The 54,077-nt window shown below is 61.8% G+C and carries 65 protein-coding genes (2 of these 65 only partly in view); 28 read left to right on the plus strand and 37 right to left on the minus strand.

Features of this window, described 5'->3' with window-relative positions; all coding sequences use genetic code 11:
- Positions 1-697, minus strand: the beginning of a protein-coding gene (locus NKH52_RS08595; RefSeq protein WP_352729517.1) for an aminotransferase-like domain-containing protein. It extends 713 nt beyond the left edge of the window; the window shows 697 of its 1,410 coding nt (coding positions 1-697); the start codon lies at positions 695-697; the stop codon falls past the left edge of the window.
- A 93-nt stretch (positions 698-790) separates the two neighbouring features.
- Here NKH52_RS08595 and NKH52_RS08600 point away from each other — a divergent pair, with 93 nt between their 5' ends.
- The gene (locus NKH52_RS08600; RefSeq protein ID WP_352729805.1) at positions 791-1,045 is read left to right on the plus strand and encodes a DUF1127 domain-containing protein; all 255 of its coding nucleotides are present in this window, start codon (positions 791-793) and stop codon (positions 1,043-1,045) included.
- Between the two features lie 3 nt (positions 1,046-1,048).
- Here the strand turns inward: NKH52_RS08600 and NKH52_RS08605 are convergent, their stop codons facing one another.
- The 7 genes from NKH52_RS08605 to purC all read right to left on the minus strand — a co-directional run bounded on the left by NKH52_RS08605 (position 1,049) and on the right by purC (position 4,866).
- Entirely contained in the window at positions 1,049-1,690 is a 642-nt protein-coding gene (locus NKH52_RS08605; protein WP_352729519.1) for a Pr6Pr family membrane protein, read from the minus strand.
- Positions 1,691-1,693: 3 nt separating this feature from the next.
- Positions 1,694-2,101, minus strand: coding sequence for a hypothetical protein (locus tag NKH52_RS08610; RefSeq protein WP_352729521.1), 408 nt, complete (start codon positions 2,099-2,101; stop codon positions 1,694-1,696).
- Complete coding sequence (locus NKH52_RS08615) at positions 2,098-2,763, minus strand: glutathione S-transferase family protein (RefSeq protein WP_352729523.1); 666 nt, start codon at positions 2,761-2,763, stop codon at positions 2,098-2,100. The genes NKH52_RS08610 and NKH52_RS08615 overlap by 4 nt, the downstream gene beginning before the upstream one ends.
- A gap of 84 nt (positions 2,764-2,847) precedes the next feature.
- On the minus strand, positions 2,848-3,516 hold the full coding sequence (gene purQ, locus NKH52_RS08620) for a phosphoribosylformylglycinamidine synthase subunit PurQ (RefSeq protein WP_024504558.1): 669 nt from the start codon (positions 3,514-3,516) through the stop codon (positions 2,848-2,850).
- Positions 3,513-3,767 (minus strand): hypothetical protein, encoded by a 255-nt coding sequence (locus NKH52_RS08625; RefSeq protein WP_127293463.1) that lies wholly within the window; start codon positions 3,765-3,767, stop codon positions 3,513-3,515. Before NKH52_RS08625 ends, purQ begins: the two co-directional genes overlap by 4 nt.
- A gap of 18 nt (positions 3,768-3,785) precedes the next feature.
- Positions 3,786-4,028 carry a phosphoribosylformylglycinamidine synthase subunit PurS gene (gene purS / locus NKH52_RS08630; RefSeq protein WP_352729525.1) on the minus strand — a complete coding sequence of 81 codons (243 nt, stop codon included), beginning with the start codon at positions 4,026-4,028 and terminating at the stop codon, positions 3,786-3,788.
- A gap of 43 nt (positions 4,029-4,071) precedes the next feature.
- Positions 4,072-4,866 carry a phosphoribosylaminoimidazolesuccinocarboxamide synthase gene (gene purC, locus NKH52_RS08635; RefSeq protein WP_013532127.1) on the minus strand — a complete coding sequence of 265 codons (795 nt, stop codon included), beginning with the start codon at positions 4,864-4,866 and terminating at the stop codon, positions 4,072-4,074.
- A 274-nt stretch (positions 4,867-5,140) separates the two neighbouring features.
- Here purC and NKH52_RS08640 point away from each other — a divergent pair, with 274 nt between their 5' ends.
- Both NKH52_RS08640 and NKH52_RS08645 read left to right on the plus strand, forming a co-directional pair.
- Positions 5,141-5,461, plus strand: coding sequence for a DUF1476 domain-containing protein (locus NKH52_RS08640; RefSeq protein ID WP_013532126.1), 321 nt, complete (start codon positions 5,141-5,143; stop codon positions 5,459-5,461).
- A 126-nt stretch (positions 5,462-5,587) separates the two neighbouring features.
- Complete coding sequence (locus tag NKH52_RS08645) at positions 5,588-6,361, plus strand: HpcH/HpaI aldolase family protein (protein WP_127322704.1); 774 nt, start codon at positions 5,588-5,590, stop codon at positions 6,359-6,361.
- Positions 6,362-6,367: 6 nt separating this feature from the next.
- Here NKH52_RS08645 and NKH52_RS08650 read toward each other — a convergent pair whose 3' ends face one another.
- Positions 6,368-6,922, minus strand: a complete 555-nt coding sequence (locus tag NKH52_RS08650; RefSeq protein ID WP_023810344.1) for an RBBP9/YdeN family alpha/beta hydrolase — start codon at positions 6,920-6,922, stop codon at positions 6,368-6,370.
- Positions 6,923-7,171: 249 nt separating this feature from the next.
- Between NKH52_RS08650 and NKH52_RS08655 the strand changes: the two genes are divergently transcribed.
- Positions 7,172-7,984: a VOC family protein gene (locus tag NKH52_RS08655; RefSeq protein WP_352729527.1), complete on the plus strand. Its 813-nt coding sequence runs from the start codon at positions 7,172-7,174 to the stop codon at positions 7,982-7,984.
- Between the two features lie 229 nt (positions 7,985-8,213).
- Here the strand turns inward: NKH52_RS08655 and purB are convergent, their stop codons facing one another.
- From purB to NKH52_RS08670, 3 genes are all read right to left on the minus strand, one after another.
- Entirely contained in the window at positions 8,214-9,521 is a 1,308-nt protein-coding gene (purB, locus tag NKH52_RS08660; RefSeq protein WP_352729529.1) for an adenylosuccinate lyase, read from the minus strand.
- A 59-nt stretch (positions 9,522-9,580) separates the two neighbouring features.
- The gene (locus NKH52_RS08665) at positions 9,581-9,994 is read right to left on the minus strand and encodes a hypothetical protein (protein WP_352729531.1); all 414 of its coding nucleotides are present in this window, start codon (positions 9,992-9,994) and stop codon (positions 9,581-9,583) included.
- A gap of 107 nt (positions 9,995-10,101) precedes the next feature.
- Complete coding sequence (locus NKH52_RS08670) at positions 10,102-10,827, minus strand: DUF2259 domain-containing protein (protein WP_352729533.1); 726 nt, start codon at positions 10,825-10,827, stop codon at positions 10,102-10,104.
- Between the two features lie 128 nt (positions 10,828-10,955).
- Here NKH52_RS08670 and NKH52_RS08675 point away from each other — a divergent pair, with 128 nt between their 5' ends.
- Positions 10,956-11,210 (plus strand): DUF2171 domain-containing protein, encoded by a 255-nt coding sequence (locus tag NKH52_RS08675; RefSeq protein ID WP_352729535.1) that lies wholly within the window; start codon positions 10,956-10,958, stop codon positions 11,208-11,210.
- A 9-nt stretch (positions 11,211-11,219) separates the two neighbouring features.
- Here the strand turns inward: NKH52_RS08675 and NKH52_RS08680 are convergent, their stop codons facing one another.
- Both NKH52_RS08680 and NKH52_RS08685 read right to left on the minus strand, forming a co-directional pair.
- Complete coding sequence (locus tag NKH52_RS08680; protein WP_352729537.1) at positions 11,220-12,245, minus strand: P1 family peptidase; 1,026 nt, start codon at positions 12,243-12,245, stop codon at positions 11,220-11,222.
- Positions 12,245-13,318 (minus strand): branched-chain amino acid ABC transporter substrate-binding protein, encoded by a 1,074-nt coding sequence (locus tag NKH52_RS08685; RefSeq protein ID WP_352729539.1) that lies wholly within the window; start codon positions 13,316-13,318, stop codon positions 12,245-12,247. Before NKH52_RS08685 ends, NKH52_RS08680 begins: the two co-directional genes overlap by 1 nt.
- 179 nt (positions 13,319-13,497) lie before the next feature.
- Here NKH52_RS08685 and NKH52_RS08690 point away from each other — a divergent pair, with 179 nt between their 5' ends.
- The 7 genes from NKH52_RS08690 (at position 13,498) to NKH52_RS08720 (ending at position 19,942) form a co-directional block, all read left to right on the plus strand.
- A complete protein-coding gene (locus tag NKH52_RS08690) occupies positions 13,498-14,025 on the plus strand; it encodes a flavin reductase (protein WP_127293443.1) in 528 nt (175 codons plus the stop codon).
- The gene (locus NKH52_RS08695) at positions 14,022-14,951 is read left to right on the plus strand and encodes an AAA family ATPase (protein ID WP_023810354.1); all 930 of its coding nucleotides are present in this window, start codon (positions 14,022-14,024) and stop codon (positions 14,949-14,951) included. The genes NKH52_RS08690 and NKH52_RS08695 overlap by 4 nt, the downstream gene beginning before the upstream one ends.
- Before the next feature lie 3 nt (positions 14,952-14,954).
- The gene (locus tag NKH52_RS08700) at positions 14,955-16,199 is read left to right on the plus strand and encodes a vWA domain-containing protein (protein ID WP_352729541.1); all 1,245 of its coding nucleotides are present in this window, start codon (positions 14,955-14,957) and stop codon (positions 16,197-16,199) included.
- A 60-nt stretch (positions 16,200-16,259) separates the two neighbouring features.
- Positions 16,260-16,598, plus strand: a complete 339-nt coding sequence (locus NKH52_RS08705; RefSeq protein WP_352729543.1) for an XdhC family protein — start codon at positions 16,260-16,262, stop codon at positions 16,596-16,598.
- Between the two features lie 6 nt (positions 16,599-16,604).
- Complete coding sequence (locus NKH52_RS08710; protein WP_352729545.1) at positions 16,605-17,342, plus strand: XdhC family protein; 738 nt, start codon at positions 16,605-16,607, stop codon at positions 17,340-17,342.
- A 66-nt stretch (positions 17,343-17,408) separates the two neighbouring features.
- Entirely contained in the window at positions 17,409-19,019 is a 1,611-nt protein-coding gene (locus NKH52_RS08715; RefSeq protein ID WP_352729547.1) for an NTP transferase domain-containing protein, read from the plus strand.
- Between the two features lie 32 nt (positions 19,020-19,051).
- Positions 19,052-19,942, plus strand: a complete 891-nt coding sequence (locus tag NKH52_RS08720; RefSeq protein ID WP_352729549.1) for an alpha/beta hydrolase — start codon at positions 19,052-19,054, stop codon at positions 19,940-19,942.
- Between the two features lie 29 nt (positions 19,943-19,971).
- On the opposite strand, the gene NKH52_RS08725 is transcribed toward NKH52_RS08720, so the two are convergent.
- The gene (locus tag NKH52_RS08725; RefSeq protein ID WP_352729551.1) at positions 19,972-21,024 is read right to left on the minus strand and encodes a DUF1176 domain-containing protein; all 1,053 of its coding nucleotides are present in this window, start codon (positions 21,022-21,024) and stop codon (positions 19,972-19,974) included.
- A gap of 138 nt (positions 21,025-21,162) precedes the next feature.
- Between NKH52_RS08725 and NKH52_RS08730 the strand changes: the two genes are divergently transcribed.
- Entirely contained in the window at positions 21,163-21,669 is a 507-nt protein-coding gene (locus tag NKH52_RS08730) for a DUF1993 domain-containing protein (protein ID WP_352729553.1), read from the plus strand.
- A gap of 55 nt (positions 21,670-21,724) precedes the next feature.
- Here the strand turns inward: NKH52_RS08730 and NKH52_RS08735 are convergent, their stop codons facing one another.
- Complete coding sequence (locus NKH52_RS08735) at positions 21,725-21,889, minus strand: hypothetical protein (RefSeq protein ID WP_023810361.1); 165 nt, start codon at positions 21,887-21,889, stop codon at positions 21,725-21,727.
- A 393-nt stretch (positions 21,890-22,282) separates the two neighbouring features.
- Between NKH52_RS08735 and NKH52_RS08740 the strand changes: the two genes are divergently transcribed.
- The 3 genes from NKH52_RS08740 (at position 22,283) to NKH52_RS08750 (ending at position 25,240) form a co-directional block, all read left to right on the plus strand.
- On the plus strand, positions 22,283-22,738 hold the full coding sequence (locus NKH52_RS08740) for a hypothetical protein (protein WP_352440168.1): 456 nt from the start codon (positions 22,283-22,285) through the stop codon (positions 22,736-22,738).
- Between the two features lie 115 nt (positions 22,739-22,853).
- Positions 22,854-23,921 carry an aldo/keto reductase gene (locus NKH52_RS08745; RefSeq protein WP_128303300.1) on the plus strand — a complete coding sequence of 356 codons (1,068 nt, stop codon included), beginning with the start codon at positions 22,854-22,856 and terminating at the stop codon, positions 23,919-23,921.
- Between the two features lie 53 nt (positions 23,922-23,974).
- Positions 23,975-25,240: a cysteine desulfurase-like protein gene (locus tag NKH52_RS08750; RefSeq protein WP_352729555.1), complete on the plus strand. Its 1,266-nt coding sequence runs from the start codon at positions 23,975-23,977 to the stop codon at positions 25,238-25,240.
- Between the two features lie 15 nt (positions 25,241-25,255).
- Here the strand turns inward: NKH52_RS08750 and NKH52_RS08755 are convergent, their stop codons facing one another.
- The 9 genes from NKH52_RS08755 to NKH52_RS08795 all read right to left on the minus strand — a co-directional run bounded on the left by NKH52_RS08755 (position 25,256) and on the right by NKH52_RS08795 (position 33,917).
- On the minus strand, positions 25,256-26,284 hold the full coding sequence (locus NKH52_RS08755; protein ID WP_352729557.1) for a histone deacetylase family protein: 1,029 nt from the start codon (positions 26,282-26,284) through the stop codon (positions 25,256-25,258).
- The gene (locus NKH52_RS08760; protein ID WP_031212950.1) at positions 26,281-26,796 is read right to left on the minus strand and encodes a GNAT family N-acetyltransferase; all 516 of its coding nucleotides are present in this window, start codon (positions 26,794-26,796) and stop codon (positions 26,281-26,283) included. Before NKH52_RS08760 ends, NKH52_RS08755 begins: the two co-directional genes overlap by 4 nt.
- A gap of 226 nt (positions 26,797-27,022) precedes the next feature.
- Positions 27,023-27,952, minus strand: coding sequence for a 3,5-dioxohexanoate:acetyl-CoA acetone transferase (gene kce, locus NKH52_RS08765; RefSeq protein WP_352729559.1), 930 nt, complete (start codon positions 27,950-27,952; stop codon positions 27,023-27,025).
- A gap of 4 nt (positions 27,953-27,956) precedes the next feature.
- Positions 27,957-29,336, minus strand: coding sequence for an aminotransferase family protein (locus tag NKH52_RS08770; protein WP_352729561.1), 1,380 nt, complete (start codon positions 29,334-29,336; stop codon positions 27,957-27,959).
- Position 29,337: 1 nt separating this feature from the next.
- Positions 29,338-30,981 carry a N,N-dimethylformamidase beta subunit family domain-containing protein gene (locus tag NKH52_RS08775; protein WP_352729563.1) on the minus strand — a complete coding sequence of 548 codons (1,644 nt, stop codon included), beginning with the start codon at positions 30,979-30,981 and terminating at the stop codon, positions 29,338-29,340.
- Positions 30,982-30,989: 8 nt separating this feature from the next.
- Positions 30,990-31,754, minus strand: coding sequence for an amino acid ABC transporter ATP-binding protein (locus NKH52_RS08780; RefSeq protein WP_352729565.1), 765 nt, complete (start codon positions 31,752-31,754; stop codon positions 30,990-30,992).
- Complete coding sequence (locus tag NKH52_RS08785) at positions 31,751-32,410, minus strand: amino acid ABC transporter permease (RefSeq protein ID WP_352729567.1); 660 nt, start codon at positions 32,408-32,410, stop codon at positions 31,751-31,753. The genes NKH52_RS08780 and NKH52_RS08785 overlap by 4 nt, the downstream gene beginning before the upstream one ends.
- Before the next feature lie 12 nt (positions 32,411-32,422).
- Complete coding sequence (locus tag NKH52_RS08790) at positions 32,423-33,070, minus strand: amino acid ABC transporter permease (protein ID WP_127293405.1); 648 nt, start codon at positions 33,068-33,070, stop codon at positions 32,423-32,425.
- 64 nt (positions 33,071-33,134) lie between these two features.
- On the minus strand, positions 33,135-33,917 hold the full coding sequence (locus NKH52_RS08795) for an ABC transporter substrate-binding protein (RefSeq protein WP_352729569.1): 783 nt from the start codon (positions 33,915-33,917) through the stop codon (positions 33,135-33,137).
- Between the two features lie 136 nt (positions 33,918-34,053).
- On the opposite strand from NKH52_RS08795, the gene NKH52_RS08800 reads away from it, so the two are divergent.
- Positions 34,054-35,013 (plus strand): LysR family transcriptional regulator, encoded by a 960-nt coding sequence (locus tag NKH52_RS08800; RefSeq protein WP_352729571.1) that lies wholly within the window; start codon positions 34,054-34,056, stop codon positions 35,011-35,013.
- Here NKH52_RS08800 and NKH52_RS08805 read toward each other — a convergent pair.
- A complete protein-coding gene (locus NKH52_RS08805) occupies positions 35,001-35,438 on the minus strand; it encodes an acyl-CoA thioesterase (RefSeq protein WP_352729573.1) in 438 nt (145 codons plus the stop codon). The two genes, NKH52_RS08800 and NKH52_RS08805, sit on opposite strands and share 13 nt — an antisense overlap.
- A 197-nt stretch (positions 35,439-35,635) precedes the next feature.
- Here NKH52_RS08805 and NKH52_RS08810 point away from each other — a divergent pair, with 197 nt between their 5' ends.
- From NKH52_RS08810 to NKH52_RS08860, 10 genes are all read left to right on the plus strand, one after another.
- On the plus strand, positions 35,636-35,884 hold the full coding sequence (locus NKH52_RS08810; RefSeq protein WP_013532091.1) for a ParB N-terminal domain-containing protein: 249 nt from the start codon (positions 35,636-35,638) through the stop codon (positions 35,882-35,884).
- A gap of 128 nt (positions 35,885-36,012) precedes the next feature.
- On the plus strand, positions 36,013-36,498 hold the full coding sequence (locus tag NKH52_RS08815; protein ID WP_352729575.1) for an SRPBCC family protein: 486 nt from the start codon (positions 36,013-36,015) through the stop codon (positions 36,496-36,498).
- A gap of 43 nt (positions 36,499-36,541) precedes the next feature.
- Complete coding sequence (locus tag NKH52_RS08820) at positions 36,542-37,498, plus strand: alpha/beta fold hydrolase (RefSeq protein ID WP_352729576.1); 957 nt, start codon at positions 36,542-36,544, stop codon at positions 37,496-37,498.
- Between the two features lie 197 nt (positions 37,499-37,695).
- Complete coding sequence (locus NKH52_RS08825) at positions 37,696-38,094, plus strand: GFA family protein (protein WP_352729578.1); 399 nt, start codon at positions 37,696-37,698, stop codon at positions 38,092-38,094.
- 184 nt (positions 38,095-38,278) lie between these two features.
- Positions 38,279-38,476, plus strand: a complete 198-nt coding sequence (locus NKH52_RS08830) for a hypothetical protein (protein WP_013532087.1) — start codon at positions 38,279-38,281, stop codon at positions 38,474-38,476.
- 189 nt (positions 38,477-38,665) lie between these two features.
- Positions 38,666-39,538, plus strand: a complete 873-nt coding sequence (locus NKH52_RS08835) for an undecaprenyl-diphosphate phosphatase (RefSeq protein ID WP_352729580.1) — start codon at positions 38,666-38,668, stop codon at positions 39,536-39,538.
- A gap of 76 nt (positions 39,539-39,614) precedes the next feature.
- A complete protein-coding gene (locus NKH52_RS08840; protein ID WP_352729582.1) occupies positions 39,615-40,403 on the plus strand; it encodes a phosphodiester glycosidase family protein in 789 nt (262 codons plus the stop codon).
- Positions 40,404-40,584: 181 nt separating this feature from the next.
- Positions 40,585-41,682, plus strand: a complete 1,098-nt coding sequence (locus tag NKH52_RS08850; protein ID WP_502908016.1) for a glycoside hydrolase family 25 protein — start codon at positions 40,585-40,587, stop codon at positions 41,680-41,682.
- A gap of 154 nt (positions 41,683-41,836) precedes the next feature.
- Positions 41,837-42,445 carry a class I SAM-dependent DNA methyltransferase gene (locus NKH52_RS08855; RefSeq protein ID WP_352729587.1) on the plus strand — a complete coding sequence of 203 codons (609 nt, stop codon included), beginning with the start codon at positions 41,837-41,839 and terminating at the stop codon, positions 42,443-42,445.
- Between the two features lie 118 nt (positions 42,446-42,563).
- Complete coding sequence (locus NKH52_RS08860; RefSeq protein WP_352729589.1) at positions 42,564-43,529, plus strand: DUF3592 domain-containing protein; 966 nt, start codon at positions 42,564-42,566, stop codon at positions 43,527-43,529.
- A 6-nt stretch (positions 43,530-43,535) separates the two neighbouring features.
- Here the strand turns inward: NKH52_RS08860 and pqqE are convergent, their stop codons facing one another.
- The 9 genes from pqqE to NKH52_RS08900 all read right to left on the minus strand — a co-directional run bounded on the left by pqqE (position 43,536) and on the right by NKH52_RS08900 (position 51,083).
- The gene (pqqE, locus tag NKH52_RS08865) at positions 43,536-44,657 is read right to left on the minus strand and encodes a pyrroloquinoline quinone biosynthesis protein PqqE (protein ID WP_352729591.1); all 1,122 of its coding nucleotides are present in this window, start codon (positions 44,655-44,657) and stop codon (positions 43,536-43,538) included.
- Positions 44,654-44,950 carry a pyrroloquinoline quinone biosynthesis peptide chaperone PqqD gene (gene pqqD / locus NKH52_RS08870; RefSeq protein ID WP_127293383.1) on the minus strand — a complete coding sequence of 99 codons (297 nt, stop codon included), beginning with the start codon at positions 44,948-44,950 and terminating at the stop codon, positions 44,654-44,656. Before pqqD ends, pqqE begins: the two co-directional genes overlap by 4 nt.
- Entirely contained in the window at positions 44,947-45,705 is a 759-nt protein-coding gene (pqqC, locus tag NKH52_RS08875) for a pyrroloquinoline-quinone synthase PqqC (RefSeq protein WP_352729594.1), read from the minus strand. The genes pqqD and pqqC overlap by 4 nt, the downstream gene beginning before the upstream one ends.
- The gene (gene pqqB / locus NKH52_RS08880; RefSeq protein WP_352552852.1) at positions 45,702-46,640 is read right to left on the minus strand and encodes a pyrroloquinoline quinone biosynthesis protein PqqB; all 939 of its coding nucleotides are present in this window, start codon (positions 46,638-46,640) and stop codon (positions 45,702-45,704) included. The genes pqqC and pqqB overlap by 4 nt, the downstream gene beginning before the upstream one ends.
- Positions 46,641-46,793: 153 nt before the next feature.
- A complete protein-coding gene (locus NKH52_RS35495) occupies positions 46,794-46,889 on the minus strand; it encodes a coenzyme PQQ biosynthesis protein A (protein WP_013532074.1) in 96 nt (31 codons plus the stop codon).
- Between the two features lie 166 nt (positions 46,890-47,055).
- On the minus strand, positions 47,056-47,616 hold the full coding sequence (locus NKH52_RS08885; RefSeq protein ID WP_352729596.1) for a PQQ-dependent catabolism-associated CXXCW motif protein: 561 nt from the start codon (positions 47,614-47,616) through the stop codon (positions 47,056-47,058).
- Complete coding sequence (locus tag NKH52_RS08890; protein WP_127293377.1) at positions 47,613-48,506, minus strand: quinoprotein dehydrogenase-associated putative ABC transporter substrate-binding protein; 894 nt, start codon at positions 48,504-48,506, stop codon at positions 47,613-47,615. The genes NKH52_RS08885 and NKH52_RS08890 overlap by 4 nt, the downstream gene beginning before the upstream one ends.
- Positions 48,478-49,002 (minus strand): c-type cytochrome, methanol metabolism-related, encoded by a 525-nt coding sequence (locus tag NKH52_RS08895; RefSeq protein WP_352729598.1) that lies wholly within the window; start codon positions 49,000-49,002, stop codon positions 48,478-48,480. The genes NKH52_RS08890 and NKH52_RS08895 overlap by 29 nt, the downstream gene beginning before the upstream one ends.
- Positions 49,003-49,181: 179 nt before the next feature.
- Positions 49,182-51,083 (minus strand): methanol/ethanol family PQQ-dependent dehydrogenase, encoded by a 1,902-nt coding sequence (locus NKH52_RS08900; RefSeq protein ID WP_352729600.1) that lies wholly within the window; start codon positions 51,081-51,083, stop codon positions 49,182-49,184.
- Positions 51,084-51,769: 686 nt separating this feature from the next.
- Here NKH52_RS08900 and NKH52_RS08905 point away from each other — a divergent pair.
- Complete coding sequence (locus tag NKH52_RS08905) at positions 51,770-52,123, plus strand: hypothetical protein (protein ID WP_352729601.1); 354 nt, start codon at positions 51,770-51,772, stop codon at positions 52,121-52,123.
- A 126-nt stretch (positions 52,124-52,249) separates the two neighbouring features.
- Here the strand turns inward: NKH52_RS08905 and NKH52_RS08910 are convergent, their stop codons facing one another.
- On the minus strand, positions 52,250-53,113 hold the full coding sequence (locus tag NKH52_RS08910) for a quinoprotein dehydrogenase-associated SoxYZ-like carrier (protein ID WP_352729603.1): 864 nt from the start codon (positions 53,111-53,113) through the stop codon (positions 52,250-52,252).
- A 118-nt stretch (positions 53,114-53,231) separates the two neighbouring features.
- Positions 53,232-54,077 carry the 3' portion of a quinoprotein relay system zinc metallohydrolase 2 gene (locus NKH52_RS08915; RefSeq protein ID WP_352729605.1) on the minus strand. 126 nt of this gene lie beyond the right edge of the window, so 846 of the gene's 972 nt are visible here — the last part of the coding sequence; the start codon falls outside the window, past its right edge; it ends in the stop codon at positions 53,232-53,234.

Raw genomic sequence — 54,077 nt, forward strand, 5'->3', positions numbered from 1 at the left:
AGACACGCTCGAAATCCTGCGGGTCGAGGCCCTCGTCGTCAGACGCCACCAGCGCGGTGCGCCGTCCGATCAGGCCGGCGCTGCGGGAAATCTGCGAGTAGGTCAGGTGCTCGAAGGCGACGTAGTCGCCAGGCATGGTGAGCGCCGCGATTGCCGCCATCACCGCCGCATGTGTGCCGAGCGTGGGAACGATGGTGTCGGCACTCGGACGAAACGAATTGCGCGCCAACCAGCGGGCGCCGGCTTCGTACCAGCGGTCGGGAAAATCCCGCGTGTAGCTTGAAATCTCATGTGGATGGTCCTGCGCCGTGCGCGACAGGACACCGGCGACGATGTCGCCCTGGCCGATATCGGGTGCTGCGGTGCTGTCGAAACGCAGCTTGCCTTTAGGCGCATCGATATAGCGTGTGCCTTCGCCGCCGACGTCCGGAGCCGGAAAATCCGGCTTCGCGCGCTGGCCGAGCACATAGGTTCCACGCCCGACTTCGCCGCTCACCAGCCCACGCTCGCGCAGCAATTGATAGGCCCGGCCGACCGTGCCGACGGTGGTGCCGATGTCGTAGGCGAGGTCGCGTTGCGGCGGCAGCTTTGCGCCGGCATCGATCACGCCGCGATCGATGTCCGTTTCGATGGAATCCGCAAGCCGCTGATACAGGGGTCCGGAGCCGGTGGTGAGGTCGGGGAGCCAATTTGTCATGGTGACAATTTTCTATATTGCACCCATACATGAGTCAATACATATCAGATGCGTGCCAAAAAGGGTACAATTTGGAATTCTGGTAGAAAGAAAATGAATACAATCGCCACAATCCGTCATTCGAGCGCCGAGTTATCGGGCCAAGCGACAACACGTCCATCGGACCGGAGCGGCTTTGTCAGCCGTCTGGTGCGTCTGGTCAGATCGCTGGCGAGATGGATCGACAGCCTGCTGGATCGCCGCCGCAGCCGGCTGGCGCTGCTGGAAATGACCGATGATCAGCTCAAGGATATCGGCGTCTCGCGCTGCGATGCCCACCGTGAGGGCATCAGGCCGTTCTGGGACTGAAAGCTAGCGGAGTTTTGATGCCCTGATGCGTGCAATGCCATGGTCCGCAAGGACGGCGACCACGCACAGCACGAGAAAAAGTCCGGTGATGGCCAGCGCCGAGATGGCAACGCTGGGCGAACCGTTCTTGGCGACGTCAAGGAAGGGATAGGGCACCTCACCGGCAAGCGGTGCCCGTACCAGCGCATAGATCAGATAGGCGACGGGATAGAGCATCCACCAGGAAATGTCGCTCCAGCGCGTCCTGCCGTCAGCGCCCGATATCAACCACCACAGCACGAAGAGCACCGGCGTCACATAATGCAGCAGGACGTCGCAGAGCAGGAACAGCCCCTGCGGCTGCCAGAGTTGTGCCAGGACCGTTGCATAGATGATAAAAACCAGCGCGATCGAAGCGGCAACGCCGGCCCGCATCCGCGCGCCTGCAAAGGCCGGCAGCCAGGCATAGAAGGTGGGTGACAGCAGCGACATGTACACCAGCACCGCGCCGATGTTGGTCAGGATGGTGAAGAAGCTGAAGACGAAAATGACGGAGCCAAGCAGGCTGCGGCCTGCTTCCATCGATGCCGGAATGCTGATGCAGAACTGCAGGATGAGCCCGGCCAGACCGATGACCAGCCCCACAATCTGCAGAAAGCGGCCCATGGGCTAGACCGTCGCGGCGCAGGCCGGATTGCCGGTCTGCCAACGAGCGATGTCCGAGCCGATGCGGGCGCCGAGCGGATCGTTCATCAGCGGTCCGAAGACGTCGACACGGCTAGAATTGCCTTGCGCCTGCACGACCAGCAGTGGTTTGCCGCCATAGTGCTTGGCCGGCACCAGCAGGAAACGCGGCGTGCCGCTGAATGAATTCAGTTCGTTGGCCATCTGATATTGTTTGAAGGCTGGGTCCTTGCTGGCGATCCAGCATTTGTGGGCAGCGATCGCCACTTGTTCCATGGCCAGCAGCGCAGCACTTTTGCCTGAGGGAACAGGCGTGCTCTTTGGCGTCGACTGGCAGGATGCCAGCACAAAGCCCGCCGCGGCGACCAGCGCGATCGTCTTCGACTTGATCAAGCGGCACCCATCTCAAGTTCGGACAGAAAAATCTTCAAACCATCGGTCATCTCGCCCCACACCCTCGACAATGCCGGGTGTTGCGAGGCGATCTGCTGGTAGGCGTCGAATTTGGGATAGGCGTCGAGCAGGTCGTGGCGTCCCGTCATGGCGCGGAAATTGTTGAAGATGAACCGCGTCGGCGTCAGCCAGGCATCGGCGAAACTAATGTCGTCGCCGAGTGCGAAGGGCCCTTGCGCCATGCGGGCCTCGATCGCCGCCAGTCCATGATGCAGGCGGGCGAACTGGGCGTCGATCTCGGCATTGTTTCGCTTCGGCACGGAATGAAGCTCGAAAAGCTTCATCATCGGCGTCAGCACATCGAGATCGGTGATACGGGCGAACATACGCACCAGCGCGCGGTCCTTGGAATCGGGCGGCAGCAGCGCCGGCTCCGGAAACCGTTCCTCGAGATATTCGGCGATGACCACCGATTCGACGATGGTTTCGCCCGAGCCGGTGATCAGCACCGGAATTCGGTTCATCGGTGAGATGGCGCGAAACGCTTCCGGGATCGGAAAACCGGGCGGCGGCGCGATGATCTTGAGTGGTACGTCCTTGATGTAGGCCAGTGCCCGCACGATCGACGAGTAGGGCGACAACGGCCGCGAATAGAGTTTCATGACCGTCTCTCTCCCCAATGAACCAGACTTGCTCCAAAGAGACAGGAATGTCCGGCTGTTTTCAAGCTGTTCGCTTCGATATCGTCAGGCGGCGATGCCGAGGGCGCTCTCGAACAGTCCGCGGCCGTCGGTGCCGCCATGGGCTGCTTCGATCAGGTTTTCCGGGTGCGGCATCAGCCCGAGCACATTGCCTTGGCTGTTGACGATGCCGGCAATGTCGTTGATCGAGCCATTGGGGTTGGTGCCCTCGGCATAGCGGAACACCACTTGGCCTTCGCCTTCGAGGCGGGCAAGCGTGTCGGCGTCGGCGAAATAATTGCCGTCATGATGCGCGACCGGCGAGCGGATGATCTGGCCCGGCTGATAGCGGCGGGTGAACATGGTGTTGGCATTGGTGATCTCGAGCTTCACCTGCCGGCAGACGAATTTCAGCGAGGTGTTGCGCATCAAGGCGCCCGGCAACAGGCCGGCCTCGACCAGGATCTGGAAACCGTTGCAGACGCCGATGACCGTAACGCCGGCGGCCGCTTTTTCGGCCACTGCCCGCATGACCGGCATGCGCGCGGCGATCGCGCCACAGCGCAGATAGTCGCCGAAGGAAAAGCCACCCGGAATGGCGATCAGGTCGACATCGGGGATTTCGGTGTCGGTTTGCCAGACGGTGACCGGCGGTGTTCCCGAAATCTTGGTCAGCGCCGCGATCATGTCGCGGTCGCGGTTGAGGCCAGGCAGGAGGACGACGGCTGATTTCATTTTGGTTCGTAAGGCCTCTGGGCTTCGGCGAGTTCGCGCAGGTCGAGACGTCTGTCTATGCGTTCAAGACGCTCGTCTTGCCGGGCGAGGATGCCGTAGATGTTGTGGATATCACTTTGCGTTGCCACCATGTGACCCCGCATCACATTCAACTCCCGTTTCGTCTCGGACACATCCTGACGAAGCTCACCGATTTCGTGATGCACACGCTTCATAAGCTCGAACATCAGCTCATTCGTGACTTCCGGCATAGTGCCTCCGACACAACCTCAGGTAAGCGTCACACTATAATTCTCAATCACCGTGTTCGCCAGCAGCTTGTCGCACATGGCTTTCAGGTCCGCTTCGGCCTTGGCCTTGTCGCTTTCCGCCAGCTCGACGTCGAACACCTTGCCCTGCCGGACAAGGCCCACGCCATCGAACCCCAGGCCGGACAGCGCGTGTTCGATCGCCTTGCCTTGCGGGTCGAGCACGCCGTTCTTGAGGGTGACGGTAATGCGGGCCTTGATCACGCTGGACATGCTCCTGTTCTGACTATCAGTTCGCAAGCCGCGATCAGTGCGGCTTGCCTTTGAGGCCGTCGGTCGAGGCGACAAGCACCGGGCCGGTCGGGCGCGGCGGCTCGTTCTCGTTCATGATGCCGAGGCGGCGTGCGACTTCCTGGTAGGCTTCGACGAGGCCGCCCATGTCGCGGCGGAAACGGTCCTTGTCGAGCTTGTCCTGCGTCGCCACGTCCCACAGGCGGCAGGAATCCGGCGAGATCTCGTCGGCGACGACAATGCGCATCATGTCGCCCTCGAACAGCCGGCCGCATTCGATCTTGAAGTCGACAAGCTGGATGCCGACGCCCATGAACAGGCCGGAGAGGAAGTCGTTGACGCGGATGGCCAGCGCCATGACGTCGTCGATTTCCTGCGGGCTCGCCCAGCCGAACGCAGTGATGTGCTCTTCCGACACCATCGGATCGTCAAGCGCGTCGGCCTTGTAATAGAATTCAATGATCGAGCGCGGCAGAACGGTGCCTTCCTCGATGCCGAGCCGCTTGGACAGCGAACCGGCGGCGACATTGCGCACCACCACTTCGAGCGGAATAATCTCGACTTCCTTGATCAACTGCTCGCGCATGTTCAGCCGGCGGATGAAATGGGTCGGAATGCCCATGCGGTTCAAATGGTTGAAGATGTACTCGGAAATGCGGTTGTTGAGCACGCCCTTGCCGTCGATGACTTCATGCTTCTTCTTGTTGAACGCGGTGGCGTCATCCTTGAAGAACTGGATAAGCGTGCCCGGTTCGGGTCCCTCATAGAGTATCTTGGCCTTGCCTTCATAAATGCGGCGGCGATTTTTCATCTGGATTTTTCTCTGGGGTTCCGGACAGGGCGGTATCAGACCATTTCCTGTCCGTCTGCCTGAAATAGTGCGGCTACGGTAGGGTTCAATGCCGGGTCTATCCCAATCACATCGTTTGCTCAATCGGCAAATCCTTCCAATAACCGCTTTCGGGACTGAAATGCCGCAGCGCAGCATGCGATGAAGCGTATTGACCGGCCCGCGACCTTTTGGTTTGTGCTTTGGCAACGCACATATTCACCGCCAACGAATCGAATTTGACCGGAGGGACGCCATGAGCAGCATGAAAGACCGCGAAGAGGGCTTTGAGCGTAAATTCGCATTCGACGAGGAGCTTCGGTTCAAGGCCTCGGCACGCCGCAACAAGGCGCTCGGCCTGTGGGCCGCCGAAAAGCTCGGAAAGTCCGGCGCCGATGCCGACGCCTATGCCAAGGAAGTGGTTATCTCCGACATCGAGGAAGCCGGCGACCACGACGTGTTCCGCAAAATCCGCGGGGATTTCGACGCGGCCGGCGTCGAGCAGTCGGACCACCAGATCCGCCGCACCATGGACGAACTGATGGCGCAGGCGATCGAGCAGATCAAGAACACCTGATCCGGGCCATGCGCTGATCCCGGCCATACGCTGGACCAATCGACCGCCCGGCCTATCCGGGCGGTTTTTCTTTGCCTTTGTCGCGATTTCCGGCTGAAACTGCCGGAGTTAACAAGGAAAGTACCCATGTCCCTGAAGTCCCGCCTCGCGGCCGATGAAACGTTGTTCACCGCATGGTCCGGCGTGCCGGATGCCTTGACCGTCGAGATCGTCGCCAAGCAGGGCTTCGATGCCGTCACGCTCGACATGCAGCATGGCGGCCATCACGAAGACAGCGTGCTGCGTGGCCTGGTGCCGGTGCTCGCTGCCGGCAAGCCGGCGCTGGTGCGCATTCCCGTTGGCCGTTTCGACATGGCAAGCCGCGCGCTCGATTTCGGCGCCGAGGCGGTCATCGCGCCGATGGTGAATTCGGTTGCCGATGCAAAACTGTTCGCCGCCGCCATGAAATACCCGCCGCTCGGCGAGCGCTCCTGGGGTCCGACCTACGCTTTTCCACGCCACGGCAAGGGCGACCAGGCCGAGTGGCTGCGCGACACCAACCAACGCACCATGGCCTTCGCCATGGTCGAGACGCGTGCGGCCCTCGATGCGCTCGACGGCATCCTTGACACGCCCGGCATCGACGGCATCTTCCTCGGCCCATCGGATTTCTCGATCGCCTGGAGCAATGGTGCGACCGTCAATTCGACGCTGGAAAGCATGATGGAGACGGTGGCATCGGTGGCCGAGCGCACCCGCAAGGCCGGCAAACATGCGGCGATCTACGTAGTCGAGCCGGCAATTGCCGGCCGGGTTGTGTCGATGGGCTATCGCCTGCTGGCCATGGGCTCCGAGCATTCGCTGATCGGGCTTGGCGCAAAAACGCTGATCAAGAGCGTCCGCGATTCGATTGGGTCCTGAAGAAACTCAGGGTTTCAGATCCGTCAGGAATTTGGCGAAGGTCATTGAACCTTCGGGCCACGGCCCGAAGCCTGAATCCGCGTTCAGATGACCGGTCTCGCCGGCATCGATGAATAGCGAGCCCCATGCACCGGCAATGTCTTCGGCGACATCGAAGGCGCAGAACGGATCGTTGCGGCTGGCGATCACGATCGAGGGAAAGGGCAGCGGCTCACGCGGGTAGGGGCCGAAGGTCATCAGGTGCCTGGGCCTGATCTCGGGATTGGCGACGTCGGGAGGTGCCACGAAGAAGGCCCCGGCGATCGGCTTGCGGAACTGCGGAATGGCTTGCACCGCGGTGGTGACGCCGAGCGAATGCGCGACCAGGACGACCGGCCGCTCGGCCTCGTTGACCGCCTTGGCGACGCTCGCCGTCCAGTCCTCGCGAACCGGCTTCGACCACTCGGCCTGTTCGACGCGGCGCGCCGTCGATAGTTTCGACTGCCAGCGGCTCTGCCAATGGTCGGGGCCGGAATTGGTGTAGCCCGGTACGATGAGAATATCTGCTTCCTTGACCTTCATGGCGCTGAGATAGCGAGCGGCATCGCTTCGTGCAACCGGCAGGAAGGCCGCTATTGATCATAATAGTGAACACCATGTTCGCTTCTTCGCGTCTTGTGTGAACGATGCCGATGGACGATCTGTGGTCAGGAAAAGAAACAGCCGTGCGCGGGAACCCTGACTTTGGAACTGACACGACGTACAATGATCGGCGGAGCGGGGCTTCTCGCTTTGGGAGCTTCATCGCAGGCCGGCCGAACGGAGCATTTGATGAGCGAGTTGCCTTTTGCCGCCACCACCCCAGTCAGCGTTGCCCGCGTCGGGTTGAAGGCGCGCGACGCGGAAAGCCTTGCCGCATATTATCGCGAAATTGTCGGTCTGCAGGAGTTGAGCCGTGCCGATGGTGCGATCACGCTGGGCGCTGCCAACCGTCCCTTGTTGGTGCTTGAGCAGGACGCTTCAGCCAAGCCGGATGATCCGCGCAGCGCCGGGCTGTTCCACACCGCCTTCCTGCTGCCCAGCCGCGCCGATCTCGGCCGCTGGATCAACCACGCTATATCGAACAAGATCGCGATCGAGGGCGCTTCCGACCATCTGGTCAGCGAAGCTCTGTACCTGACCGATCCCGAAGGCAATGGCATCGAGATCTATGCCGACCGCCGTCCGCAGGACTGGAAGTGGAATGGCGACAAGATTGCCATGGCGACAGAACGGCTGAACATTCCGTCCGTCGTTGCCGAAGTGCCTGCGGGTGACGCCGGCTGGCAGGGCGCGCCGGAAAACAGCATCGTCGGCCATGTCCACCTGCGTGTCGGCAGGCCGGAAGACGCCGAAGCCTGGTGGAACCAGGAATTCGGCTTCGACACGGTGGCGAAATATGGCGGCCAGGCGGTGTTCCTGTCGTCGGGCGGCTATCACCACCACATCGGCGCCAACGCCTGGCAGAGTTCGGGCGCCGGCCGGCGCGATTCCACCCGGTCTGGTCTGGCCTGGGTCGAAATGCGTTCGGACAATGTGACCAGCGAAACGACCCGTGAGGATCCGTGGGGCACGGTGATCAGGACTGTTCCCGGCAAGGCTTGATTTGAGGGCTGCGCCTGCAATTGGCGAAAGCCGAGGCGAGAGCGTCTTTCTCCCCGTCACTATACGGGGAGAAATGCCCGGCAGGGCAATGAGGGGTAGCGCCAAAATCGTGGGATTGTCGTTTCTGACAGAAAGCGCGATGAGTGACCATTGCCGAAGTCGGCACCGCCCCTCATCCGCCTGCCGGCACCTTCTCCCCGTATAGTGACGGGGAGAAGGGGACTGTGTCTCAGGCTTTGCCGAACACCCGCTTGAAGATCGTGTCGACATGCTTGGTGTGATAGCCTAGGTCGAATTTCTCGCGGATCTCGGCTTCCGGCAGCGCTGCGGTCACTTCCTTGTCGGCCAACAGTTCCTCAAGAAAATCAGCGCCTTGCTCCCACACTCTCATGGCGTTGCGCTGCACCAGCCGGTAGGAGTCTTCGCGCGACAGGCCCGCCTGCGTCAGCGCCAGCATGACGCGCTGCGAATGCACGAGGCCGCGGAACTTGTTCATGTTCTTCAGCATGTTGTCGGGATAGACGAGCAGCTTGTCGATGACGCCGGTCAGCCGTGACAGCGCGAAATCGAGCGTCACGGTGGCGTCCGGGCCGATCATGCGCTCGACCGAGGAGTGGGAAATGTCGCGCTCGTGCCAGAGCGCCACATTCTCCATCGCCGGCAGCGCCATCGACCGCACCATGCGGGCGAGGCCGGTGAGGTTCTCGGTCAGCACGGGGTTGCGCTTGTGCGGCATGGCCGACGAGCCTTTCTGGCCCGGCGAAAAATACTCTTCCGCTTCCAGCACTTCGGTGCGCTGCAAATGCCGGACCTCGATCGACAGCCGCTCGACCGAGGAGGCGATGACGCCGAGCGTGGCAAAGAACATCGCGTGACGGTCGCGCGGGATCACTTGCGTCGAAACCGGCTCGGGCTTCAGGCCGAGCTTCGCCGCGACATGTTCCTCGACATAGGGGTCGATGTTGGCGAAGGTGCCGACCGCCCCGGAGATCGCACAGGTGGCGATGTCTTCGCGCGCGCGCACCAGCCGCTCGCGGCAGCGCGAGAACTCGGCATAGGCCTGCGCCAGCTTGACGCCAAAGGTGGTCGGCTCGGCATGGATGCCATGGCTGCGGCCGATGGTGACGGTGTCCTTGTGCTCGAAGGCGCGGCGCTTGAGCGCTGCAAGCAGACCATCGATGTCGGCGAGCAGGATGTCGCTGGCGCGGGTAAGCTGCACCGCAAAGCAGGTGTCGAGAACGTCGGACGAGGTCATGCCCTGATGGATGAAGCGGGCGTCCGGCCCGACGAATTCGGCAAGATGGGTGAGGAAGGCGATCACGTCATGCTTGGTGACGCGCTCGATCTCGTCGATCGCCTCGACATCGAATTTTGCCGCCCCGCCCTTTTCCCAGATGGTTTTTGCCGCTTCCCTGGGGATGACGCCGAGTTCGGCCAGCGCATCGCACGCATAGGCTTCGATCTCGAACCAGATGCGGAACCGGGTTTCGGGCGACCAGATGGCGACCATTTCCGGCCGGGAATAGCGAGGGATCATCGGTCAGTCCTGACATATCGAGAAGTTTGCCCGCGTCCTAACAGAGGCGAGCAAAATGCTCAACGCCGCTGGCGCGCAAACCAGACGCCCGCGGCAAACAGAGCGATGAAACCTACTGGAAAATATAGCCGGATGCCCAGCACCCCGAACTGGTAGAGCGCAATCAACATCGTGAAGACGAACTGGAGAGCCCAGGTGCGGGTGAAGGCAGGTGCATGCCACTCCGCATAATACGAGCGGTACTGCAGGGCAAACAGCCCGGCGGTCAGGCCGATCGTTGCCGCGGCTAGGCACACGAAGGCCGCGGCAAAGGCGACTTCCCAGCGTCTTCCCTGCGAGACCAGCCGCGCCGCGAACAGGCCGATAGGAAAGGCCAGCGCAGCTCCCACCGCAAACAGCGCGGTGACAATGCGGATTTTCGCCGGCGTCTCCCAGTCGTCCAACAACAGGGTGACGAGCGCACTGGCGCCCATCGTCACAGCCCACAACAAGGCGCCGAAAAACGCAGTGCGCGGCGTCGGTATAGCGCGGCGAAGGCGGTTCAGCGAACGATCGCGCGGGGCGGGTGGGACAAGCTGTGTCACAGGCGGCCGGTCACCGCGATCCAGCGAAAGTCCGGGCCTTCAAAGCCATATTGGCGCACCGCGATCAGCACGGCATAGGCGCTGAGACTGTCCATCGAAAAGGTCTGGACAGCGCCGATGCGGTAGCCGTTCGGGCAACCCCGGCTTTTCGTTATCGCCTTATCCTCGTGCAGCAGCTTGGTGGTGCCACCATCCTGCGCCTCGATGCGCAGCAGCCGGAAGCCGTTGATCTCGCCCTGGCTCTCGCAGCCCTCGGTGTTGTTCATGCCGATCTCGTCGAGCCGGAACTCGAGCGGTGGGTCGACCGGCGAAAAGATCGGGCGCGGGTTGACTGCCATCCGGTGCGGATCGGCCGAAAGTTCGGTCACCGGGTTGAAACCGGCGGTGATGCCGCGATTGGCGTCCAACTCGGCCTGACTGACAATGGCTTCGCCTTTTTGCCGGGCCTGAAGGCGCGCCGCATCCAGTTTGGCATTCTCGTCCTCAAGCCGGACCCGGATCGGCGTGCCCTTGAGAAAGCTGTCGGTGCTGGTGTCGATGTAGTAGCGGTTGGCATAGGGAAAACCCGATCCATCCTGCACGCCATATTCCTCGAAAGCAAAGACGCTGCCGTCCTTGGTGAAGCCGAGGATTTCAAGTTCGGCGACATCGCCGGCATGAGCCGCGATCGAGGTGGCAAACTGTGCAAGCAGGCCAACGGCAAACAGAAAGAGCATTCGCATCGGTCTTCACCCCCGTGATCGTCTCAATCCACTAGCACGACAGAATCAAAACGTCGTGCGGTGCGAAAGCCGATGCATCCAATCGGCCCGTCATTTGTTATGGTCGGCAGTCCCAATGGAGAACCACCATGACCGACACCAGCAAAATTCGCGAGCATATGGAAGTCGTCGGCGCCGACGGCGTGCATGTCGGCACTGTCGACAAGGTCGATGGCCAGCGCATCAAGCTGACCAAGGCCGATAGCGGCGAGGGCGCTCACAAGGGCCATCATCACTATATTCCCCTGAGCCTGATTGCCGAAGTCGACGGGGAGAAGGTCTGGCTGTCGGCGAATTCCGATGTTGCGGTGACGTTCGAGGAAGAAAAGTCCGATCGGGTCTGATTGATCGCTTCACCTCAGGCGTGACGACCAGACCGGAAACAGATCGTTTTCGGCAGGCGTTGCCGCATAGACGCCGCGACTGATGGCGCGCGCCATGGTGGCGCCGGCGGCGGCGTAGAGATCGATTGCCGCATCGGCGGAGAGTTCGATACCGCTCGTGCCGGTCGCCAGCGCGAACACAAGATCGCCATCGGCCGGTGTGTGCGTCGGCCATATGGCGCGCACGAACCCGTCATGCGCCGATATCGCCAGGCGCTTGGCGGCAGCTTTTGTGAGCACCGCATCGGTGGCAATGACGGCGATGGTGGTGTTGCCGCCGGTCTCCATTTGCCTGCCAACATGCTTGTCGCGGTGTTTCAAAAGAATCCGTTTCGCATCGTCCGGCATCGGCGTGGGGTAACCAAGCCCGCCGAATTCGCCGCCGATCTCGAACGGTGCTGCCCAGAAATGGCGGGTTCGGCTGACTGTTACCGAGCCCGTCGGATTGACGGCGGCCAGCGCGCCGATGGTGACGCCGCTATCCAGCAGCGTCGAGGCGGAGCCGAGGCCGCCCTTTAGCCCCGAGGTCAGCGCACCGGTGCCGGCACCGATCGTGCCGAGTTGGAAATCGGCGGTGGCGGTTTGCGCCGCTTCATAGCCAAGCTCACGGTAGGGCGGATAACGGCCCCAATCCTTGTCGCCGCCATTGCGCAGGTCGAACAGGATCGCCGACGGCACGATCGGCACGCGAAAGCCACCGACCTCGAGGCCGATGCCGCGTTCACGCAACGCCGCCTGCACGCCGGAAGCCGCGTCAAGGCCGAAAGCCGAACCGCCCGAAAGCACCACGGCGTGCACCACATCGACGGAATTGTGCGGTTCGAGCAGGTCTGTCTCGCGCGTGCCCGGCGCGCCGCCCAGGATCTGAACGCCAGCCACCGTCGGCGCATCGCAAAGCACGGTCGTGACGCCGGACTTTTGGCTGGCGTCGGACGCATTGCCGACGCGCAGGCCGGCAACGTCGGTGATCAGGTTGCGCGGGCCGGTGCGAAACATCAGTTGCTTTCCAAAGGTGCGAAACGCGTGCCGTCGAAACGGAAGACGCGGTAGGGGCTCTGGCTGAGGTCGCCTTTCGCATCAAAGCGGATCGGCCCGATCGCCGTGGTGAAATCCTGTCCGGTCAGGGCCTCCGTCAGCGGCTTGCCCGAGCTTTCGGACAAGCTTGATGCCGCCTTGGCGATTTCGACCGCCGCAAAGGCCGGCAGCGTATAACCGTCGGGCACGACCTTCTGCGTGGCGAAGGCCGCCAGCACTTTTGGATCGGCGACATCGGCCCATTCCGGCGGTGCGATCATCAGCGTGCCCAAGGCATAGGGCACGTCGCCCGGCGGTGTGCGGAGATTTTCGCCGCCGGCAAAGACGATGCCAGCCTGAAGCTGTGCGGCATCGCGGCCCATGATGGCGATGTCGTCGCCGTCGCCGCCAGCAAAGACATGCGTCGCGCCGGCCTTCTTCAGCCGGCCGATCATGCCGATCTGGTTGTCGAGCTGTGGCCGGAACGTGTCTGTGAATACCGGCTTCAGCGCTGCCTGTTCGGCCGCTGCCCGCAACGTCTCGGCGATCTCGCGGCCGTAGATGGTGCCGTCGTCGATAATGGCGAACAGCTCGTTCTTCCACAGATGGGTGAGGGCAGAGGCGACGGTGTTGCGCTCATCGTCGCCGCGTGGTCCGAGGCGATAGACCGGCCAGCCGGTCTTGGCGCGGCGGTCGGTCAGGCTCTCGGTTCGCACGCCAATGGTGATGACGGGAATGTTGGCGTCCCTGAGAATAGGCATCGCCGCCTCGATCGCCTCGGTGCAGAGGAAGCCGACCACGATATTGACCTTGGCGGCGGCAAATTCCCTGGCCGCGGCAGCGCCGCCATCGGCGGTGCAGGCATCATCCACCGTCTTGAGTTCGATGCCGTTCGCTTCGGCGGCCAGACCGGTGCCGGCCTCGATCTGCTTGCCGAGAATGGCCGATGGTCCCGACAGGGGCGCTGAGACGCCGACCAGCAGCGTCTGGGCATCCGCACCACTGGCCAGAAACAGCCAGAACAGCGCCGCTATTGTTCTTGTCCTGGGTCGCATTCGAGCGATGGGGTCCTCCGTGCCGGTCTTATGCTCCTGGCACTCTTGCCGCCAAGACCTAAAGGCTGCCCGGCCTTGGTGCAACACGCGAATTTCGGGATATGGCTCAGGCACTTCGCTTGTGGCGGGCTATGTCTGGCCATATATGTCGGTAGGATCATGACCATGGAAAATTTACGGTGCTGAAGAAGAACGACATTGGGCCGCAGGCCTATCGCGATGCGATGAGCCACTTTGCCGGCCACGTCCATGTGGTCACCACCGACGGGCCGGCCGGCAAGCGCGGCACGACGGTGATCGCCGCCTGTTCGGTGTCGGACACGCCGCCGACGATCCTGGTCTGTCTCAACCGCGAAAATGCCAAGAATGAGCTGTTCGTGAAAAACGGCAGGTTTGCCCTGAACACGCTGGCCTCGCACCAGGAGCCGCTGTCGGTCGGCTTTTCCGGCATCACCGGCCTGCCGGTCGAGGAACGTTTCGCGCTTGGCGAATGGGATGTGATCTCTACCGGCGCACCGACGCTGCAAGGCGCGCTCGCCGTGTTCGACTGCGAATTGATCGACACCAAGGATCTGGCCACCCATCGTGTGCTTTTTGGCAAGGTGACAGGTCTGCGTATGGGCGATAATTTGCGGCCGCTGATTTACCACGCCCGCGGCTACCACGTACTGGAAAGCGGAGCGGCGGCGTTCACGGAGAAAGAATGACCGAGCTGAAACCGCGCGCCGCGCCACGGACGATCGACGAGACGCTCGATCTCCTGACCGGTGCGGACTATGTGGCGGACCGGTCGCTGGCGACCGTGCTGTTCCTGTCGTTGCGCATGAAGCGGCCGCTGTTCCTCGAGGGCGAGGCCGGCGTCGGCAAGACCGAGATCGCCAAGGTGTTGGCACAGGCGCTCGGTCGCCGGCTGATCCGCCTGCAGTGCTATGAAGGCCTCGACGTTTCGTCCGCCGTCTATGAGTGGAACTACGCCGCGCAGATGATCGAGATCCGCATGGAGGAGGCGGCCGGCAAGGTCGAGCGCTCCGCCATGGAGCGCAACGTCTTCTCCGAAAAATACCTGATCCGCCGCCCGGTGCTCGATGCGCTGACCGGAAAGACGGGCGCTGCCCCGGTTTTCCTGATCGATGAGCTCGACCGCACTGACGAGGCGTTCGAGGCCTTCCTGCTCGAAATCCTGTCCGATTTCCAGGTGACGGTGCCCGAACTCGGCACCATCAAGGCGGAAGAACCGCCAATCGTCATCATCACCACCAACCGCACCCGCGAAATCCACGACGCGCTGAAGCGGCGCTGCCTCTATCACTGGGTCGACTATCCCAATGCCGAGCGCGAACTGGAGATCGTGCGCCGCAAGGTGCCGCAGGCCAACCAGCGGCTTTCGGCCGAAGTGGTCTCCTTCATCCAGAAGCTGCGCCAGATCGAATTGTTCAAGGTGCCTGGCGTCGCCGAAACCATCGACTGGGCCGGCGCGCTGACCGAGCTCGACAAGGTGGCGCTCGATCCGGAAACCGTCTCCGACACGATCGGCGTGCTGTTGAAATACCAGGACGACATTGCCCGCATCGAACAGGGCGAAGGCCGGCGCATCCTCAACGAGGTGAAGGCCGAGCTTTCGGCGGCGGAGTAGGCGATGTCGCGCCCCGAGCCAAAAGAGGCCATGCCGCACGGGCGGATCGCCGACAACATCGTCTATTTTGCCCGCACCTTGCGCAAGGCCGGCATGCGGGTCGGCCCGGCTTCGGTCAAGGACGCAATCGAAGCGGTGCTCGCCGCCGGCATTGGTTCGCGGGACGATTTCTACTGGACGCTGCACGCCGTGCTGGTGTCCAGGCATGAGGACCACGCCATTTTCGACGAAGCCTTCCGGCTGTTCTGGAAGTCGCGCGAACTGATCGAAAAGATGCTGGCTATGTTTTCGCCGGTGGCACCCGACAACAGGGAAAAGCAGAAGCCACGCGCCGCTGAAAGCCGGGTCAGCCAGGCGATGTTCGAGGGCCACCAGAAGAACCAGCCGCCACAGGAAATTCCCGAGATCGAGGTCGACGCCCGCTTCACCTTTTCGGGCAACGAGGTGCTGCGGGCCAAGGATTTTGCCCAGATGAACGCCGCCGAGATGGCCGACGCCAAGAATGCGATCGCACAGTTGCGGTTGCCTTTCGACATGGTGCGCACCCGGCGCTTCAAGGCCGATGCGCATGGCCGCCGCATCGATCCGCGCGCCATGATGCGTTCGGCTGCGCGCACCGGCGGCGAACTGATTCTGCCGAAGTTCCGTTCGCCGCGCGAGGTTCACCCGCCGCTGGTCGTGTTGGCCGACATTTCCGGCTCGATGAGCCAGTACACGCGCATCTTCCTGCATTTCCTGCATGCGCTGACGGAAAAAAGGCGTCGCGTGCACACTTTCGTATTCGGTACCAGGCTGACCAACCTGACCCGGCAGATGCGCCACCGCGATCCCGATGCAGCGCTTGCCGACTGTTCGGCGGCGGTCAAGGACTGGTCAGGCGGCACCCGCATCGGCGACACGCTGGCCGAGTTCAACCTGATATGGTCGCGGCGTGTGCTGGGGCAGGGCGCGGTCGTGCTTCTGATCACAGATGGGCTGGAGCGCGACGATGTCGCCGGCCTGTCGGACGAAATGGAGCGCCTGCACAAATCCTGCCGGCGTCTGATCTGGCTGAACCCGTTGCTGCGCTTCGACGGCTTCCAGGCGCGCGCCCGCGGCGTCATGGCGATGCTGCCGCATGTCGACGAGTTCCGCTCGGTGCACAATCTCGATGCGCTCGCCGATCTCTGCGCGTCATTGGACAAGAAGTCGGCACGATCCGTCGATCCGCGCCGATGGCTGGAAGCTGGCGCGAGGCACGCCGCATAACCATATCTTTCCCATCCGGAAAACAGATCCCGAGAAAAACAGACTTCTGGAGAAACGGTCATGGAAAACAGCATTTATCTGGATGAGGCCCGCGACCCGCTGATCATTGCGGAGGGCTGGAGGAAGGAAGGCAAGGACGTGGCCATAGCGACAGTGGTCGAGACCTGGGGATCGGCGCCCCGACCCGTGGGCAGCCATCTGGTCATCGACGCCGACGGCAATTTCCACGGCTCCGTCTCCGGCGGCTGCGTCGAAGGCGCTGTGGTCAGCGAGGCCATCGACGTCATCGACAGCGGCAAGGCCAGGATGCTGGAGTTCGGTGTTGCCGATGAAACCGCATGGCAGGTCGGCTTGTCCTGTGGCGGTCGCATCAAGGTGTATGTCGAAAGGCTGGGCTGATCTCCAATGGATCCCTATGCACTGAAAACTTTGAACGTCGAACGCCGTGCCCGCCGCGCGGCGATCCTTGTCACCGACCTTGGTGACGGCCGCGACCGCATCGTGCGCGAGGGCGATCAGGTCGCCGGCGATCTCGGCGCTGCCATTGCCAAGGCGTTCCGCACCGGCAATTCCGGTTCGGTCGAAGCCGAAGGGCGGACTTTCTTTCTCAACGCGCATCTGCCGCAGCCGCGTCTGGTGGTGATTGGCGCTGTCCATATCAGCCAGGCGCTGGCGCCGATGGCCAGGATCGCCGGCTATCCCGTCGAGATCATCGACCCCCGCACCGCTTTCGCCACGCCGGACCGCTTTCCCGATGTGGCGCTTCATGCCGAATGGCCGGAGGATGTGCTGAAGCGCCAGCCGCTCGACAGCTACACCGCACTTGCCGCCGTCACCCATGACCCGAAGGTCGATGATTTCGCCCTGAAGGCCGCGCTCGACGCCAACTGTTTCTATGTCGGGGCGCTCGGTAGCAGGAAGACGCATGCCAAGCGGGTCGAACGCCTGCTGGCGCTGGGCGCGAGCGCCGATCAGATCGCCCGTATCCATGCGCCGATCGGGCTGGATATTGGTGCTGCCAGTCCGGCCGAGATCGCCGTTGCGGTGCTGGCCCAGGCGATCCATGCCTTCCGCTCGCGCGGTTTCGATGCCTCCGCATCGGCTCCAAAATCGAAATCGATTTTGGAAAAGCACGATGCGTAGATTCAAAGTAGTAGAGCGTCCTTTGCGCGTCCAAAAGGACGCGCGGCGCTCTACGGGCGCTGCGGCGTGAAATTCGGCCCGATCCCGATCGAGACCGCGGAAGGCGCGGTGCTGGCGCACTCCACCACCGCTGGTGAACGCCGCTTCCGCAAGGCGCACAGGCTGAGCGCCGAAGATGTGGCGCTGCTGCGGGCCGCCGGCATTTCGCAGGTCGTTGCAGCCGTGCTGGCTGCCGACGACCTCGGCGAGGATGCCGCCGCGCAGGAAATAGCTGAGAGCATGACCTTTCGCGGGATCGAGGCCAGGCCTGCCGCGACCGGGCGGGTCAACCTCCATGCCAAGGCGCCGGGCATCTTCACGGTCGATGCCGCTGCCATCGACGCCATCAATGCCATCGATCCCGCCATTACCATCGCCACGCTGGCGCAGCATGCGCCGGTCGAGAAAGGCCAGATGGTCGCGACCGTGAAGATCATCCCCTTCGCGGTCAGTGCAGCGCTGGTCGGCGCCGCGACAGAAATCTGCGCCGCAGGCGAGATCTTTGCCGTCAATGCCTACCGGCCCGTGCGTGTCGGCGTCATCCAGACGGTTCTACCCGGCATCAAGCCTTCCGTGCTCGACAAGACGCTGCGCGTCACCGAAGCGCGGTTGGCGCGTACGGGCGGCAGATTGACGGCCGAGCGCCGCACGCCGCATGAGATCGCTCCGGTGGCGGAGGCCACGGCTTCGCTGGCACGCGACAATGACATGGTGGTGATCTTCGGCGCCTCGGCGATGAGCGATTTCGCCGATGTCATTCCCGCGGCGATCGAGAGGGCGGGTGGTGCAGTCATCCGCGCGGGCATGCCGGTCGATCCCGGCAATCTGCTGGTGCTGGGCACGCTCGGCGGTAAGCACGTCATCGGCGCGCCCGGCTGCGCCCGCAGCCCCAAGGAGAATGGTTTCGACTGGGTGCTGGACCGGTTGATCGCCGGTATCGACGTGACCGCCAGGGATATTGCCGGCATGGGGGTCGGCGGGCTGTTGATGGAAATCCCGACACGGCCGCAGCCGCGCGAACCGCTGCCGGCCAAATCTCAGCTCAAGGTCGGCATCGTGCTGCTGGCGGCCGGCCGGTCGAGCCGCATGGGCGGGCCGAACAAGCTGCTGGCACTGTTCGACGGCAAGCCGCTGGTGCGCCGCACCGCTGAGCGGGCGCTTGGCTCGAAGGCGTCCAGCACTGTCGTCGTCACCGGCCACCAGCGCGAGCGGGTGCGCGCGGCACTGGCGGGCCTCGACGTGACCTTCGCCGACAATCCCGATTTTGCCGAGGGCCTGTCCACCTCGCTGAAAGCCGGCATCGCCTATCTGCCGGAAGATTCCGCCGGCGTGATGATCGTTCTCGGTGACATGCCTGATATCACGTCCGACGACCTCGACAGATTGATCGATGCTTTCCGCAAGGCCGGCGGCAATGCGGTGGTCCGCGCCTCGCATGACGGCAAGCGCGGCAATCCGGTGCTGTTGCCGCGTTCGCTGTTTCCCGCGATCGCCCATCTCGAAGGCGACACCGGCGCACGCCATCTGGTCGAGACCGAAGGGCTCGATGTCATCGATGTCGAGATCGGCGCGGCGGCATCTGTCGATGTCGACACGCGCGAGGCGCTGGAAGGCGCCGGCGGCGTGCTGCAGGATTGACAAACCCAAGCTGAATTACGCATGCCTTGGACATGTCTATTCGCCGCCAAATTTTCTGTGCCTTTGCAGTCGCGACCGCGTTGCTGTCTTCGGCCGCGCAAAGTCAGGCGTTGTCCCTAAAACCCTTCAAGGACGATCTCTTCGCCTATCCAGCCACGCTGTCGTCCGACACCAATGGCGCCTACACGGTCATCGATTACCGCGAGATGCGCGACATCAACCAGCGTGACCAGGTGCCCGAGCGGCGGGTGAACGCCCAATATACCGACGCCAGCGTGCGCAAGGTGCAGCAGGATCTGTTGCTGAAGACCGATGCCGGCGATGTCAGGCATGTCGCCGTCGGCAAGACCGAGGGCGCCGGCATCATCGTGCTTTACCTGCACGGGCAGGGCGGCAGCCGCAAGCAGGGTGTCGACGACTTCACTTTCGGCGGCAATTTCAACCGGCTCAAGAACCTGATGGCCAGCAATGGCGGCCTCTATCTCAGTCCTGATTTCCCCGATTTCGGCGATACGGGAGCGGCGCAGGTGGCGGCGCTGATCGGTCATTATGCCGAACAGTCGCCCGGCGCGAAGATCTTCGTCGCCTGCGGCTCGATGGGCGGCGCGCTGTGCTGGGAGCTGGCCGCGCGCAAGGACGCGGGCGGACGCATCAATGGTCTGCTGCTGCTCGGTTCGCTGTGGGATGAGAGCTTTTTCACCAGCCCGGCCTTCAAGCGCCGCGTGCCGGTCTTCTTCGGCCAGGGCAGCCACGACGTGGTCTACCCCGTGGCAAAGCAGGAGGCGTTCTTTCGCTCGATCCTGGCCAAATCGAAGACCTATCCGACCCGCTTCGTCCGTTTCGAGACCGGCACCCATGGTACGCCGATCCGCATGACCGACTGGCGCGGCACGCTCAACTGGATGCTATCGAAGGCGCCCTGACAGGCGCTGCCTGCAAGCCCATGTGACGCTCAAGGCGCAGTGTTGTAGTCGACGACAGTCTCGGGGTTTTGCTCGCCGTCATAGGATGCATCGACGTCGTACTGGACCAGCGAGAAATTGCCGTTGCGAAACAGATACGTGCCGGCGTCGGAAGCATCGCCGACCCCGCGCCACTTGTTGAACGTGGTGATCGTGTGGGCAGCCTCGTCATAGTCGGAATTGACTGCCCAGCCGGACGTCTGGAAACCGACGATGGTCATGCCCAGCAATTTGCCGTTGCTGTCATTGTTCTCGTAGCGGATGTCCATCTTGGGTTCGGCGAATTGCAATTGCTGCACTCCCGATACCTCGTCGGTCATGTAGTAGACCGAGCTTTCATTGTAGGCTGCGGCCGAGCAGGAAAAATGGAACAGCCGTGTCTCCTTGTCGGGATCGCCGGGCTGCGCATCCTTGTCCTTGTATTTGATCGAAAAAACGGTCGGCTCATTGGCGAGGAACTGCTTGTCGCACTGGTCGCCATAGGTTGCCAGAAACGCTTTCTTGGCCTGCTCCAGCGCGGTGTCCTTCTTCGGTGGCGGCGGTCCGTCGCCGCAGCCTGGCGGCAGCGCCTCTTCGAAATCGGCGGTGGAGGGTTTCAGCGCGCCTTTTTCGATATGGATTGGATCGAAGGGCGGCGCTGCCTGGATCTGGGCATTCACCTGGCGCAGCGTGTAGCAGCCGGCAAAGACCTTTTCGCCGCCGCTCTTGTCGGTGGCGCGGATGGCGACGGGGACGTTGTAGAAAATGCTGCCCGCCGCACCTTCGTCGGAAACAGCACCGGTCTCGACCTCGACCTTGTCGGTGCCGTCGAAGCCCTTGACGAAACTGTCAAAGTCATTTGCCGGCTTGGTATCTCCGAAATACCCCCAGGCGCGGGCGAATTCATGCCGGTTTATGGCGCTGTAGAGCGAACGCACAACCGCATCGGCGCTCGACCGATCGTCGACATAGGGCGCTTCGGGGGCATCTTCGGCTGCCAATGTTGTTTGGCCGATCGGTGCAAGGGAGAGAAAGGCAGTCGCTGCGAAAAGGGCGCGTCTCATCGGGAACCTCCGCTCGATAAGAGGATTCTACGACGGCGATTGCGGCAACGTGGTGACGCAGCGTCGGCGGTCTTGAAAAATCCTGCGCGAAGGCGCTACCTCCCGTCCGCCGGCGTTCGGCCGGACAGGAGATTTGACGTGACGATATCGATGTATGAGGCATCCGTGCCTGTGTTTGCAGCCAGGTTGAAAGCGCTTTCCAACGTGCTGTCAGCCGCCGAACAGAATGCGATTGACCGCAAGATCGACCCGCAGGTGTTTTTGACCTCGCGGCTGGCGCCCGACATGTATGCGCTAACCCGGCAGGTGCAGATCGCCACCGATCACGCCAAGGGTGCGCCGTCCCGGCTCGCCGGGCGCGAAGTGCCGAGATACGAGGACAACGAGGCGAGTTTCGCCGATGTCCAGGCTCGCATCACGAAAACCCTGGACCTTCTGGCGTCATTTTCGGCTGCCGAGTTCGACGGCTCCGACGACAAGATCATCGAATTGAAGCTCGGCGGGCGCGAAAGCTCTATGCCCGGCATGCAGTATCTGCTGCATGTGGCCATGCCCAACTTCTATTTCCATCTCACCACGGCTTACGACATCCTTCGCCACAACGGCGTGCCGTTGGGCAAGGCGACGTTCCTGGGATCGCGCTAAGGAATTGAGTTTTTTGGAGATGTCCCGGATCGATCCGGGACATCTCCGGAAGTACCTAGCGAATGGACATTTCGCGGGCGATGCGGGGGAAGTCGGCCGGCTTGATCCCGATGTCGGCGCGGTCGGCATTGCTCATCGAATGAAGCAGCGCGAGCGCCGAGCGGTATCTCAGATGCTCCTGCGGCCGCGGCCGGGCGAACATTTCAGTGAAGAAACCCATGATTCAAGCCCCAAATTGGTCCTCCACGGCTGCCAATATAGGTGAATCGTGACAATTGTGCAGTGCAGCATTTGCATATCTGCCATGTCTTGGCGAATTTTCGCCATTTTCTGCAACCCGATGAAACTTTTGACTGATGCGCATCGTAGCCTCGAATGCTGGCTACATGGCTGGTTTTTCCTCGCCACTCCTGGCGAATTCCGGACTGCATGAAAATGCAGTCCGGCTTTTGTTTCTGGGATTGCGGTCACAAGCGGTAGATGAGGCGACGGCTAAATTCGTTAAGATCGGTGCCATGCATTTTTAACGAGCCGGTTCTATGCTTCTATACCCGAATGGTCGGGCGAGGGGGAGGCTGACATCGCTACTGGCGCCAAGCGGGATTTCGCTTCGTTGCTCGACGATCTCTTCATCGCCCCCGGCAAGAATGGCGAGGGCGAAGAGGCCGGCGCTCGTCCATCCATCCCGTTCGACTATCTTTCGGTGGCCGATGAACTCCATTCCGGCCGCATCAAGGTTTCCGCTGCCGAATATCGCGAGGCGGGCGCGGATCTGGCGACCGAATTCGCCGCCTTGCTCGATCATGCCAGGCTGGCTCTCGCCGGCGAAGAGCCAAAGCCCGAGGAGAAACTGCCGCCGATTGATCCCGAAGCCATCGCCGTGGAACTCGGCCTCAATCAGCCCAAGCAGGTCGCCGATTTCGGCCGCATGCGCCGCAGCTTTGCCTTTGCCAACCACCCCGACCGTGTCGCCCCGCATCTGCGCCAGCGCGCCATGATCCGCATGCAAGTGGCCAACATGCTGATCGACGAGGCCAAGCGCCGTGCATTGGCAGGTGCTCGCCGCTAACCCGGCTGGTTCACGCAAAAGTCGCTCTGGCGAGGCTTGGAGAGCGGCTCTGCTTTGCCTATAGATGCGGCTTCCTCCGCGCAGTCGCGCCAGCCTTCCTCCGGAGCCGAATTCCATGCACAAGCGTCGTCTCGGTCGGACCGATCTTCTTGTTACCCAGATCTGCCTGGGCTCCATGACCTGGGGCCAGCAGAACACCGAGGCCGAAGGCCACGCCCAGATGGACCTGGCGTTCTCGCGCGGCGTTAATTTCATCGATACCGCCGAGCTCTACCCGATCCCGCCCAAGGCGGAGACGCAAGGGTGGACCGAAAAGATCATCGGCAGCTGGATGAAAGCCAAGGGCAACCGCGACAAGGTAATCCTTGCCTCGAAGGTCGTCGGCCGCACGGCCAACAGCTGGTTTCGCGGCGACAGGCCGTCGCAACTGGTGCGCGCCGATATCTTTGACGCCATCGACAAGTCGCTGGCCAAGCTCGGCACCGACTATATCGACCTCTATCAGATCCACTGGCCGGAGCGGGATATCCCCTGGGGCGCCAACCCGACGCGCGTCGGCGCCGTGTCGCCGCGCGCCGATTCCGTCGGCGCACCGGCCGACGAAACGCCGGTCGCCGAGACGCTTGCCGTGTTCGACGAACTGGTGAAGGCAGGAAAGATACGCCATTTCGGCCTGTCGAACGAGAGTTCCTGGGGCGTGATGCGGTTCCTTGCCGAAGCCGACAAGGACATCGGCCCGCGCGTCGCGTCGATCCAGAACGCCTACAATCTCGTCAACCGCACCTTCGAGGTGAACCTCGCCGAGGTCTGCGAGCGCGAGCAAGTGTCGCTGCTGCCCTATTCGCCGCTGGCACAGGGATACCTGACTGGCAAATACGACCATGGCGCGCGGCCTCAGGGCTCGCGCACGCAGCTATTCAACCGCGGCCAGCGCTACGAGACGCCAGGTGCTGCCGAAGCACAACTTGAATACAATGAGCTGGCGCGCTCCTTTGACCTGGAGCCGGCACTGTTTGCCAATGCCTATGTCTCAAGCCGGCCGTTCGTAACCTCCAACATCGTCGGCGCAACGACGCTTTCGCAGCTCGACATGGCGCTGTCTTCCGTCGATGTCGTCTGGACCGAAGAAATGCAGAAGGCGGTGGATGCGATCCATCAGCGGGTCGGTAATCCCTGTCCTTGAACGGGGATTGGCCGCTGGCCGAATCCAATGATTACAATGGGAGAAGGGCAACAATGAATTTTCCGATCGAGCTGGTCCGCGAAAGATTTCCCGCTCTCTCCCTGACCGACAAGGGCCGTCGCCGCATCTATCTCGACAATCCGGCCGGCACGCAGGTGCCGCAAGTCGTCGCAGACGCCGTGTCGCGCTGTCTTTTGACCACCAACGCCAACCTTGGCGGCTATTTCGAAACGACGATTGCCGCGCAGGCCGTCGTCGATGAGGCGCATCGGGCAATGGCCGATTTCCTTGGTGCGGCGAGCCCGGAAGAAATCATCATCGGCGCCAACATGACGACGCTGACCTATCACATGTCGCGCACGCTCGGCCGCACGATGAAGCCCGGCGACGAGATCATCCTCACCCGCATGGACCATGAGGGCAATGTGTCGCCCTGGCTGCAGCTGGCCGAGGATCTCGGCCTCGTCGTGCGCTGGCTGCCGTTCGACGAAAAGAGCTGGCAGGTCGAAGAGGCGACGCTCGCCGGGTTGCTATCCGACAGGACCCGGTTGGTCGCGTTGAACTATGCCAGCAACCTGACTGGTTCCATCAACCGGGTGAAGGCGCTGAGCGCCATCGCCAGGAACGCCGGCGCGCTGGTCTATGTCGATGCCGTGCAGTTCGCCCCGCACGGCCTGATCGACGTTCAGGAGCTTGGCTGCGATTTCCTGATCTGTTCGGCCTACAAATTCTTCGGCCCGCATATGGGCATTTTGTGGGGCCGGCATGATGTCATCGATGATCTGAAACCCTACAAGTGCCGCTGTTCATCCAACGGCCTGCCGGAGCGGTTCGAGCTGGGCACGCCGCAGATCGAACTGATGGCCGGCCTCACGGCCGCGGTCGATTACTTCGCCGACCTTGGCGCGGCAGCGGGCGAGGGTGGATCGCGAAGGCAGAAGATCGCCAAGGCGTTCGCGGTGTCGATCGCCTATGAAAACCCGCTGGCGCAACAGCTGATCGACGGTCTGTCCGACATCGAGGGTCTGACCATCCACGGCATCATCGATCCGAAGCGGCTTGGCGATCGCGTGCCGACGGTTTCCTTCACGGTCGACGGCATCGTGCCCGAAACCATCGTGCGGCAGATGAACGCCGAAAACATCTTCCTGTGGTCGGGGCACAACTATGCCTGGGAGATCGTCCATCAACTCGGCATCCCGGCCGAGTATGGCGTCGTGCGCATCGGCATCGCCCACTACAACACATCTGCCGAAATCGACGAGACACTGGAGAGCGTGCACCGTGTGATCGCCATGCTCAGGCAGCAGCGCTTCTGACACTGGCTTGAGTACTCACCGCATCTTGCCGCCGAAGCCGGTGAGGAACGCGGTGAGATTGTCGCCGAGTTCGTCGCAGAGGTAGCCGCCCTCCTGGACGATTACTGTCGGCAGGTCGAGCTTTGCGATAGCCTCGCCGATGCGCGAGAAACCCGGCGTCGTCACCGAAAGTCCGCCGAACGGATCGCCCTCGAACGCGTCGAGCCCGAGCGCCACGACCAGCGCGTCGGGCGAAAAGGCACGGATGCGCTGGAACGCTACCTCGAGCGCTTCGAGAAACGCCGAGTCGGCGGATTTGCGTGGCAGCGGCAGGTTGAAATTGTAGCCGAGGCCAGGCCCTTCACCGCGCTCGTCGGCATGACCCCAGAAGAACGGATAGAAGCGCACGGGATCGGCATGCAGCGAGACGGTCAGCACATCCGGTCGTGCATAGAAGATGCCTTGCGTGCCGTTGCCGTGATGCAGGTCGACATCGAGGATCGCCACACGTGCCGCCTGTTTGCGCAGAGCCTGTGCGGCGACGGCCGAATTGTTGATGAAACAGAAGCCGCCGGCGACATCGGCAAAGGCGTGGTGACCGGGCGGGCGACATAGCGCGTAGGCGGCCGGTACGCCTGACATCACCGCCTCGGCGGCTTCGACCGCGCTCCAGACGCTCCACAGCGCGCTTTGCCAAGTCTCGCCCGAGATCGGGCAAGCAGTATCGGCCATGTGGTAGCCGGCCTGCCCGACTGCCGAGGCCGGGTAGGAGCCGTTGCGCGCGATCGGATGGATGTTGGGGATCACTTCGGCCGAAGCGCCCTCGATGCGCTGCCAGCGCGCGTAGATATGCTCGAGGAAATCCAGATATTCGGGCGTATGCACAGCCGCGACCGGGCCGAGCCCATGATCCCGAGACCGCTCGATCGTGCAACCGGCGGATAATGCGCCGGCTAACAATCTTTCGACGCGCTCCGGCTTTTCCGGATTGGGCTGCGCCGCACCGCTTGACAGAAAGGCCTTGGGGTCGTGACGCTTCTGTTCCTCGGCGTAGAAGGCTTTCATTCCTGCTCCTCATTCTCGGCCGTGTCGGCGAAGGCAAAGAAGGCATCGCCGATGATCTTCTGGGTCTGTTCGTAGCTCGACCAGGCGATGCCCAGCCTTTCATAAAAGGCCTTGGCGCCCTCATTGTCGGTGTCGACGGATAGCCTCAGATACACGCCGCCTTCTTTCCGGCACTGCGCCGCAACGTGCCGCAGCAGCCGCTCGCCGATCTTGCGGCCACGAAAACGATCCTCGACATAGAGGTCTTGCACATAGACGCCAGGCCGCCCCATCCAGGTCGAAAAGATCGGGAAATGCAGGCAGAGCCCGGCAAATTCGCCGCCGACTTCGGCGATCAGGGTGGAGAAGGATGGCTTTTCACCAAAGCCGTAAGTTCTGAGATCGTCCGGTGTCGAAATGATCTCCTCGGGCGCGCCGATATGGGTGCCGAGTTTCAGGATCGCCGCGTGGATCGTTTCGACGTCGTCGAGAGTGCCGAGTCGAAGGAGGATATTGGGCGGGGGGACAATCATCGGAGGTTCGGTGCCCAGGCACCCCCCTCTGTCCTGCCGGACATCTCCCCCGCAAGGAGGGAGATTGGCAGTTTTGATACTAACGCCCATCCTGCAACGTTGGAAGTTAGCGAAAGCCGAAATGACATCCGATCTCCCCCCTTGCGGGGGAGATGTCCGGCAGGACAGAGGGGGGTGCGAAGGAACGCAATCATTTCAGATTGTCTCCCTTTCAAACGCCAGCATCTCAAAACGCCACCCGGTCGCCGCCCTTGAGCGCCAGCATGTCGCGCGCTTCGGTGGGGGTTGCAACCTCCAGCGACAGCCCATCGAGAATGCCACGGATGCGGCGCACCTGATCGGCATTGGATTTCGCCAGCTGGCGGCCGTCATAGAGACTGTCCTCCAGCCCGACGCGGACATTGCCGCCCATGGCCGCGGCGATCGAGATCAGCGGCATCTGCTGGCGGCCGGCGGCCAGCACCGAGAACTGGTAGCTGTCGCCGAACAATTTGTCGGCGATCCGCTTCATGTGGACGAGATTGTCCGGGTCGGCGCCGATGCCGCCCAGAATGCCCAGCACGAACTGGATGAACAATGGGCCAGACACCAGCCCCCGGTCGCGGAAATGCGCCAACGAGTAGAGATGGCCGACATCGTAGCATTCGAATTCGAAGCGCGTGCCGCAGCCCTTGCCCAGTCTTTCCAGCACCCCTTCCATGTCGGCGAAGGTGTTCTTGAAGATCGTGTCGCGGGTGGCTTCCAGCAGCTTCGGTTCCCACTCGTGCTGCCATTCCCTCGGCTTGTCGAGCATCGGGAACAGCGCGAAATTCATCGAACCCATGTTGAGCGAGCACATTTCGGGTTCGGCTCTGAGCGGTGCCGCCAGCCGCTGGTCCAGGGTCATCAGCGACGAGCCGCCGGTGGTGATGTTGATCACTGCATCGGTCGCCTGTTTGATGCGCGGCAGGAACTGCATGTAGACGTCCGGATCGGCGGTCGGGCGGCCGTCACTGGGGTCGCGGGCGTGCAGATGCAGGATCGAGGCGCCGGCTTCCGCAGCGGCGATCGCCTCAGTGGCGATCTGGTCCGGCGTCACCGGCAGATAGGGCGACATGGATGGCGTGTGCACCGAGCCGGTGACGGCGCAGGTGATAATGACTTTTCGCGGCGCCATGCTTTTACCCTTCGACCGGCAGGTCGAGCTCGGAGGCGAGAACGTCCAGCGAGTCGCCAATGATGGAGACGATCTCGCCGACCTGCTCCCCGGTGACGATCATCGGCGGCGCGACCATGAAATTGTCGCCGTCGACACCGCCCTTGACCCTGCGGCCATAGATGATCAGCCCGCGTTCGTAGGCGAGGTCGAGCAGACGCTGCGTGGCTTTCTTGTTCTGGTCGATCGGCCTCAGCGTCTCGGGATCGGCAACCATCTGGGCGCCGGTGAGCAGGCCCTTGCCGCGCATATCGGCGATGAACGGAAACCGCTTCGCCAGCTCCTTCAGCCCATCCATCAGCACGTCGCCCATGGCGGCCGCGTTGGCGATCAGATCGAGCCGGTCCATTTCGCCGAGCACGGCAAGCCCGGCGGCGCAGGCCAGCGGGTTGCCGGCATAGGTGTGGCCATGCTGGAAGCCGCCGGAGTCAAGCAGCGGCTGCACCAGCCGCATCGGGGCGGCGAGCGCGCCAAGCGGCGCATAGCCCGAACCCAGCCCCTTGGACAGCGCGACGATGTCGGGCTTGCAGTTCCAGTGGTCGCCGCCGAGGAATTTGCCGGTGCGGCCGGCCCCGCTCATCACTTCGTCATGGATGAGCAGGATGCCATAGCGGTCGCAGATCTCGCGGATACGTGGATAATAGCTGTCCGGCGCCACAAGCGCTGCGGTCGCAGCACCCCCGATCGGCTCCATGATGAAGGCGACCACGCTGTCCGGGCCTTCTGCCAGGATCTTCTCTTCCAGCATGTCGGCATAGCGGATGCCGCGCTGTTCCATCGAAAGATTGTCGCGGTCGCGCCAGGCGTTCGGCGCCGGCACGCTCGGCATGACCCGCATCATCGGCTCGAACGTTTCGGCCAGCGCATCGTCGCCGGTAATCGAGAGCGAGCCCAGCGTGCCGCCATGATAGGAGGGGAAGCGCGTGATCACCTTCCAGCGGCTGGCCTGGCCGGTGGCGACAGCCCATTGCCGCGCCAGCTTGATGCAGGATTCCGTCGCCTCCGAGCCGCCCGAGACGAAGAAGATACGGTCCATGCCTTCCGGCAGCTTGCCGGCCAGCTCCCGTGCCAACTCTTCCGCCGGCTCGTTCTCGAAATGCAGGCGATAGGCGAAGGTGGCGCGGTCCATCTGCCGCTTCATGGCATCCAGCACATTGCGGTTGGAATGGCCGATATTGGCGACCATCGGGCCGCTCGAGCCGTCGATGAAGCGGCGGCCGTCCTGCGTCCACATGTAGATGCCCTCGGCGCGGTCGATCAGCGGCCGGCGCAGGCTGGACAGATAGAACAGATGCGATTCTCGCCGGGCTTCGGTTTCTTGAGCGGCGGATTGGACTTTCGACATGTCAGGGCTTTCCGAGGTAACGATCGAGGACATTTTTTGTGACGCGTTCGACCATCGGGTCCTGTCTTAGCAGGCCGGCGACCCATTCGCAGCTTCCGGCGTGGAACACCTCGCCCTTGCCGCGCGGGAAATTGACGATCATGCCATTGCCGCGTTTGACCTTTTCCAGATTGGCGTCGCTCGCCTCTCCGAACAGTGTTTCGGCGGTGAAGCGGCCGTCTTCGTCGGTGAGGAACTGATCCTCGATCGGAATGTCGGCGCTTTCCTCGACCTGGGATGCCATGCCGACCGCGAGAACCTGCAGGCCGTCTGGCGCGCCGCTGGTCTCCGTGGGGTAGGGCAGGCCGCCGCGTATCTCGAAGTCGAGCCCATCGACTTCATAGCCATAGACATGGCTGTCGGAGCCCAGCAGGTCACCATAATAGATGCCGGTGCCGGCAAAGGCCCAGTGCTCCGGCCGGTAGACCGGAAAGCCACGCACGCCGCGCGGCGCGCAACCGCCCCAACCGGTATAAACCCCGCGCGTGGCGTTGAGCCCGAAGGTCGCCGAACCCGGCCGGCCGATTTCCGGCGCTTCCCAGGAGTTGGTGGCGCGGGTGATGTCGCCGCCTGGGAGATAGGCGGGGTCTTCGGCACGCGCGCGATATTTGTAGCAGACCTGCCGGCGGGCCTCGTCTTCCAGCCGCGTCTGCCACATGAAATTGCCGGCGAAGCGCGCCGCATGGCCGCCGCGCTCGACATAGGCGTCGACGGCATCGCGCATTTCCCAGGTCCAGTATTCGTCATGGCCGACGAAGACGGCACAGTCGTAGCCGTCGAGAATTTCGGGCGAAAAATGCAGATCGTGCTGGCTGATGAGATCGACGCCATAGCCGGCCTGTTCGGCGAAGCGGAAGAAATGGCTGTCATAGCTGGCCCAGCCCGAAGAGGCGTATTTCTTCGAATGGCCTGTGGCGAGCGCCCATTCCATATGCGGATAGCGGGGGATCGTCTTGGGTGGCACGGCGACTTCCAGCGGCACGCGCGGCGCGTCTTTCGGCAGCACGACGAAGCCGCGGCACCAGGGGCGTTGCGTCGACACGATGGGCGAATACTGGTTGCGATCCGGCCCGGTGATGCCCTGGTAGTGGTTGGAGCCGCCCCAGGTGTTGTAGGCCAGCCATGTGCCTGTCGCAGCCACCTGCAGCACACGGCCGGGTTTACGGCCCGGCTGTGGGCTGACGATAAAAACATGGTGGCATTGGATCGGCTTGCCGTCGCGCCCGTCGGCGGTCAGCGTGACCCGATAGGCGCCGGACGGCCAATCCGCCCCGACGCGAAATTCGAAGGATACGTCCCAGCCGCAGCCTTCAGCCGAACATTGGTCCGGACTTTCCTGCCAGCGCGCCGCGATGCTCGATTTCTCGAACACTTTGGTCTCGCTGCCGCCATCCCGGATGATCGTCATGCCGAACGTCGCAGCTGTCGAACTGACATGCAGCGCCACCGTCTCGCCGGCGCGATAGGAAAACCGGTCGCTGTAGCACCAGATCTCGCCGCGCTCGCCGTCCATCCCAGGCCATTCGTAATAGTGGCCACGCACCGCGTGGCGGCGCTGCTCCGGCGTCAGTCCGAAATCGGGGAATTCCGTGTTTGGTCTGGTCATGGTCTTACTCAGGCGGAAAGATATTTCTTGAGGAAGCTGCGCGTGCGTTCCTTCTGCGGCGCGCGGAACATGTCGCCCGGCGGGCCTTCCTCGACGATCACGCCGCCATCCATGAACAGTACCCTGTCGGCCACTTCGCCGGCAAAGCGCATCTCATGCGTTACGATGAGCATGGTCATGTGTTCGGCGGCAAGCTGTTTCATCACCGCGTTGACTTCGTCGACCAGTTCCGGGTCGAGCGCCGAGGTGGCTTCGTCGAACAGCATCACCTTGGGCTGCATGGCCAGCGCACGGGCAATCGCCACACGCTGCTTCTGGCCGCCCGAAAGCCGTGAGGGATAGGCGTCGATCTTGTCGGCGAGCCCGACCTTGGACAAAAGGCCATGCGCAAGCGCATGCGCGTCACTCTTGGTCATGCCTTTGAGGATGATCGGTCCCATGGAAATGTTCTCGATCACGGTCAGATGCGGGAACAGGTTGAAGTGCTGAAACACCATGCCCATCTGCTGGCGCACCTTGTTGATGTGCCGCTCAAAAGCCTGGCCGTGCAAAGGTTGGTTGACCTGCACGCCGTCGAGCCAGACTTCACCGGAGTCCAGGGATTCCAGATGGTTGATGGAGCGCAGCAGCGTGCTCTTGCCGGAGCCGCTCGGCCCGATGATCGCGACGATCTGCCCGCGATCGACCGACAGGTCTATGCCCTTGAGAACTTCGGTGGCGCCGAAGGATTTGCGCGCGCCGCGAACCTCGACCATTGGCCGCTGCGTGCTCATCGGGAAACCTCCACATGTCTTTCAAATCGACGCAGAACCGCCTCTAATACGAGGTTGAGAATGTAATAAAGCGCCGCTGCCGTGATGTAGAACTCGAACGGCCGGAACGTTTCGCTGATCGCCAACTGGGCCGAATGGACCAGCTCGGCGATGCCGATGACCGAGACGATGGAGGATTCCTTCAGCAGCGCGATCAGATTGCCGCCGATCGGCGGCGCGGTGTTGCGAATGGCTTGCGGTATCACGACATGGCGCAGCGTCTGCCACTTGCCGAAGCCGATGCTGCGCGCACCCTCCGTCTGGCCGACATCGACGGCCACGATGCCGGCGCGGATGATGTCGGCATTGTAGACGGCAAAATGCAGGCCAAGCCCGACAATGCCGGCGGCGAGAGCGGGAATGTCGATGCCTATCTGCACCAGGCCGAAATAGATCAGGAACAGCTGCAGCAGCAGCGGCGTACCCATGAATACCCACATGACGGCGCGCACGGGATAGGCAACGGTCTTCGGAGCGTAGAGCACGATGACAGCGAACAGGATGCCGCCGATGAAGCTGAGTGCGCCCGCCGAAACGGTCAGCACCGCGGTCCACCAGGCGCCAATCAACAGAAGGTCCCAATAGGGCGCGACGACGGTGAAATCCAAACCTTGCATCGTGCTCTCCGGTCAGACGATGGCAAAGCGTTTGTCGAGCAGGTCGACGACCCGTGCGACCGCGTAGACCATGATCATGTAGAGCAGGGCTGCAACGCCAAAAATCTCGAACGGCTTATAGGTGGAGCCGATGAAGCGCTGGGCGGTGTAGGTCAGTTCGACGACCGATATGGTCGACACAAGTGCTGATCCCTTCAGCAAAGCAACCGTATTGACCCCGAGCGGCCGGATCATCAGCCGCGCCGCTTGCGGCAGCACGACCTTGCGCAGCGTCTGGAAACGGCTGAAGCCGATTGTGCGGGCAGCCTCGGTCTGGCCCCGGTCGACCGCGACCAGCGCACCACGGATCGATTCCGCCATATAGGCGCCGATGTTGAGGCCGAGGCCGATGACGCCGGCTGCGAACGGCTCCAGATTGATGCCGATCTGCGGGCCGCCGAAATAGAGCACGAAGAGCTGGATCAGGCACGGCGTACCACGAAACAGGCTGACATAGAGCGTGCCGATGGTCCGCAGGATTGCCGATTTTGACATCTTGGCGGCCGCGGCCAGTGCCGCAGCCGCAAGGCCCAGGATCAGGGCCAGCACTGTGATCTCGATCGTCACCAAAGCGGCTTCCACGAAGAACGGGAAGACACGCTGCATCAAGGAGAAATCCATGAGATGGTCCTGCGGGAGGGACGCTCGGCTTCAGGCGGTTTCAGCCGCCTGAAGCCAGGAGCGATCAGCGGATGTCGCTGCCGACCCACTTCATCGAGATCTTTTCGTAGCTGCCGTCCGCCAGCATGTCGTCCAGCGCCTTCTGCATGGCGGCCTTCAGCTCAGGATTGTCCTTGCGGATGGCGATGCCGATGGCGACGGCGCCGCCTTCGATGTCGGGCGTGTTGAGCTTGCGGACCTTCTCGCCCGTCTCCTTGACGGCAACCATGACCGGAATATTGTCGACGACGATCGCATCGACGCGGCCAGCCCTCAACTCCAGCAGCAGTTCCGGCAGCCCCTTGTAGGTGCGGATATCCCAGCCGCCCTTTTCGCGCGCCCATTTCTCATGCGTTTCGCCCAGCGTCACGCCAAGGGTCTTGCCCTTGAGGTCGTCGAGGCTTTGCACCTTGGACTTCTCGTTGACGAAAACGGCGCGGCCGGCGTGGTAGTACGGTCCAACGAAATCGACCACCTTCTCACGCTCGGGCGTGATCGTCATCGAGCCGACGACGGTGTCGTATTTGTCGGCGAGCAGGCCGGCGATGATGCCGTCCCAGGCCGTGGTGATGATAGTGCCCTTGACGCCGATGCGCTCGGCGATGGCCTTGCCGATATCGGCGTCGAAGCCGACGACTTCATTCTGGTCGTTGACGAAGTTGAAGGGCGGATACTGGCCGCTCATGGAAATCTTCAGCTCGCCCGCCGCCTTGATCTTCTCGAGATCGTCGGCCCTGGCCGAAACGGTCGTGAGCGTCGACGCAAGCAGCAGGGCCGCAACGGCGATGCCGGAAAATACTCTGTTCATTTGAGTTCTTGTCCTCTGGATGGAGCGTACGGTCTTGTTCTTGGGAGGCGTGCAGACGCTTTCCTGTGTTCAATGATTGCCTTTGCGGTATCATTGCGCAAATAGATAATGGAAATAGGGAGCATAGATATCAGGAATGGCTTTGCCGCGCCCCGAACGATTGGTCTGGGATCTGGACTGGAATCTTCTGAGGACGTTCGTCGTCATCGCGGAAGTGAAGAGCATCACCCGCGCCGCCGAGCGGCTGAACCTCAAGCAGCCCAGCGTCAGCAATGCTCTGCGGCGGCTGGAAGACCGGATCGGCCGGCGGCTGGTCGAGCGCGACGCGACACGTTTCGAACTCACCGAGGTCGGGCGGCTCCTCTATGAGCAGAGCGTCGAGGTGTTCGGCACCATATCGCAGCTGCCGCTGCTGATGCGCGGCATCAGCGACGACGTCACCGGCCATGTGATGATCGCGACAGCCAGCCATGTCGTGTCGCCACTGTTCGATCAGGCGCTGGCGGAATTCCATCGCAACTACCCGCGCGCCAGCATCACCATTTCGGTCGCGGCAAGCACCGAAGTCGCCAAGCAGGTCAGGGAGCGCCGCGCCTCCTTCGGCATCTGCCTTGTCAGTCAGCGCGATCCGGCGTTGGAATACGCAATGGTCTATCGCGAATTCTTCGGCTTCTTCTGTGGGCCGCAACACAGGCTCTATGGGCAAACCGGATTGACGCTGGCCGATCTCAGGGATGAACCCTCCGTGTCGTTCCAGACTGACCATATTTCGGACGCGCTGCGGCCGGTCGCGCTGTTGCGTAGCGAGGCCCGGCTGAACGCCGATGTCGTCGGCGTGTCCTCCAGCCTGGAAGAAGTGCGGCGCATGATCGTTGCCGGCCTCGGTATCGGCCCGCTGCCGCTGCACGTCGCGCGGCGCGATGTGGCGGACGGCACGCTTTGGCGGCTGCCGCCCTACGATGCGCCGCCGGCGATTGACATCTTCCTGCTGGTCAATCCCGACAAGGTGATGAACCGCGCCGAGAAGGCGCTGCTGTCAGGGCTGCAGACGCTGATTGCCGAGACGCCGGTCGAGGACCGCATCTACAAAGGCTGACTGGTCTTCGCTCCAATCAGGAAGGCCGCCGCGCGGGTGCGCATAGGCTCGTCCAGAGTGACCGAGGTGCGCGCTGCAAGGTCGAAGCGCACGCTGGTCGTCCGGCTCGACGCATGGAAGATGCCGTCGAGCGAGCCCGACATCACCTGTTCGAAGGTGATGGAGGTGCGGCCGATCTTCACGACATCCGAGCGGATGGTGACGAGCGCGCCGGCTTTCGTTTCATGCCGATAGTCGATTTCGGTGCGCACGTCGGCCCATCCGATTTGGGACGCCTGGTTGTCGTCCTGTCCGGCGATATGTCCGAGAAGCTGAAAACTGGCATCGTCGAACATGGCTGCGTAGTGACGCACATTCATGTGCCCCATCACATCGCACATCCAGGGATGGGCGACGCCGACAAAGGTGACGAGAGGTTTGCTCATGGGGATTTTTGCCTCCGTGGCCGTTGACGATCGCGCAGACGCAATATCGAAACGCAAGCCGACAGGCAAACGGTCTGCTGTTGGCATCTTCGAACCGACAAAGGCCTTCGCGCTTCGTATTCGTTAGCCGCACCCTTGGTCGCCTCCATCAAACGGACTATCTCAGGGCAGGCGGCGTTTCCGCCACGGGGGTCGGAATGCTCAGAGTGCAAAAGGTCAAAGTCGACGAGATCTACGTGCCGACAGCGCGCAAGAAGACGCTGCATCCCGAGACCGTCCGCCATCTGGCCGAGGACATTCTGGAAAACGGCATGAAGACGCCGATCCAGGTCCGCCATGACGGCAAACGCCACATCCTCGTCGAAGGCCTGCACCGGCTGGAAGCGGCAAAGTGGCTCGGCGAGACCGAAATCGAGGCTTATCTGGTGCAAGCCAAGCGCCACTGACACTTCCTTCGTTCCCCACGGACCGACGCGGAGCAGGGACGTCATCGCAAAATTTTCGCGGACGATGTCGGTTTGCGGTTCATCGGCTCGTCCTTGGGACGGAAGCAGATCAAACGCAGGACGCCATCATGACCATCAAGCTCGACATCGCCCCCACCAACGACCGTGAACTGGTTCTGGCCCGCATCATCGATGCGCCGCGTGAGAACGTCTATCGCTGCTGGACCGATCCGAAACTGATCACGCGCTGGTTCTCGCCAAAGCCGTGGACGACGCCGCGCGCCGAGATGGATGTGCGTACCGGCGGCTCGAGCCTTGTCGTTATGGCTAGCCCGGACGGCAACGAATTCCCCAACCCGGGAGTCTTCCTCGAAGTCGTTCCCGGCAGGAAGATCGTCTTCACCGATGCCTACACAGAGGCTTGGCAGCCTTCGGAGAAGCCGTTCATGACCGTCGTGCTGACCTTCGAGGACGAGGGCAACGGCAAGACGCGCTACATCGCTCGGGTCAGGCACTGGAGCGTCGCCGACCGCGAACAGCATGAGAAGATGGGTTTCCACGAGGGTTGGGGACAGTGCGCCGACCAGCTCGAAGAACTCGCCAAAACGCTTTGATCCGCATGACGCTCTGATACCGGCAGGACGAGAGGAGATCGATATGTCCAAAACCCTGTTTTTCGCCATTCTTGCTTCGGTTGTAGCGCTCGTTGGCTGCCCAGGCACCACCAATGCGGAGGAGACAAAACCCGCCATGACGACTGAGACGAACGCACTGCCGAAGCCGGAAAAGTCTGGCCTGCTGCCGATCAACGGCCTGAATTATTATTATGCCATCTATGGCAAGGGCGAGCCGCTGCTTCTGCTGCATGGCGGTCTCGGCACCACGGATATGTTCGCGCCGATCCTGCCGAAACTTGCCGAAAACCGCACCGTCATCGGCGTCGACCTGCAGGGTCACGGTCGCACCGCGCTGGGTGACCGACCATTCACCGTGGAAGCGATGGGCGACGACATGGCCGCCATCGTCAAGGCGCTCGGTTACGACCAGGTCGATGTCATGGGCTATTCGCTGGGCGGCGGCGTCGCCTTCCGCATAGCCGTCCAGCATCCCGAAGCGGTGCGCCGCCTCGTCCTGGTATCGACCGGCTACGCCACGGACGGCTTCTATGACGAGATGCGCCCGCAGCAGGCGCAGGTGAGCGCGGCCGCGGCTGAGTTCATGAAAGACACGCCGATGTACAAATCCTACGTCGCGGTGGCGCCGCATCCGGAGGAGTTCCCGAAGCTCCTCGATGCGCTGGGCAACTTCATGCGTCAGAACCGCGATTACTCGGCCGACGTCGCCAAGCTGAAGATGCCTGTCATGCTGGTCTATGGCGACAGCGATATGTACAAGCCCGAACACGAGATCAAATTCTATCAGATGCTCGGCGGCGGGCTGAAGGACGCCGGCTGGATGCGCGAGAACCTGTCGCAGAACCGCCTGGCGATCCTGCCCAACCGCACCCACTACGACACTTTCTTCGCCCCCGAACTGACGGCCGCCGCGCTGCCGTTCCTCAACGGCCAGACCAAGGTCAAAACCTGGGACGAGGTCGTTGGCGAAACGGAGTGAACGCCAAGGCCGCCGGTTGTTGGCGGGCAGCCGGCGGATCGTTATGCGGCCGCCATGACGGCTTTCGGCGTCATGACTTCAGCCCCACTCGCATCAGCATAAGCGATGACGTTGCATCAAAGCTTTTCAATTGACCCAATCGGCCCCGCCGATACCTTGCGCGCCTATTCTCCCCCACCAGTGGATCGATCCGGACAATGGCAAGATATGACGGAGGATGCCTGTGCAAGGCGGTGCGCTACCGCGCGGACGCGGCCCCCATCAACGAACGCGTCTGCCACTGCCGGGTTTGCCAGAAGGCGATCGGCGCCGCCTTCAACGCACGCGTCCTGTTTCGCATCGACGACGTGACGATCGACGGGCCGCTGGCGACCATAAACTCTTCGCCGGATCTCAAGCGCGGCTTTTGCCCGAGCTGCGGCACGACGATGTTCTCCCGGCGTGATTCCGCTGATATCATCGGCATCACCACCGGTTCGCTCGACGATCCCACGGTTTTCAACCCGGAAATGCATATTTTCACCGCCTCGAAGCAGCCCTGGGTGGTGCTCGATGACAGCCTGCCGAAATACGAAGGCGCCCCTCCGCCAGGCTAATTTTCCCCTTTCCCCTTGCTGTGGGAGAAGGTGGATCGATGCGGTACGCCAGCGAGAAGGAAGAGCGCAACCATGGCCGAAATTTAATCCAAATCGACACGAGATAGCCGGCAAAGCGTCATTGGCGAGCCATCTTTGTCGTCCTATTTAAGGGTCGCGGGTACGGCATTCGAGGAGACGACGGATGAACGACAGCATCAGCACCCTGGACGAGCTTTTGAGCGATCCGATGGTCCTGCTTGTGATGGAGCGCGATCGTGTGCGTCCAGAACAGGTGCGCATGCTGCTCGAACGGGCTCGCCGGCCTTCGACCGATGAGCCCGAAGTGCCGCCGGCGCATGTGATCGCCAGGACATGCCAGAAACTCTGGCTCTGCCCGTAGTCGCTTTGCGATTTTCCCTGTGTATCTCAGGCCGGGCCCAAGGTGGGCCGGGTTTCGAACGGCGTGCACTTCGGCGCGCCAGCTTACAAATCCGTAAATTGATTATCCGGCCCATGACGGTAAGGCTTGCTCGGGATTGGCCGATGGTCGGTCCACGCAACTCCGATCTCTCATGCACGGAATTCGATTTTGGCCGATATCTGCACACAGGGCCTGGACACGGGCTTCGTCGGCCTGGGGTTCGCCAAGGTGGCGTTCCTCGGCGTGGTGCAAGGCATCACCGAACTGCTGCCGATTTCCTCGACTGCACATATGCGCATCGTGCCGGCCGTGCTCGGCTGGCAGGATCCTGGCTCGGCCTTCTCCGCCGCCATGCAGCTCGCGGCCCTTGCCGCGGTGGTCAGCTATTTCTGGAGTGATGTCAGGGATATCCTGTTTGGCTCGCTCGACGCGCTGGCGCGGCGCGATTTCGCTGACCGGCATTTCCGGCTGGCGCTCTGGATCATATTGGCGACAATCCCGATCGTCATCGCCGGCGTGGCGCTATCGGGCGTGCTCAATGCCTGCAATTCGCCGCTGCGCAGCCTGACGGTGATCGGTTGGGCCTGCATCGCGATGGCGATCTTGCTGGCGCTGGCCGAGATTTTTGCCCGCCACCGGCGCAGCATGGGCGAAGCGTCGCTGACTGACGCGCTGCTTGTTGGCGTCGCTCAGATCGGCGCGCTTATCCCCGGCGTCTCGCGCTCGGGCTCGACCCTGACGGCGGCACTGGGGCTCGGCTTCAAGCGGGCCGAGGCGGCGCGCTTCTCGTTCCTGCTTGGGCTGCCTGCCATCGCACTCGCCGGCCTCAAGGAACTCTGGGAATTGCACAAGGTCCATCTCGACACCCATGGCTGGTCGGTCCTCGCCGTCGGGCTGGTCGTCGCCTCGATCTCCGCCTTCTTCGCCATATGGGGGCTGATGCACGTGCTGGAGCGTTTCTCGGCTTGGCCGTTCGTCATCTATCGCGGCTTGCTCGGCATCGTCTTGTTGTTGAGCGTCGCCATGGGATGGCTTGCCTAAGTCCGGCGCCTTTCACAGTATCGCTTGAAACGGGTTATATCCGTACCGGACCTCGAACTTCGATTCCGGTAAGCGCATGGATTTCCTGACCCTCTTGCAATCATTGCCGTTGCTGCTGGCATTGGCCAAGGGCGCACTGCCGTCGGTGGCGGCATTTGGCATGGGATTTGGCCAGTGGGTCGCCTCACTGCCGCCATGCCGGGACTTCACCTTCGAGGCGACCAGCTATCTCGTTTGTGAGGTCGATCCCAAACGATATCAGCTCGAGCTGTTCTGGAAGAATCCGGCGGGCAAGCCGTTTCAATCGCTGCACAATCTCCATGCCGCTCAGCAAGCGGCCGGGCGTACGATGCTGTTCGGCATCAATGCCGGCATGTATCACCCGAACCTCGCGCCGGTCGGCCTCTATGTCGAGCGTGGCCAGGAGATGGCCTCGGTGAAAACGGGATCGGGAAGCGGCAATTTTTCCCTGCAGCCGAACGGCATTTTCTACATGCGCGACGGCAAGGCCGCGGTCCGTGCCACCAGGGATTTCGTGAAAAGGCGCCCGACCGTCGACTATGCGACGCAATCGGGGCCGATGCTGGTGATCGACGGTAAGCTGCATCCTAAATTCCAGGCTGACGGCACCTCGCGAAAAACTCGCGATGGTGTCGGGGTGCGCAAGGATGGCGTCGCGGTCTTCGCGATTTCGAACGGCACGGTGACCTTCCATGCCTTCGCCCGTCTTTTCCGCGACGCGCTAGGCTGCGACAACGCGCTGTTCCTCGACGGCACGATATCAAGCCTGTTTGCGCCTGCCATCGGCCGCAATGACGACTACTGGGATCTGGGGCCGATGATCGGCGTTTTCAGGAAGCCCTAGCGACTTTGCCGACCCCACAAGGCTGGCCGATCCCTTGCACGGAGAGCCAGATTTCGCTGTTTGGCCTACGTGAAAAAAATTGATTCAAACTTTATTGGTAATTTCTCATTCATAACTGATCCGGTTTGTCCGTTGGCTGTCGTTTTGCCCTCGGTCTGTTGTGTTTTGAGTACAGGTCCAGATGCGGATTCCGGGCGTCGTCAGTTTTTTGATCGCATCACTATGCCTTGCCGGCTGCTCGTCGACGGCCGGCGTCGATGCGCTGGATTTGCAGAAACCGTCCAACGAGACCACCAGTTCCGTGATCCGGCCGCCGGCACCGATCGCCGCTGCTCCGGCGGCAAGGGGTAACAGGGGGGCAAGAGCCGAATTGGCTCCCATGTCTGACAACGGTCCGGGGGAAAAAACGCGCCCGTTCGGCTTGGCGGAGGAGGAAGAGACGGGGGTGTTTGCCGCGCCCGACGAGCCTGATCCCCAAGTGCCTGATGTCGGCGGGCTGCCGGTCGAGCCGGCAGCCTTGGTGTCGCCGCCCAAGCTGTTGACCCGCGCGGCACCGGCCATGCTTGCCGGGCCGCTTACCCGTTACGGTTTTCGTGATGCCAAGCCTATCAATTTCGGCAAGGCTTCGCCTCGCCGCCTTGCAGTGCACGGCGTCGACGTCTCGCGTTGGCAAGGCAACGTGAATTGGGACAAGCTGCGCGCCCAGGGCGCCAACTTCGCCTACATCAAGGCGACCGACGGTGGCGACCACCTCGATCCGATGTTCATGAAAAACTGGCGCAACGCCGACGCCGCCGGCTTGAAGCGCGGCGCCTATCATTTCTTCTACTGGTGCCGCACGGCCGGCGAGCAGGCCGACTGGTTCATCCGCAACGTGCCCAGGATCGAAGGCGCGCTGCCGCCGGTGATAGACGTCGAGTGGAACGGCGAGTCCAGCTGCAAGCGCCGGCCGTCGCGCGAAAAGGTGCTGGAGAAGATGCAGGTGTTCATGGACAGACTGGAGCGCCATTACGGCCAGCGTCCCATCATCTACACCGCGCCCGATTTCTACCGCGACAATCTCAGGGGCGAATTCCTCGACTATCCGTTCTGGCTGCGTGCCGTGGCCCAGCATCCGTCAAAGGTCTATCCCGGCCGCAAATGGCTGTTCTGGCAGTATTCCGGCTCCGGCCTGTCGCATGGCGTCACCGGCCGCATAGATCTCAATGTCTTCCATGGCGACGAACGGCAATGGCGCGCCTGGGCCGGCGGCCGGCAGACGGTAGCCGACGCCAACTGAGACAGTCGTCAGTCCCGACGCGCTTCGCTCTGCCTGATGCCCGCGGTCTGGGCAAGCGCGATATCGGACTGCTCGACGGACACGCTTCCGCCGGCAGCATTCGCTGAGGAAAGTGTCCGGCCCTTTGACCGACATGGACGCATGGGAGGGAAAGATGGGTGTGTCATCGGAGGCTCTGGCGCAGAGCCGTCAAACGATCAGCGCTTACGAGGATTATGCGGAACAATATGATGCCATCGTGCGCCATGTTCCCAATGAGAGAGAGCAGGCATCGCTGAAGCGCCTGGTGGCAATCGCCGGTGCAGGCGGCCGGATTTTGGAAGTCGGATCCGGAGCTGGATACGACGCGGATTTTCTGGAGACTTTGGGCGTCACGGTGCGGCGCACCGACGCGACCAAGCGGTTTCTGGAACTGCAGGCCGCGCGTGGCAAGCATGGCGAGTTGCTCGATCTCATCACCGATGATCTCGGCGGCCCCTACGACGCGGTCCTGGCCCTATGCGTCCTCATCCATGTGCCTCGCGACGAGACCGACCAGGTGCTTGCCAAGATAGCCGGGTCGCTGCGCCCGGGCGGCGCCTTCCTCGTCTCGATGCGCAATGGCGACGGCGAGACCTCAGGCGAATATCACATGGTCTACTGGCGCAGGGACGACTTCGCGGCCCGTCTCGAAGGCGCCGGGCTGATCCTCATCAGGGACGATTTCAACGTCGGCCGCAATAGCGAGGAATGGAACACGTTTCTGGCCGTGAAGCCTGCATGACGCGGCGTGGCTGTTGCCGTTTGCGCTGCCCAGCCTTTTCAGATTTCGCGAATAAGCAAGACATTGCCGCCGCCATGCTGTCTATGTGCGGGTTCCTGCACTCCTGGGGGGAGACGAGTTGGAACTCAAGATCATGCTTGTCGGCTTTGCCTGCGTGGTCGCGGGCGCGCTGTCGTTCATCACCTTCATGAAATGGCGAGAGGTGAAAGCGCTCAGCCGCTGGCTGCCGACGCCGGGAAAGATCATTTCCTCGCGCGTCGAAGCACGTGAAGTGAGAAACTCGGGCGTTGGTTCGGACAGCACCGATACCACCGAAATGCGCAATTTTCCGGCGATCACCTTCGAATACAAGGTCGGCGGTAAGAAATTTCAAAGCTCGCGCTACAGCGTGAGGGAGAATTTGGGAAATTTCGAAGTCACTGAGACCCTTGCCCAGTTTCCCCGTGGCGCGGAGGTGACTGTCTTCTACAATCCGGCCGATCCGAGCAAAGCGGTGATCGAGCGCACCCTGCCGGACGGCGCCTTCAGGTTCATGGTCCAACTCTCGGCAGGATTGGTGATCGGTGCGGTTGTGCTGGTGTTTTCCGTCAGCGGTGTTTTGGAGGCAATCGGGCCGCATTTGCCCAAGCCGCAGAATCTCGGCGCGGGAGCGCTGCTGCTGTTCATGGGTCTGTTCATCCTGCGCATGGGTTTTGCCCAAAAATCGTTGGCCGAACAGGCGGCAAAATGGCCGATCGCGGCCGGCCGCATCGAAACCTCAGGCCTGCAGGCGCTCCGAAACCATTCAGGCTATGGTCGCTGGCGCACCGTCTTCAAATCCCGCATCGTCTACTCCTATGACGTAGCCGGCCAGCGCTACAGCGCCGATCGTGTGACCTTCGGCGGAACCGTAACGGCTTCGTTGCCCGGCCTCGTCGGCGGCCAGGCACGGCAGTATGTCGAAGGCAGCAAGGTCGACGTGCACTATGACCCCGCCAACCCCGGCTCGGCGGTGCTCGAATGCCGGGTACGGGGACTTTGGTTGCTGTGGGTCTGCTCTTGCGCCTTTCTCGGCGGCGCTGCCTTTCTGGTCGGGCTGGTATGACACTGGTCAGGCGGATTCGGTCACGGCACCGATCCGCCGGTAGACGAATGATTCTTCTCTCGAAGGAGTTGTGGCAATGCGCTTGGCTTCGTCGATCAGCATCGCCATGCGAGCATGGATCGGTGATTTCGCGCAAGCCGGGTCCGTTGCAGCGGCATCGCCGGCGATCGCCATCGCCTGACAGCGGCAACCGCCCCAGTCGATCTCGCGTCGGTCACAGTTGCGGCACGGCTCCTGCATCCAGTCGGTGCCGCGAAAGGCATTGAACGCCGGCGAATCGGCCCAGATCGAGGACAGCCTGCGTGGTTCGAAACGCTCGAAGCTGAGCGACGGGATCGTCTGTGCGGCATGGCAGGGCAGTACGGTGCCGTCAGGCGTCACCATGAAGGCGTCACGCGCCCAGCCGCCCATGCACGGCTTGGGATAGATCGCGAAATAGTCCGGCGTCACAAAATCGATGTTGATGATGCCGGCCAACCGCTCCTGTGCCTCCGCGACGATCTCCGCCTGCCTGTCGACCGCTTCACGCTCGGGCATCAGTTGATCGCGATTGGTCAACGCCCAGCCGGCATACTGCACATTGGCGATCTCGAGCCTCTCCGCGCCCAGCGAAAGGGCGAGATCGATGAATTCCGGCACTTCCTCGATGTTATGGCGGTGGATCGGTGCGTTGATGGTAAGGGGCAGACCGGCAGCGCGCGCGCGGCGTGCCGTTTCCAGCTTCTTTTCGTGAGCGCCCTTGTGGTTGCCGATGCGATCGGTGGTCGCCGGCCGCGCACCCTGAAAGCTCAGTTGCAGATGGTCGAGACCGGCTTCGGCAAATGCCTCGATACGGCCCTCGACGATGCCAACGCCCGCGGTAATCAGATTGGTGTAGACGCCGCGCCCCGCAAGCCCGGCGATCAATTGCTCGAGGTCGCGGCGCAGTGTCGGCTCGCCACCGGACAGATGCACCTGGAGCACTCCGAGATCGGCGGCCTCCGAGAACAGGGCGAGCCAGGTCTCTGTGTCGAGTTCGCGATTGGCCTTCAGCAGTTCGAGCGGATTGGAGCAATAAGGGCATTGCAGCGGGCAGCGATGCGTCAGTTCCGCCAGCATGCCGATTGGAGGGAGGAGGGGCGTGCTCATAGCCTCACCAGCAGCTTGTCCGACCATTCCTGCAGGAAGGCGATGACGTCGGTCGCCACGGCCTCCTGTTCAGCCTCATAATCCGCGGCAAGGCCGGCAATGATATCACGTGCCGTTGCCCGTCCATCGCAGCGGCGCAATATGTCGAGACTGACATCGTTCGGCCAGAATATCTTTTCCGGTGAAAGCACGGCGAATGCCTGCCGCACGGAGTCGTATTGTATGCGCACGTGCTTCGGCAGCGAAGGTACCGACCGCAGCGACACCACGGCTCTTTCGCGCAGCGCCATCATAGGGCTGCCTCGGGCTGGAAGGCGCCGGGCGGTATGTTTCCCTGCTCGCCATAGGCGTGTTGAAGCGCATCAAGCATGGCCCAGAGTATATCGCATTTGAACACCAGTGCATCGATTGCCTGCTGCTGGCGCTCCGCCGTATCGGCATGGCTGAGCACGTAGGCGAGGGCGAAGTCGGCGTCACGCGAGGCCTGTTCGGGCCGTTGCTTGAAATAGGCCAGCGTATCCTCGGTGATGTAGTCGTATTTGGCCAGCATTGCCGGCACCCGCTCGCCGATGATGAGTGGCGAGAACATCTCGGTCAGCGACGACGCGACCGCCTCGAACAGCGTCCGGTTTGTACAAAAGGAAAGGTAAGCGCCCACCGCGAAGCGCGTCGCCGGCAGCGCCAGCCTTTCGCTCTTCACGGCCTCGGCGTCCAGGCCGAGCGAAGTTGCCAGATGCAGCCAGCGCGCGATACCGCCGCTCCAGCCGTCCTCGCCGTCATGATCCTCGATCCGCTTGCGCCACGCGGCGCGAAACGCTGGATCCTCGGCATGTACGAGTATCATGGCATCCTTGCGCGGGATGACCGCCTGATAGCAATAGCGGTTCAGCGCCCAGGCCTTCATCTCGGCTTTCGACAACGCGCCGCTGGTCATCCTGTGGTGAAAGGGATGGCGATTGTGATAGCGCTCGGCGCCAACCTGCCTCAATATGGCTTCGAGAGCGCTCGTGGAGAGTCCGCCTTTTGCTGCATCGCGGAAGTCGCTCAAAATTCCATCTCCATACCGTCGCTTGCGATTTCCCAGCCTGCCGCCTTGACCGCCGCGTGTTCGGCGGAGTTCTCGTCTAGGATGGGGTTGGTGTTGTTGATGTGGACGAACACACGGCGGCTAACCTTCACATCGGCCAAGCCGGCGATCGAACCCAATTCTCCCGAGATCGCCAGATGCCCCATGCGCGCGCCGGTTTTCTGACCGACGCCGGCGACGATCATCTCGTCGTCGGTATAGACCGTGCCGTCGAACAGAAGACAGGCGGCATCGGCGAGACGCGCGCGTAAGCGCGCATCGATGCGCGCGCAGCCTGGGATATAGAAGACGGAGCCGCGGCTGCCGATCCCGGCGATTCGGACTCCGATCGTATCACCTGCGTCGGAGCTGAAATTGGCATCCGGATGGTCTCTATCCTCCAGATAGAGTGCTATCTTCCCGGGCACCGGAAAGGGCTCGATCATTACGCCGGTCTCGCGGCTTTCTGCATCGCAGATGGCCAATTCTTTCGTCGGCGGCAGGATGCGCCGCGGCACAAGCGCTGGATCGAGAACGTTGAAAATCGAATTCGCCTCCAGCGTCGCCAGAACCTGCGCCGTTGCATAGATGGCGAAAGGCTGCCGTTCGCGCAGGCTGAGCAGTCCGGCGATATGATCGACATCGGCATTGGTCAGCACCACCGCGCGAATAGGCGTCGAGCGCAGCGGCGCATCGCCCGCAGGCTGCAGTTCAGGTGTTGCAGCGATTTGCTGGCGAATGTCGGGCGAGGCATTGAAAAGAACCCAGCCGAACCCGTCCGCAGAGGCGGCGACACTTGACTGGGTTCGTGAATGTACGCCGGCCATGCCGGTGCGAGCCGCACGACTGAGACGGTAGTTGCAGTTCCATTGCGGAAAGCCGCCGCCCGCCGCCGATCCGATGATCTTCAAATGCATGAAAATGCCCGCACGGCGGCTTCTCTGACCTGCAGGCAATTTGCAGTCACAAAAAACGCTTCGCACGCTTTGCGTGCGTCAAAATCTTTCACGAAAATCCCATGCGGCGAGGGGATGCGCGCCCCTGTCGCCAGGGACGCGCACCTCTGCGGCCTACTTCTTGGGAGTAATTTCAGCAGGCAGATACCGTGAAATTTCGAAGCCAGCGGCAACCTGACACATGGTCGGTTTTTTCCAGTTCTTCTTCATGACATTTCTCCTCTTATACCAGCCCGAAGGGACCGATCCTGTCGTTAGCCAACCATTGCAGGGCACCGACGCAATGGCTCGTCCATCAAGTCTCAAAATGGACAAATGAAACAATAGGTTTTGAAAAATTGAAAACAAACTATCGAGAATAATTGCAGTCCTTACTTCAATCGTTCGTGGCGTAGGGTTTTTTCTCCTCCAGTGGCAGGTTTGCATCTTCCCACCCATCAGCGCCAAGCGGATACCAGATTACTGAACTGTAGCCCCACTCGACGGCCCGTTTCGCCGCATTCCACGACATCCAGCAATTCGTCATGCAGTAGAACAGAATCGCGCGCGACTTGTTCGTCCCGGCCTTGGCCGTGAGGCCTCGGCGAAAATAGCTGGCGGTCTCCTGCGAAATAGCGCCGTATCCCACATTGGCCAGCCATGTGCTGCCTGGAATGTCATTTCTGACCTTGTCCCTCCATATGGTTCCTGGCGGCAAATTGGCCGGCTTGGGCGTGTCCGGCATCACGTCGAAGAAGATCGCCTTTTTCGCTCGCCACAGCGCTTCCGCTTCCACCGTCGTCACCACCCTCGCGCCTTGCAGCGTCCGCGGCACCGGCGCCCGATAGTCGTCCATCCGGAAACCGCTGGGTTCGACGACATCGCCAGCCCATGTCGGCTCGGTCAGACCCAGAAGGCTCGCGGCGACCAGCAAGAAAATAGTCTCCCTTCCATTCATTGGGTAATCAGGTTGTCGTGTTCGTCGATCAGCGGCACGTTATAGCTCAGCAGGATCCTGGTGATCTCCGCCTGGTTTTCCCTGATCACCCGGTTGAGCGTCCGCTTCCATTCCTGGTCGGACGGACGTACGCCCATGGTGATGCGGTAAGACATGCGCGAGCCGGTTTTTTCCTTCACCAGTGGAACGATCGTCACATCAGCTCCGAGCTCCTTGGCATAGTAACCTGCCATCGGTCCCCACAGCACCGCCGCATCGATCTTGTGTGCCAGCATGTCCTTGATCATGACCTCTCCCATGGATGGGGTGACGCGCGTATCCACCGCAAGCGGATAGATCTTGGCGGTCCGCAAAAGCTTGTTGGCGGCCATGTTGGCGGTTGGCGGCGTGCTTTCAACGACGCCGATCGTCTTGCCCGTGAGTCTGGGATCCTCGATCGTTTCCACACCTTCCATATCGTGGCTTTTCGGATGCACCAGCACATAGGCGGAGCGATAGTAGGCGTTGGTGTTCTGCACCAGCTCATCGCCTTGTGCATAGCCCATGATGATGTCGCATCGGTTGGCCCCCAACGTATTGCGCACGAAGCCGGTGATCGTGGGAAACCAAGTGTAGGAGACGGACTTGCGCCCGGTTTTCGCGGCAACCAGCTCGGCCAGCTTGTTTTCGAAGCCTTCGCCGCTCTTGTCGGTGAAGGGCATATTCGAGGGATCGGCGCAGACGCGCAGAATGTCGGGGTCGACCAGTTCTCCCGCCGCGCCAAGGCCGGCGCTTTGCGCCTGCGCGTTCGACGGCAGCAAGGCGAGTGTGCCGAGGATCGGCAGAACGACGCGCAGCTTCAATGCATCGCGGCCAATCATGTCATCCACCCATGCAGGATGCTTCGGCATCCTTCGCCGCCTGAGCCTTGTCTTCGTGCTTGGGCGGCCTTCCGCGGGGCGCCGCGCCATCCGCGCGCGCGCGCAGATAGACGTAGAGATCGTCCAGGTAGCAATAGACATTCTTGTTGTCGCCAAAGGCGGGCATGACGTTTTCCTTGCCGCCGCCGACATTCTTGCGGCCTTCGGCGACGATCGAGAGGAATGTGGCGTAATCCATGGTTTTCAGGCTGTTGACCAAAGCCGGCGCATAGCTCGAACCTGTCGCGTCCTGTCCGTGGCAGACATGGCAATCGGAGTGATACCGGCGGTAGCCGCTGAACGTGTACCAATCGACGGTTCCGTTTTCGATCTTGTAGGTCGGATTTCCATCCGCATCCAAATACTTGCCGCCTTCTTCCTTTACCGCCTTGGCTTTTTCCATGCTGTCGTCGGCCTGGGCGGCGCCTGAGCTTGCCAGAGGCAGCAGAGCCAGGACCAAAGCCGAAATTACAATGCGAACGGACATTCAAACGCTTCCTTCATTTGCCCATGGACACGGTTTTGCTGTCGCGACCGGCATTGATCGGTGTTTTTGGGTGCGTGACCGAATCGAGAGCCCGGACATGGCTTCCGGATGATCCGGGCTCTCGTTCTTCAAGCCTTTGGTCTCACAAGACCCGAGGCGTGCTCAAGGTTCCCGGCGCATCAATCCGGGAGACCGAAGACGGTGAGCTGACCGCCCAGCGTCGTGTAGTCGGCAAGTGCCGCGTAGCCGCCGACGGCACCAAGACCAGCGGTGCCAACGACCGCGGCCTCGTCGCCTTGGGCACGGCCCTGATCGACGGCGCCATGCCAGGCAGCGGCGTTATCAGGCGAAAGCAGGCCGCCTGCCAGGCCGATACCTGCCCAGCCACCGACGCCGGACAGAACGGCGATGTACTGTTTGCCGCCCTGCTCGTAGGTCGTGATGTTGCCGATAATGCCGGACGGGGTCTTGAACTTGTAGAGTTCCTTGCCGTCCTTATCGACAGCCTTGATGTAGCCTTCGAGTGTACCGTAGAAGACGACGTCGCCATCTGTCGCCAACGCGCCCGACCACACCGAGAACTGCTCGGGCTTCGACCAGACGATCTCACCCTTGGCCGCATCCCAGGCAATGAAGTTGCCCATGTTGCCGTCGCCGCCAGGTGCGGGATACATCGACACGGTGGCGCCAACATAAGGCTGACCGGCGGTGTAGCTCACCTTGTAAGGCTCATAGTCCATGCAGACATGGTTGGTCGGGACATAAAACAGCCCGGTCTTCGGCGAATAGGCCGCCGGCTGCTGGTCCTTCGTTCCAAGCGCCGCCGGGCAGATGCCCGTCGAGTTGGTGTCTTCGCCGTTCTGCTGGGTCGAATATTTCGCCACGACCTGCGGGCGACCATATTGTTCGCTCTTGGGGTCCATGACGACTTCCGTCGCCCAGTTCACGGCCGGATCGTATTTCTTGGCGACGAGAAGGTCGCCGGTGGCGCGATCCATGGTGTAGGCAAAACCATTGCGATCGAAATGCACCAGCACGTCGTGCTTGGCGCCGTTGACCTCCATGCCATCGACGAGGATCATCTCGTTGATGCCGTCATAGTCCCATTCGTCATGCGGGGTCATCTGGTAGAGCCATTTGGCAACGCCCGTATCCGCATCGCGGGCCATGATCGTCATCGACCAGCGATTGTCGCCGGGGCGTTGTACCGGGTTCCACGTCGAGGGATTGCCGGTGCCATAGTAGACCAGGTTCAGCTTGGGATCATAGGAATACCATCCCCATGTCGTGCCGCCGCCTGTCTTCCACTGCTCGCCTTCCCAGGTGTTCGTGCCGGAATCCTTGCCCACCGGCTTGCCGAGATGCGTGGTCTTCTCAGGATCGAGCAGGGTGTCTGCGTCCGGACCTTCCGAATAGGCTTTCCAGGCGAGTTTGCCATCTTTCAGATTGTAGGCGGCCAGCCAGCCGCGAACGCCGAATTCGGCGCCGGATACGCCGATGAGCACCTTGTCCTTGACGACGACGGGGGCAGCCGTACCGGATTCGCCTTTGCCGCCATCGGTCTGGTCGCCGTTCTTGACCGCCCAGACGACCTTGCCGGTCTTCGCGTCGAGGGCGACGACCGTGGTGTCGGCCTGATTGAGAATGATCTTGCCGTCACCATAGGCAACGCCGCGATTGACCGTATCGCAACACATTATCGGAATGACGTTGGGATCCTGCTTGGGTTCGTATTTCCAGAGGATCTTTCCGTCATTCTTGAGATCGAGCGCAAAGACATTGTTCGGGAAAGGCGTGTGAACATACATCACATCGCCGATGATAAGCGGTCCACCCTCGTGGCCTCGTAGCACGCCGGTGGAAAAGGTCCACTTGACCTGCAGGTTCTTCACATTGTCCGCAGTAATCTGGTTGAGTTTGGAATAGCGGGTGTTGGCGTAGTCACCCGTCTGCATTGCCCAGTTCTTCGAATCCGAAGCCAGCTTTGCAAGGTCCTCGTTAGCCGACGCCGTAAACGCCGCGCCGAGCGACAGAAACGCCGCAGTGGTTAGAATATAGGTAGCTTTCGTAAGTACACGCATCCGAATTCCTCCCGAGGTTCATAGTGATGAATCATTTGCTGAGCCCACAAGGGCTTGCCCAAGCGATTCACGGGGGGGAAATATTTCCGGCAGCGTGTCACGACCTAAGCCAGATGTGCAGAGGGCACCGTTACTGCCCACCTCACCTTGGCCTACGAAAGACTGTCGCCGCTCCCTAATGACGGTGACGCCCTTGAAGCCGGAAACAGGGTGAGGCTATGTCATCGCAAAACGCTAGGCAAGCAAAAAAGCCTGGGTGTTTTTTTGCACCGCAATATCGTAAATGATGCGGCGCAATATAAGGAAATAAGCAGGGTAGTATTTGTTAGATAAAGTATTTCTGATTGAGAAATAACGGTGGGCTGGATAAAATTTGATTATTTTTTGAGTTTTACATTTCACCTAAGCGTGGATTTTATTTGGAGGTATTCACTTCGATGTCTCGGCATGGCCATGTACGTGCCCCGTTGGGAAACGATAGTGAGCCAAGCATGAGATGATCGTTGGAGTTGGAGCGTGGAGCGGGCCATGGGGCCCCCATGCGGAACCACCGTCGACCAGCACTGCATTCCTCCTTTGGTCGTATACGGAAGCCATGGGCGCTTGACTGACTCTGCGGCACGTTGCCAACTGCCACGGTGATCTCGACTGGGCGCATCACGCCCAGGCCAACCGGAGGTTTTCCCGTGATCAGATATGTTGGATTTTCGACTTTGCCGCTGCTCCTTGCCGCGCCGCTGGCCTTCGCAAACCCGGCGGGCGCCGCGGGAGATTACCCGACAGCAACGATTGCCGATTACGTGCTCGGCTGCATGCAAACGAACGGCCAGACACGTCAGGCGCTGGAAAGCTGTTCCTGCTCGATCGACATCATCGCCTCGATCCTTCCCTACGACCACTATGAGAGAGCCGAGACTTTCAAGAGCATGTCTTTGACCACAGGGGAAAACGCGGGGCTGTTTCGTGAAAGCGCACCGGCGAAGGCAGCCCGTACCGAATTGAAGCGCGCGCAGTCGGAAGCCGACGTGCGCTGCTTTTAGAACCTGCTCAATCCGCAAGCCGGATGGAGTTCCATCCTTTGTCTGGACAGGATCTCCCCGAAACAAGCTCCACTTTCGGAATCAAGCTGGCAAGCCCCCTGCAGTCCGGCACAGGATATCGAGACTTCAGAGTCCCGCTGTCTCCAGCGGCCACTGATTGCGAAATGTCTTGCCATCCGTATCGATCGCTTCAACCTGGATTTCGCCGTTGCCGTGCACGGTGAAATCGAATCGGAAATTGGGGTCTTCCGAAATCGATATTCCACCTTCCATGGAGAGGATCGGCTGGCCGGCTTGGGAGATCGACAGTTTCTGGACAAAATGCGCGGGTATGAAATACTGGGTCAGCGGATCCCGCTGCAGCCCCGAATTGTTAGGGTGCCGGATCATCAACTGCAGTTCCTCGGTCTTGGTCATCGTCTCTTTGGGTGGGAACTGGCGCAGCTTCATCTGGCCCATCGTCGCGTTGGCCTCGTCCTGGTTCTTGACCGCAGGGGCGGAGCATCCGCCTGACGCCTTGACGAAGGTCTGCGCCATATGGAGTTGGCCGCCCTGCGTCTCAGCGATCGCACGCAGATAGGAATAGTCGTTGACGCGCACGCGCGTCGACAGATGCGTCACGCCGGCATCCTTGCCGAGCTGGAACGTTGCCGCCACCGGTGCAGGGTTGGCGTCGATGATCAGGGTAACGGATTTGATGCCGTCCGGCGCCTTGGCTGGATCGAGATAGATGTCGACGGGCACGATAGCGGCATCCTGCGCCCGCTTCGGCGCTTCGATCCTGACGACGCCGGTATCGACCAGAATTGCCCGATCGCCGAACACGTCGCCCTTCAAGTCATGCCAGATCCTGTCCGAGGACGCGGTTGTTTGCTGTGCGCTGGCGGCTCCCGGGGAGCCGAGCAGCGTGCCGATGGCCAAGATGATCGCGACGAAAACGGATGCGAGCGGCAAAGCGAGCTGCCGGCTCGAATAAGCATGATTTTGCATTTCGATGCCTCCACCAATGCAAGAGAGGTGGTGCCCAGGCTGGCGTTGAGGATAAGCCTTTGGCGACGCTTTGGCAAATCGCCGTCCCTTACAGCTGCCTGGCGCATGTCGGCGTCGTCTATTCCCATTCGAGTTCGGCAAATGCGGCCGTTGCGTTGCGCTCGTTGTAATCGTCGAACAGGTGCCAATTATCCCGTTCGGTTTCGCCCGCGGTTTTAACTGCTTCGCGCAGCGGCGTTCCGTCGGCGATCGCCTTTCGGATATCGCGCGCCAGAATCTCGAAATAGCGTCGCTCCCCCGCCAGCGCCTGTGGCCAGTCGGCCGTTACAGGACCATGACCTGGAACGACGCGCGCGGCGTCGATCGCGGTGAGCGCATCCATCTGGCGAAGCCATCCAAGCAGTGATCCGTCGAGCGTCGGCAAGGAGCCCATGAACACGAGATCGCCGGCAAAGAGCGTTCTGGTCGCGGGATCGAACACGGTCAGGTCGTTGTCGGTGTGCGCCGCCTTCCATGCCCGCAGTTCGATCATGCGCCCGCCGAGGTCGAGCTGCAGGCGATCGTCGACCAGCATGGTCGGCGACACGATCTCGATCCCCTCCATCAGCGCCTCGCCAAGCTGTTCGCGATAGTTGTGCAGATAGAACGCGCCACGCGCCTCGAGGGCACGCGGCAGATTGCGGTGACCGACGATGGTCGCGCCGATCTCCCGGAATGCCGCATTGCCGAAGATATGGTCGGGATGCATGTGGGTGTTGACCAGGAAGCGAACCGGCTTTGCTGTCAGCTTTCCGATCGCGGCGAGAAAGGCGTGCGCCTCGATCAGGCTGCCACCGCTGTCGATGACGGCAACCGCATCGGTGCCGATGACAGCGCCCAGATTGCAGATCGCACCGTCGTTGGCGGCGGTCATCAATTCATCCGCGCCCTGGAAGGCGAAGACGCCGTCGGCGATTTGCCTGAC

The organism is Mesorhizobium sp. M1066 (genome assembly GCF_040318635.1).
In the GTDB taxonomy this organism is placed as follows: Bacteria; Pseudomonadota; Alphaproteobacteria; order Rhizobiales; family Rhizobiaceae; genus Mesorhizobium.

Coding starts and splice junctions, on each gene's coding strand:
- NKH52_RS08600 (WP_352729805.1), top strand. CDS start 791: ATGAATACAATCGCCACAATCCGTCATTCGAGCGCCGAGTTATCGGGC.
- NKH52_RS08605 (WP_352729519.1), bottom strand. CDS start 1,690: ATGGGCCGCTTTCTGCAGATTGTGGGGCTGGTCATCGGTCTGGCCGGG.
- NKH52_RS08615 (WP_352729523.1), bottom strand. CDS start 2,763: ATGAAACTCTATTCGCGGCCGTTGTCGCCCTACTCGTCGATCGTGCGG.
- purQ (WP_024504558.1), bottom strand. CDS start 3,516: ATGAAATCAGCCGTCGTCCTCCTGCCTGGCCTCAACCGCGACCGCGAC.
- NKH52_RS08625 (WP_127293463.1), bottom strand. CDS start 3,767: ATGCCGGAAGTCACGAATGAGCTGATGTTCGAGCTTATGAAGCGTGTG.
- purC (WP_013532127.1), bottom strand. CDS start 4,866: ATGAAAAATCGCCGCCGCATTTATGAAGGCAAGGCCAAGATACTCTAT.
- NKH52_RS08640 (WP_013532126.1), top strand. CDS start 5,141: ATGAGCAGCATGAAAGACCGCGAAGAGGGCTTTGAGCGTAAATTCGCA.
- NKH52_RS08645 (WP_127322704.1), top strand. CDS start 5,588: ATGTCCCTGAAGTCCCGCCTCGCGGCCGATGAAACGTTGTTCACCGCA.
- NKH52_RS08650 (WP_023810344.1), bottom strand. CDS start 6,922: ATGAAGGTCAAGGAAGCAGATATTCTCATCGTACCGGGCTACACCAAT.
- NKH52_RS08655 (WP_352729527.1), top strand. CDS start 7,172: ATGAGCGAGTTGCCTTTTGCCGCCACCACCCCAGTCAGCGTTGCCCGC.
- purB (WP_352729529.1), bottom strand. CDS start 9,521: ATGATCCCTCGCTATTCCCGGCCGGAAATGGTCGCCATCTGGTCGCCC.
- NKH52_RS08665 (WP_352729531.1), bottom strand. CDS start 9,994: ATGGGCGCCAGTGCGCTCGTCACCCTGTTGTTGGACGACTGGGAGACG.
- NKH52_RS08670 (WP_352729533.1), bottom strand. CDS start 10,827: ATGCGAATGCTCTTTCTGTTTGCCGTTGGCCTGCTTGCACAGTTTGCC.
- NKH52_RS08675 (WP_352729535.1), top strand. CDS start 10,956: ATGACCGACACCAGCAAAATTCGCGAGCATATGGAAGTCGTCGGCGCC.
- NKH52_RS08680 (WP_352729537.1), bottom strand. CDS start 12,245: ATGTTTCGCACCGGCCCGCGCAACCTGATCACCGACGTTGCCGGCCTG.
- NKH52_RS08685 (WP_352729539.1), bottom strand. CDS start 13,318: ATGCGACCCAGGACAAGAACAATAGCGGCGCTGTTCTGGCTGTTTCTG.
- NKH52_RS08695 (WP_023810354.1), top strand. CDS start 14,022: ATGACCGAGCTGAAACCGCGCGCCGCGCCACGGACGATCGACGAGACG.
- NKH52_RS08700 (WP_352729541.1), top strand. CDS start 14,955: ATGTCGCGCCCCGAGCCAAAAGAGGCCATGCCGCACGGGCGGATCGCC.
- NKH52_RS08705 (WP_352729543.1), top strand. CDS start 16,260: ATGGAAAACAGCATTTATCTGGATGAGGCCCGCGACCCGCTGATCATT.
- NKH52_RS08710 (WP_352729545.1), top strand. CDS start 16,605: ATGGATCCCTATGCACTGAAAACTTTGAACGTCGAACGCCGTGCCCGC.
- NKH52_RS08720 (WP_352729549.1), top strand. CDS start 19,052: ATGTCTATTCGCCGCCAAATTTTCTGTGCCTTTGCAGTCGCGACCGCG.
- NKH52_RS08725 (WP_352729551.1), bottom strand. CDS start 21,024: ATGAGACGCGCCCTTTTCGCAGCGACTGCCTTTCTCTCCCTTGCACCG.
- NKH52_RS08735 (WP_023810361.1), bottom strand. CDS start 21,889: ATGGGTTTCTTCACTGAAATGTTCGCCCGGCCGCGGCCGCAGGAGCAT.
- NKH52_RS08745 (WP_128303300.1), top strand. CDS start 22,854: ATGCACAAGCGTCGTCTCGGTCGGACCGATCTTCTTGTTACCCAGATC.
- NKH52_RS08750 (WP_352729555.1), top strand. CDS start 23,975: ATGAATTTTCCGATCGAGCTGGTCCGCGAAAGATTTCCCGCTCTCTCC.
- NKH52_RS08755 (WP_352729557.1), bottom strand. CDS start 26,284: ATGAAAGCCTTCTACGCCGAGGAACAGAAGCGTCACGACCCCAAGGCC.
- NKH52_RS08760 (WP_031212950.1), bottom strand. CDS start 26,796: ATGATTGTCCCCCCGCCCAATATCCTCCTTCGACTCGGCACTCTCGAC.
- kce (WP_352729559.1), bottom strand. CDS start 27,952: ATGGCGCCGCGAAAAGTCATTATCACCTGCGCCGTCACCGGCTCGGTG.
- NKH52_RS08770 (WP_352729561.1), bottom strand. CDS start 29,336: ATGTCGAAAGTCCAATCCGCCGCTCAAGAAACCGAAGCCCGGCGAGAA.
- NKH52_RS08775 (WP_352729563.1), bottom strand. CDS start 30,981: ATGACCAGACCAAACACGGAATTCCCCGATTTCGGACTGACGCCGGAG.
- NKH52_RS08780 (WP_352729565.1), bottom strand. CDS start 31,754: ATGAGCACGCAGCGGCCAATGGTCGAGGTTCGCGGCGCGCGCAAATCC.
- NKH52_RS08785 (WP_352729567.1), bottom strand. CDS start 32,410: ATGCAAGGTTTGGATTTCACCGTCGTCGCGCCCTATTGGGACCTTCTG.
- NKH52_RS08790 (WP_127293405.1), bottom strand. CDS start 33,070: ATGGATTTCTCCTTGATGCAGCGTGTCTTCCCGTTCTTCGTGGAAGCC.
- NKH52_RS08795 (WP_352729569.1), bottom strand. CDS start 33,917: ATGAACAGAGTATTTTCCGGCATCGCCGTTGCGGCCCTGCTGCTTGCG.
- NKH52_RS08800 (WP_352729571.1), top strand. CDS start 34,054: ATGGCTTTGCCGCGCCCCGAACGATTGGTCTGGGATCTGGACTGGAAT.
- NKH52_RS08805 (WP_352729573.1), bottom strand. CDS start 35,438: ATGAGCAAACCTCTCGTCACCTTTGTCGGCGTCGCCCATCCCTGGATG.
- NKH52_RS08810 (WP_013532091.1), top strand. CDS start 35,636: ATGCTCAGAGTGCAAAAGGTCAAAGTCGACGAGATCTACGTGCCGACA.
- NKH52_RS08815 (WP_352729575.1), top strand. CDS start 36,013: ATGACCATCAAGCTCGACATCGCCCCCACCAACGACCGTGAACTGGTT.
- NKH52_RS08820 (WP_352729576.1), top strand. CDS start 36,542: ATGTCCAAAACCCTGTTTTTCGCCATTCTTGCTTCGGTTGTAGCGCTC.
- NKH52_RS08825 (WP_352729578.1), top strand. CDS start 37,696: ATGGCAAGATATGACGGAGGATGCCTGTGCAAGGCGGTGCGCTACCGC.
- NKH52_RS08830 (WP_013532087.1), top strand. CDS start 38,279: ATGAACGACAGCATCAGCACCCTGGACGAGCTTTTGAGCGATCCGATG.
- NKH52_RS08840 (WP_352729582.1), top strand. CDS start 39,615: ATGGATTTCCTGACCCTCTTGCAATCATTGCCGTTGCTGCTGGCATTG.
- NKH52_RS08850 (WP_502908016.1), top strand. CDS start 40,585: ATGCGGATTCCGGGCGTCGTCAGTTTTTTGATCGCATCACTATGCCTT.
- NKH52_RS08855 (WP_352729587.1), top strand. CDS start 41,837: ATGGGTGTGTCATCGGAGGCTCTGGCGCAGAGCCGTCAAACGATCAGC.
- pqqE (WP_352729591.1), bottom strand. CDS start 44,657: ATGAGCACGCCCCTCCTCCCTCCAATCGGCATGCTGGCGGAACTGACG.
- pqqD (WP_127293383.1), bottom strand. CDS start 44,950: ATGATGGCGCTGCGCGAAAGAGCCGTGGTGTCGCTGCGGTCGGTACCT.
- pqqB (WP_352552852.1), bottom strand. CDS start 46,640: ATGCATTTGAAGATCATCGGATCGGCGGCGGGCGGCGGCTTTCCGCAA.
- NKH52_RS35495 (WP_013532074.1), bottom strand. CDS start 46,889: ATGAAGAAGAACTGGAAAAAACCGACCATGTGTCAGGTTGCCGCTGGC.
- NKH52_RS08885 (WP_352729596.1), bottom strand. CDS start 47,616: ATGAATGGAAGGGAGACTATTTTCTTGCTGGTCGCCGCGAGCCTTCTG.
- NKH52_RS08890 (WP_127293377.1), bottom strand. CDS start 48,506: ATGCCGAAGCATCCTGCATGGGTGGATGACATGATTGGCCGCGATGCA.
- NKH52_RS08895 (WP_352729598.1), bottom strand. CDS start 49,002: ATGTCCGTTCGCATTGTAATTTCGGCTTTGGTCCTGGCTCTGCTGCCT.
- NKH52_RS08900 (WP_352729600.1), bottom strand. CDS start 51,083: ATGCGTGTACTTACGAAAGCTACCTATATTCTAACCACTGCGGCGTTT.
- NKH52_RS08910 (WP_352729603.1), bottom strand. CDS start 53,113: ATGCAAAATCATGCTTATTCGAGCCGGCAGCTCGCTTTGCCGCTCGCA.